The sequence below is a fragment of the Methylomonas koyamae genome (assembly GCF_019669905.1).
Classification (GTDB): domain Bacteria; phylum Pseudomonadota; class Gammaproteobacteria; order Methylococcales; family Methylomonadaceae; genus Methylomonas; species Methylomonas koyamae.
Map to the genome: position 1 here is coordinate 621,843 of NZ_AP019777.1, position 54,525 is coordinate 676,367.

Consider the following 54,525-nt stretch of genomic DNA (forward strand, 5'->3'; position numbering starts at 1 on the left):
CGCTGCAAGCGCGACAATTCGATGCTGGGTGTGGTCTATATGGATTTGGACGGTTTCAAGCAAATTAACGATAATCTGGGCCACGATGCCGGCGACCAGTTGCTGGTGGAAGTGGCGGCGCGCTTGCGGGCCGGTTTGCGCGAGGACGATACCGTCTGCCGTTTGGGCGGCGACGAGTTTGCGGTATTGATGTGCGGCGTGGAATCGAAGCAGCAATGCGTACAGGCGCTGGAGCGGATTCACCAGAACGTCGCCCGGACTTACCGCATTGGCGGACGCCAGGTCGAAATCGGCATTAGTAGCGGCGTAACCTTGTATCCGTTCGATCCGAGCAATCCCGATTATTTGCTGCGCCACGCCGACGAGGCGATGTATGTTGCCAAGCAGCGCGGCCGCGACCGTTTCGAGTTTTACCAGCCCGACTGCAGCCGCGAATCGGTTTAGTCCGACGGCAGCGTTCCAACCTAATTTTGAGTTTTTGCGGAGGAAGTATGAATTGTCACGAAGTTGATTACCGGATCGTCGGCCACGACATCCAGATGGTCGAAATCGAATTGGATCCGAACGAAACCGTGGTCGCCGAAGCCGGCGCGATGACTTATCTGGAGCAGGATATTGAGTTCGAAACCAAGATGGGCGACGGTTCCGGCGGCGTGATGGATAAGCTGTTCGGTATCGGCAAGCGTTTGTTGACCGGCGAATCGGTGTTTCTGACCCATTTCAGCAACCGCGGCGGCCAAAAACGGCAAGTCGCCTTTGCCGCGCCGTTTCCGGGCACCATCATCGCGTTGAATATGGCTGAGTTGGGACAGGAAGTGATCTGCCAGAAATCGGCATTTTTGGCGGCGGCATTCGGCACTCAGGTCGACATTGCCTTTAACAAACGGCTGGGCAGCGGATTCTTCGGCGGCGAAGGCTTTATCCTGCAGCGCCTGCGCGGCGACGGAATGGCCTTTATCCATGCCGGCGGCACGGTGGTGCGCAAGGATCTGCGTAACGAGACCCTGCGCCTGGATACCGGTTGTCTGGTCGCGTTCAGCGGCGACATCGATTACAACATTGCCCTGAGCGGCGGACTGAAAAGCATGCTGTTCGGCGGCGAGGGTCTGTTTCTGGCGACGTTGAAAGGCACCGGGTCGGTTTGGATTCAAAGCATGCCGTTTTCGCGGCTGGCGGAGCGGGTGTTAAGCCAGTATCGGCCGCTGGGCCAGGATAGCCAATAAAGCCGGTTACAGCAGGCCGTGTTCGGCAAACGAGAATGGCGGGCCGTCGCCGACGATAAAGTGGTCCAATACCCGGATATCGAACAAGCCCAACGCTTGTTTCAGTTTGTCGGTAATTTGCCGGTCGGCTTGACTGGGTTCGTTGATGCCGGACGGGTGGTTATGGGCGAAAATCACCGCTGCGGCATGGTGGAACAACGCTCGCTTGGCAACCTCGCGCGGGTAGACGCTGGCGCCGTCTATCGTGCCGCGAAACAGTTCCTCCCATTGAATCACCCGGTGCTGGTTGTCGAGAAACAGGCAGGCGAAGATTTCGTAGCTGTGGCCGCGCAGTTGCGCGCTCAGATAGGCGCGGGTGATATCGGGACTGGTCAGCGCATTGCCGCGTTGCAGAATTTCGGCGAAATGGCGGCGAGCCATTTCCAGTACCGCTTGCAGTTGCGCATATTTGGCGTCGCCCAGGCCGTGGCTCAGGCAAAACCGTTCTCGGTCGGCGCCGAGCAGCGCGCGTAGCGAGCCGTATTCGCTCAGCAGTTCCCGCGCCATGTCCACAGCCGACTTTCCGGCAGTGCCGGTCCGCAGGAAGATCGCCAACAATTCGGCGTCGGTCAAAGCGCCGGCGCCACGCTGCAACAATTTTTCGCGCGGACGTTCGGCGGCTGGCCAATTTTTAATGCTCATCAACTCGTTCCGGCCGTTAAGAAACGGTTTTAAGCATAGAATACTTACGGTAAATCTTCTATTCAGTGTATAAGCATCATAACTTATTGTTTATATTAACTTATTTTAATTGAATGAGGTCTTGGGCCGTTCAATAAATCGTCAATATATGACGGTTTTTCAGTTAAATTAACGCTTTCCGGTGTATAAGAATGAGTATAACTTTCGGGCGAAATAGAAGTGGTAGGCTGAATAGAAGATGATTGGTTCATTAAATCTCTGGCTCGTTGCGATACTGTCGATTTGCACAGGTGTGCATATCGCGTAGTTGTGTTGATGTTTGAATGTCCAAGTAACGAGCTAATTTCATGCAATGACATTGAAGCTTGCGCGCAACGCGAAGCGTAAGTGTGTCGAAAGGTATGGATAGTACAATCTTCTAAGCCAGCTCGATTGAGTGCGGCTCTTATTCCCGCAGTGCATGTTTTATGACCGCCTTTTGAGTTTGTGAAAACATATTTGTTGTTGCCACGTTCTCTGAAGCGTCTGAGTAAAATGTCTTTAACTCGGTTAGTCATATAAACCAAGCTCTCGTTATCAACCTTGCTACGATAAAGCGAAATACTGTCGCCTTTAGTATTCACTTGCGACCATTGGAGTGTTGTTATCTCGGATAACCTTGCTCCCGTGTCCAATAAGAGTACAGTCAAATCGTAGTTGTCTTGGACAAACGAATTGATTGGATTATCTTCGCCGCGATAAACTCGGTTTGGGTCTAGCTCAGCAAGTAGCCTGATTTCTTCTTCTCTTGACAAATAACGTAAGCGACCAGATTTGACTTTGATTTTTGGTGGCTCGATTTTAGCGACGTTATATCCGTTCTTTTCAGCCCATTTGATAATGCGCGTTATAAAACTAACAGTTTGACTAATGCTGCTTTCATTCAATTTTTCTGCGCGACGAACCTTAATGATATTTTCAAGGACTTTATTATTTAAACTTGAAATTGGTTCGTTTAGACCAATCACGTTAGGCAGCCACTTAAGCATAAACTTAGCCGCGTTTTGAACGTTCTTTGAGGTTAACGGCTTAGACGACGCATATCCCTTTATCGCGTCTTCAATTGATATATTTTCACCGTTTACATTGTGGAGCCCGGCCAGGACTTCTTCGTAATATTTGTCAGCTATTTGTTGGGCTAACTTTTTGCTAGTAGTGTTAGTCGATTTTTGATAAAGCCGACCTTTGTGCTTAAACCGAGCGTAATAATTAGGGGAGTGTTTGAATTTTACTATGTTTGACATCGAGGTTCTCCTATCAGCTAATGTCCACTAAGGACAGGAGCTAATCTATCCAGTAAAACGAAAGTCGTACACTGCTTTGTATAAATAAGGGTATGTCTATCAACTTGGTTAAATTATGAAAACTCTTTTCTATGACCTTGACTTTGAAGCTATTCAAAATCTTCATGCACCACGCTTACAATCAAAATATAAGACTACTTTTAGAGTTGTCGCTATCGCACGAGTTTGGCCGGTTGACCGCCTCGAAGATAACGTGGTCAACAAATACGTCATTAAGAACGTTGAAACAGGTGACGATATCAGCATTGAAAGCGGCACAAAGCTATTCGAAAAACTCAAAGACCTTTTCGAGCAAAACAATACAACTGGCTTTGGTCGTGAGCTGACGATTTACTCTACTAAATCAGCGGTTAATTTCTATTTCTTATTGAACCTACCAATAGAACTATCATGAGTGACGAACTAAAACGAGTAATGGCTGCTTTTGCTAAGCCGAGCAAGCCAACTAAACAGTCCAAAAAATCGGATGCAGAAAAGTTGGCTGAAGCCATCAAAAAACTTAAGAATGTCTAACAGCTAAGCTGTCCTTGACAGAAAATCCGATTAAGCTATGAATTCTTCTTCAATTTGTTCAAGCTCGTCTTTTTCGGTCAGAATAGTGAAGTTTTCTAATGGTTCCCAGTCTGAGACTTCTTCAACAAAATAAGAAACACCGCCCTCCCCACATTCTGAAAACCAAAATTCAAGATCACCGTTTTCTAACAGTTCTTCAATTTCTTTATTAAAGTAAATACCGATGTCTATTCTGCGCCAGAATAAGTATTGTGCGTCCATTTCTTCTTCAGCATAAACAGCGACTGGTAGAAAAATTTGAACAGTATGAACGGCACCGTTCGGCATGTCATATTCGAAGTTTAAAGAGGTAAGTTTATAAAGTTTCATTTAATTCACCGATTTAGTTAATTTAAAAGCCGTCCGTGGCTTTAGTTTCCATTAAGCCGCTATTGCAGAAGGCTCAGCGTTTTTAAAGAGTTGTTTTACCCAACCAGTTAAAGCAAATATAGGCATATCATCGAAAGTTGTTTTGTCTGACGAATCCATAACTGTTGAAAGAACATCATCAGGGTTTTCAATATCGTCAAAAGAATAAACTCGCGGTGTTTGTCCTAATTGAGAAACGAGCTCTTCAGTTGCAGTTACAGCCGAACAGATTAACGCGTCTGGATTTATTCCAAATCGATTAGTCAGCAATTCTTTAATAACCGGTCGAAGCATAACCCCTAACACTTCGTTTTGATATTCATCGAACATTGACATATACAAGTTTGCTTTATAGTGCGGTGTTAACTTTTTAAATTTACGCGGTTCTACATTTTTCAAGCCGAGATTAAATAAAGCACAAGTTTCTTTCACTATATGCTTTGTAATATATTCTTGGAATGCAATGAAGTCGTCAGCAGAAGTTATGTTTTCAGCGTTTTCGGGTGATGGAACATTCCAAGTTAGAGTTTGTGCATCCAAAAATGATACAAGTTGTTTGATTTGTTTGTTAGATAATTTAGCCATGATATTCACCATTAAAATTTAAAAAGTTAATTAAGAAGCCGTCCTTGGCAGAAAAAAGTTCCTAACTAGCGTTTACTTATCGAGGCACCATTCGGCTTCGTCGTTATTAGCGTGTAAAACGGTATTACCGATTTTTAGCTTTAAGACGTCATAGTCGCCTTCGTTGTTTTCGTTGCCATGCCTAACGACGTTGCGGTGGATTTGGATAGAGTTAGCGCCGCTGTCGAAAATTAAGGTTAAAAGTTCTTGAATGTTCATTTTGATTTCCTTTGTTAGGATTAAAGTTAAATGTATTAACAAACTAGTTTGTCGCCCGTCCTGGTGAGTTAAATTCTACGGAAAAAAACTAATTAAAAAACCCTGCTATACTCTGGGAAAATGACAAAACTGTCAGTGGTACGAAAAATGCTACAAGCGAACGGAATTAAGGCGGGATGTCTTGATAACTGCCTGTTTTAATTGAATTAATCGAATTAACAGGAAATGTGATTTATTTCACAAATAACAATTCAGCTATGAGAAAAATAAACGTTGAAATCTATGTAAAAACCGTTGAAGTGGATTTTAGGAAATCAGAAAAGCCTAAAAAGTTTATTTGGTTATATGTGTATAGGTTTGATGTGTACAAACACGGAAGCTCGCAAGTTGCAGGTCCCGTATATTGCTGGCCGCCTAAACGTCCTAAAGAACCTGTCACAAGGAAGCCCTATGTGGCTTCAACTCACTGTTTATTAGATTCGTTAAATCACATCACTGGATGCATTGTTGATGTTGACGGGCTGTTGAGCGGCTTTGAAGAGCGATGCCCACCATCAAAAGGATTCACAAAGGAAGGTGTTCAACACATTGAGCTATATAGATTGAGTGGCGGTGTAGCCGAACATCTATGGACTTGGAAAGCGGGAGAACGAGCATTAGAAATATTGATAGCCGATGAGGTCCACGACGATGTGTTTAAACATTTTGTAGGTCAGGTGTCTATGTTGGTGAGTAATGGCGACTCATAAAAAACAGTAAAATCAACCGTTTACATTTCCAGTCTTGGTGATAGATTAGCTCTCGACGGATACGAATGGTTCGTATTCGCAATCCCGATGATTGGAGAACTAAGATGGCTACTAACAAACCAGAAGCAACCAACACAGTCGCTAGCGAAGAAATCAACAAAGCTTTAGCTGACCTGCTCAATGAACTGCTTGCAGCGGTTCGCCCATTGAACCCAAAGAAAACGACTAAACGTCAAATCAAACGCGGCATCGCAAACATCGAAGCGATCCTGGCTGACATCAAAGAAGAGGTGTCAAAATGAGCGAAGACGAAAAAGATTTCAGCTTCGTTGAGGCGTGGGGTGAAGAACGACTTGGGTTTAATGAAAAGTTCTTTGGTGATTGTTTGTTCGACTTGAAAATCTTCGATATGACAAATGTACTTATGCCCGCTTACAGCGGGGGCTACTGGAAATTTATGTCGTGGAAAGATACCGTTGCGTTTTATGTTCTCGACGGTGCTGAACGAGTGACACTTCGCAACTTCAGTGGTGACGAATTCGAAATAGACTCAACACTTGCTGGAATGGTGATTACTTTTTTCGCGTTGAACTTGTACATCGAGAGGACGCAAAATGAAAAACTGATGGACAAATGGGATCGCCTGCGCGAGCTGATCTACAACTATGCAGAAGAGATCGGCCAGGCAAGGGAAGCTTTTAAAATGCTCGATTAGCCACCCAGCTTAGACACTAGAATAAGTCATGCGGTGACTGTGACAATAACTGAAGACACCAAAACACTCAAAGGGAGCTTAACGCTCCCTTTTTTTGTACCTCTCAGCAAGTACAAGCTTGCTCAAATCAATCGGCCGAAGTCCCATCAGCTTTCTAAGCTTTTTGTACTCTCGGTGCGAAAACATATCGCCATCACACTCGTAAAATCTGCGCGATAGCCAATCATTGCGATTAGCTCGTGGCTGCTTAAGCTTTGGTTTAAACGGTTCCCAAGGGTTGTCGTACTCACAATGGCCGACATAGTTAACCCAACACTCATAATGACTGGAACGTTCGTCAAAAAAATCAATAAGTCTGAAATATTTTTGGTTCATTCTCCAAAGATAGCAGAGTGTTGAAGGTTGTCAGTCATTCTGAGCTAACCGGTCAAACTGGCCTTTAGGTTCTATTTGGTACAGCTCATTAAAATCACCGAGAGTGATCTGAAAGCTATCGTGGTCATATGTCTGCTTAAAGTTAGGGCTTGTTAGATCGCAAGCTAACCCGAGCGGAATACCTTTGCAATTGTCGAAATAAGCATCTTTCATGCTACACCGCCAACTTCATAATTGCTGCGTATAAAGCGGGATACTGAGCTTTCAATGCCTCGGCGTTTACTTTTGGCTTTACGTTCGGTTGTTCAAATGGCTTGTTATTCATCGCCGTCTCCATAGTAGTCTGTGATATGTCCTAAAAAATTGTTGTTGATGAAATCATCAAACTCCTCGTCACTGACTGGTGAAACTGCTTCAATATCGACAGTTCCATCGGGATTAGACGTTGCTATGTAAACCGGTGATAGTTCCTTTTTCATTTTGTGTTCTCCTTTTTTCCAGTAATCGAAGCACGTAATTCCGTACTGCTTCGTTTTTAAAAGTTTGCTTAGCTTCAGCAAGCTTCTTAAGAAATTCTTCTTCAGTTAGTGGTTTCATTTTCTGATTTATGCCATAGCCACAACAGATACGAAACTGATGCGAGCATTGCGATGTTGCCGATGAATATGATTGTTTCCATTGTTTGTTCTCCTTTTAATTTGTTCTGATCTATTTAGGAGATTTCTGATTTTTTACGCGAGCTTTTCTTCGCTTTTTCTTTCCATGAACTGGATGAATTTCAGAACGTTCATTCAAAAGGTAATCACTTAAGTTTTTAGCAATATCGAGAATTCGATCTTTTCTACCTGAACGAACACAGCCATTTTCATAGCGACCTAACGCGACATTGCAATTCCTGCAAATCACTCCGCGAATTCTTCCAGTAAAATGTGAATGATCCAAACACGGTACTTCACAGTCAAAGCCGCATAAAGCACATTTACCATCTTGCTCTTTTAAAAGCTGTTCTCTTAATGGTTTTATTTGAAAGGATTTGATTTGCATCGTGTATTTATTCAATGCAAAAAAATGCCCCCATTGCGGGGGCAGGAGAACTTTGGAGAACAACGTCCTTATGAAAACGTTACAGTATTTATATCATCATGAATGACACGCTTACACGGTTGAAAAAATAATTATTCTCGCCGTGTACGTGGTGTTCTTGCCTAAATAGAATCAGCCTCGATCTATTAAAACAACGGGAGAACAAACATGAAAACTTTACTAATCATCGCATTAATTACCCTGTCCGGCTGTGCAATGACACCAGAAGAAAGAGCACTCTGGGTTCAAAACATGCAAAGCATTCAAAACTCTGCGGCACAAGCCAACTCTTACCAACCCCCAATGCTACACAACTTTGACTGCACTCCTACTTACGGCGGCGGGTCACGTTGCTCTGGCTTCTGATCCTTGTAAGATACATCTGGCAAATAAGTAAGCATATCCGTACGGATGCCCATGAAATATAGATAGAATTACTGATATCCATATCGCTTGCTTGAGCAAAATATTCCTTAAGAAGTTCTGAGAATATTGTAAAATGATAATGGAGACTACTATGGAACAAATCTGTAATATATGGCTGCAAATTAAAGCAGTTGCTCATGACAGTTCTTTAGAGATTGCAACAAATTATAATTTAATATAATTTTGCACATACATGGTGACTTATGCAAGTATTAATAATAATAATTTCTATATTAGCCGTATTGTACTTTATTGGAAAATATTCAGAGCCTGATGTAGAGGATTTTGATCTCAATCAACTAAAGCGGCATGTTAAAAATTTGCAGAAATGGATTGATGCTAATTCGAATAATGCAAACATATCAGAGCATGAAAAGGCAGTGCTTAGTAAAAAGCAAGCACAACTTGAACGTGCGTTATTAGTATGGCAAAGAAAAAATGAACAAGCCATAGCAAATGAAAATCTGCAAAACATAAACGCCATTGCAACCGAGTTAGCCCCTATAACAAATAGGATAAGCCAGCTAAAAAATGAAGGCATAAATGAAGCAGAAGCTGTTGCAATAGCGTTGAAGGAGTGGGAAAAATCAATTGAGAAATAATAAATTTCTAATCTAAACAGCCTAGGTTTTTTAATGAAACTGAATGCTCGCCTTTAGGCCAGCCATTTATGTTGGTTAATTTAACTGTGTCTGATAGATTACATTTTTCGCAATGTATTTTAAATTGCAGCGTAAAACCTTTAGACGATGTCGAGCTTATGCCTTCAATACCATCATAAGGACTTTTGTCTCTTTCTTCACAAATCCTATAATCGAGTATTCTCATTATATGGCTTCCTTCGCATGAGGGGCAGAAAAAATAAAAATAATCAGTATCGGTCGCCCCGCGCAGTTTTCCACATCGAACAGCGTTGCTGCCACGTTTAAAATTGGTCATTAACTTACCCCTTTTGAAAAAAATGAATAAAAAAGACAATGAATTTCTAAATATAATTTAGCAAAAAATAGTTGCAATTAATATGCAAGTAAATTTTTTATCGGATTATAACAAAAATATTGATGTCCCAATTCTAGCGTAAAACAATGACAACGTGACCTAGCTCACGCGCACACTTCAGAAACTAGCCTAGACTGGTACCAGTTTAGGCTTTTTTATGTGTGAAAATTTTATAAGGATGAAACGATGGGTGACATTAGATGCACGTGACTGAATGATCTGAGCGTTGCAGGAGGGTGTCCTGAATTTTGTGTAAACGGGATTTAATTATCGATTGGGCATCCTGTCTTCAAACTGAATGCTAAACCGATTCAAAGCCGCTTTCCAGTCATGCAACGGCATGGTCCATTTTTGACTGATATTCATCAGGGCCAAATAGAACAATTTCGACAAGGCTTCATCACTGGGAAATGAGCCGCGATTCTTGGTGATTTTCCGCAAACTCATGTTCACCGACTCGATCGCATTCGTAGTGTAAATGATGCGGCGTATCTCGGGCGGATAGTCGAAGAAGGGAATGATTCTATCCCAATTACGTCGCCAAATTTGAGCAATGGGCGGGTAGGCCTCGTTCCACTGCGTCTCGAACTCAGCCAGCCTTTGCTCTGCTTCAACGACGCTGGCGGATTGGTATATTCGTTTGAGATCGCCGGCGATCTGTTTACGCATTTTCCAACTGACATAGTTCAGGCTGTTGCGGACTAGGTGGACGATACACAGTTGGACGGCGGCGTGTGGATAGACGGTTTCAATCGCTTCCGGGAAGCCTTTCAAACCGTCGACACAGGCAATGAAGATGTCTTGCACGCCGCGATTCTTGAGGTCTGTCACGACCTGTAACCAAAACTTGGCGCCTTCGGTTTGGGCGATCCACAAGCCCAGCACTTCCTTCTCTCCTTGCAGGTTAATCCCTATGGCCAGATAAACGGCCTTGACACGAACGGCACCGGTATCGCGCACTTTGACGTGGATACAATCGAGATAAACGATGGGGTAAACCGGATCAAGCGGCCGCAATTGCCAGGCTTTGACTTCCTCAATCACGGCGTCCGTCACCGAGGAGATCAAGGTGGGTGAAACTTCAGTGCCATACAGTTCTTCCAGATGGCTCTGGATTTCCCTGACGGTCAGACCTCGGGCATAGAGTGAAATGATCTTGTCATCAAAGCCCGTCCAGCGGGATTGGTGTTTGCCAATGATTTGCGGCTCGAACTGACCATGACGATCACGGGGAATCTCAATCGGCAATGCGCCAAAATCGCCTTTGAGGGTTTTACGGCTCTTGCCATTGCGGGTGTTGCCGGTGGCGTTGCAGACTGACTCATGCTTGGCATGGCCTAAATGTTCAGGGAGCCTCTAAAAATCCACGATTAATCAGATTCGGGGCGTAAAACGCGCTCGAAAGCGGACATTTCCAAGCGGACTACCTTCAACTCGAAACCTTTTCAGCTCCGATGGGCGGCATCAAGACGCAGCTACCCTGCGAATGGCGCAAAAACGTCGCATGTTGTACACCAGATTCATGAAGCCGATACGCACTTCGGCGCGGGCTAGGCCAATGCAACGGATCGTCTTACCGCCCCATTGCGCCATCCAGGCAAACACGTGCTCGACCCGGCAACGGGTTTTGGAGCGGGTACTGTTACCTTGTTTTTCCCGGTCAGTCAGCGGTTTGCCGCGCACCCCTTTGCGGTGAATCCGGCTGCGGTAGCCTTGTGCTTTAAGGCAGGCTTCCGTGGCTTCGGATCGGTACGCACTGTCGGCCCACACATCCCGGCTGGTATTGCCGCTATCGAGCAAGCCGTTCAGGGCTTGGGAGTCGTGGATGCTGGCATCGGTGACCGTGTATTTGCGCACCAACTTGTGGGCATTATCAACGTTGACGTGATTCTTGTACCCGTAATAACTCTTGTCACCTTTCTTGGTCCAGCGCGCATCGGTATCCTTCTGACGGCGTTTGGAGGCTGACCAGTCCTCGACGGTTTCGTCAGCTTTAATCCGGGCGTTCTCGTCCGGCGTATTACGCTGCACCGGCGCCTTGACGAAGCTGGCGTCAATCAGTTGACCCTTGCGGGCAATCAGGCCGGCGCGATCCAATTGCCGGTTGAATTCGTTGAACAAGGTTTCGGTCAATTTCAACGCCTTGAGCGACTCGCGAAATAGCCAGAAACTGTTGCGGTCCGGCGCGTGCTTGGCATCCGACAAACCGATAAAACGCTGAAAACTGCGCCGGTCTTCGATTTGAAACTCCAGTTGCTCGTCGCTCAGATTGTAGAGACTGGCGATGACCAACGCTTTGAACATCAACACCCCATCCCAAGGCTTACGCCCGGCAGACGATTTGCGGACTTTGTGATGGACTCGATCCAGCAGCGGCCGGAACGCGTCCCAATCCACTTGCGCGTCCAATTCCAACAACGGATTACCCAAACGATCGATTCGACGATCTCGATGTTCAAACAGGGAACCGAAAAGGTCGTCTTGTGCCACCGTCATCTCTGCTCTCCAAAGGTCTTTAGCTCCGACTCATTTTACTCGCCGGGCGCAATTTTTAGAGGTTCCCTTCAGTCATTTCGGCTTCTAAGGCTCGCTCGACCAAGGCCTTGGTGAGTTGTTTTAGCAGGCCATTTTCGCCCAGCAGGTCTTCAGGTTTTTGATAGCCCGACAATAAGGTATCAATTAGGTCGGTTGGGATGGCTTTTGGTAAGGTCATAGTTACTCCTCAAAGTAAGGGCAGTTTCCTGCCTAATGGCCGTTTACACAAAAATTCTTACACCCTCGATATTGGGACCGGTGTTTGCCCGTATGCAATCAGAGTTCTTGGAGCCGTTGTTGAACCGCTGTTTCCAGCTTGCTTTACGCGACGGCAGTTTCGGCCCTATTCCTCAAGAGCTGTTAAGCATGAACGTAGACATCATTCCAGAGTACATCTCACCGAATGCTCGTGCTCAACGTATTGACGATGTGACCGCGTTGGAGCGATTTGAACAATCGCTGGCTCAGTCAAGCCAGTTGAATCCAGGCGTGTTGGATGTTTACGACTTCGAGCTGGCTCAACGTAAGAAAGCTTTTCTACTTGGTGTTCCCGCAGATGTTATCCGTTCAAAAGAGCAGTTAATCAAGCTTCGAAACGAGCAGGCTGAAGCTCAGGCTCAAGAGAAGCAGGAAGCCTTACAGAGCCAAATGGTATCCGACCCAAGAATGGTGAAAAACGGATTAGATGCGGTTGGTGGAGCCGAGGGAATTCAGCAACTTTTGAAAGCGGCATAAATAGTTATTTGAAGGAGCCGCAATGGAAGCATTAGCAATAGCGATTAACAAATTGATTAATGACTACTACCGCCGATTAGCTGAACGCACCGGCGGTGCAAGGTATTTCGATAGAGAGTTTTTGACTCAGGATATGTTCAATTCCGATCCGCAATTAGAGCGAGACCTTATTGAGCTATTCAAAAAATATAGCCAAGGAAAACAGGTAAATCTAAGCAAATGAAAAGAGCAACCCATCAACAATATTTCGAAGTTTTCCAACGCAATTCAGACGGAAATGAAATTCTGCAAACTTTAAGCGCCCTTTTCTACGATGTTCCGTCTTTTGATGAAAATAACCAATACAAAACCGCGTACAACGAAGGTAGACGAAGCGTAATTGAATTTATTCTTCGTAATATCGCGTTGGCGCAGGTTGAACCTTATGACCAAGAACAGGAAGAGTAATCATGGAAGAAAATATACAGGCCGCGAGTAGCGACAACCTTAACAGCACAGCAAGTTCCGAAACTTCAACGGCGTCTTCACTATTAGGAGCCGCCGAAGTTGAAAGTAATGTCAGCGAGATTAAGGTTCCAGACAAGTTTTTAGTTGATGGTCAGCCAGACTATCAGAAGTTAACTAAATCATATATTGAGTTAGAGAAGCACATTGGAGCTAAAGCCCCAGTAACCGACCCTGCTGAATATGACTTTCAATTTCAAAACCCAGACCAATGGGATGCGCAGGGTTTGGAGGAATTCAAAAAGTTTGCCGTTGAAAAAGGATATTCAAAAGAGCAATTCAACGATGCTTTAGCACTTTACGAGCAGAACGTTTCTAAAATGCTCGAAAATATTGTGGAAACCCCACAAAAAGCGACCGCGACTTTAAAGGAAAAATGGGGTAATGACTTTGATGGCAACTTGAAAGATGCGTTTAAAGCATTCAACACGTTTGCTCCAGAAGGTTTCGATATTCATTCAATTGGTAATAACGTCCCCGCCCTTGAGCTGTTGGCTCACATTGGCAAGCAATTGAAAGAAGACAACATACCATCAACCACAAGTTCTTCACCTACGAAAATGAGTAAGTTAGAGGTTGAAGAATTAATGCGTTCTTCTGATTACTTAGAAAACCGTGAGAAGCAACGTATTGTGACCGAATGGTACAACTCAGTTTATGGTTAAGCCCTGCCTAATAGCTGGGACGCTATAAATAGCAAAGACTGGATGTAAATTGGGACAAGGATGTCCCCCCAATTTAAGCCAATTTGAAAGAAAGCCCCGATAGGTTTCGGACAAGCATTCAAATTATGACTTAACTTATTAAAAGGATTTAATAATGGCTACTAATATTACCGCTGCATTTATTCAGCAATGGAATGATGAGGTTAAGCAAGCTTACCAACAAAAAGGTTCGAAACTCCGCAATGCAGTTCGCTCTGTAACTGGTGTCACTGGCTCAACCTATAACTTCCACAAATTGGGATCATTGAGTGCTAACACGAAAACTCGTGACGCAGCTTTGACCTTTTTAAACCCTACTCAAGCAGTTGTTTCAGCTACCTTGGCCGACAAATACGCGGCGGTAACTATCGACAAGTTGGACGAGTTGAAAACTAATGAATCGCCCCGGGAATCTCGGAGGCCATAGGTTGTGAGTCACGCTGCCATGACGGACTCGGGAAGTTGCCGATAATAGTTAGCCTCCGCTTCGGCTGGTGGGATATTACCAATCGATCCCAACAGCCGTCGATGATTAAACCAATCCACCCAAGTCAATGTAGCGAGTTCAACGGCTTCGCGGCTCTTCCAGGATTGCTTGTGAATCAGTTCGGTTTTGTACAAACCATTAATAGTTTCAGCCAAGGCATTGTCATAAGAGTCACCCACACTGCCTACCGAAGCTTCAACGCCGGCCTCGGCTAAACGCTCGGTATAGCGGATCGAAACGTACTGCACGCCTCGATCGCTATGGTGAATCAAGCCGCCATCGCGCTGGGGTTGCCGGTCATGAAGCGCCTGCTCCAGTGCGTCCAGCACAAAGTCGGTATGCGCCGATGACGATACCTTCCAACCGACGATGTAGCGGGCAAACACATCGATCACGAAGGCCACGTAAACGAAGCCCTGCCAGGTTTTGACATAGGTGAAGTCCGCCACCCACAAGGCATTCGGTCGTACGGCGCTGAACTGCCGATTCACCCGATCCAGAGGACACTCCGCGTTGGCATCGCTGAAGGTGGTCTTGATGGTTTTGCCACGCCTGACGCCTTTCAGCTCCAGGCTTCGCATGAGGCGTTCCACCGTACAACGGGCCACGGTTAAGCCCTCGCGTTTCAATTGAATCCAGACTTTACGCGCGCCGTAATTTTGGAAGCTATCATTCCAAACTCGACGAATTTGCTGACTGAGGGCCTCGTCCTGCTTGGCGCGATGCGACCGCAACTCAGGATTGGCTTTGCGCGCCGCATGCAGGTAATACGTCGATGGGGCAATCGGCAGAACTTTGCAGATTGGCTCGACCCCATAGCCATCGCGATGCTCGTCGATGAACGCTTTCATGGCTTGAACCGGCGGTCGAGCTCCGCCTGCGCAAAATACGCCGAGGCCTTACGCAGGATCTCGTTGGCCTGGCGTAACTCCCGGACTTCCCGCTCCAGCGCCTTGATGCGTTCCGCGCCATTGCCGGACACTTCTATGCTCGAGCTAGTGATCGGTTGTGTTTGCCTCAGCCAGCGACGTAACGTCTCCGCCGTGCAGCCAAACTTGGCCGAAATTGATTGGATAGCGGCCCATTCCGACGGGTATTCATCTTGATGCTCTCGCACCATGCGAACCGCTCGTTCTCGAATTTCCGATGAATAATGCTTGCTCGTTTTCTCGTTCATTGCTCCATTCTCTCAAAGGTTGGAGCCTCCGAGGAAACCAGGGCGATTCATAACGTTTCATTCCGAAACGAGTTTGTTACTGCGACCGCTAACGCGTTAGGCCGTGATGCTGACGCAACCATTAATACCGCTTTGTTGGCTTCAAATACTAACCCAACCACTTTATCCGGTGCGTTGACACAAGCAAAGATTTTGGAAGCGTTAACGTTGTTAAACAACATCGATGCTGATCCTACTGATCGTTATTTGATCGTTGGTCCGCAACAAATTTCTGATGCTTTGGGTATCTCTACTTTAACCAGTGGTGATTACATGGCGATTAAAAGTTTGGTTGAAGGTTCAATTAATTCAGCGTTGGGTTTCCAATGGATTATGTCCACCCAGTTAACTAAAGACAACCTAAACGCCGCTGGTTCTGCACAAAGCAACACCCGCCACTGTTTCGCTGTTCATAAACAAGCGGTTGGCTTAGCTGTTGGTCAAGACATAGTTACTACCATTGAATGGTCGCCAGATCGTTATGGTTACAACGTTGTTTCGAGTTCTTCTATGGGGGCTGTTGTAATCGAGCCTACCGGTGTAATTGAAATTGGTTGCGTTGAACCTTAATAGCTGAATAGCAAAATTGTTAAAGGGGGGCTTATGCCCCCTTTTTCGTTAATAAATACAGGAAGTATTTTAATTCAAGGAGCCAAGGATGGCCTCTATAGTAGAAATTTCAAATGTCGCGTTAATAGGCCTTGGTGAAAACCCTATTAGTGCGTTAACCGAGCAGTCTACTCCAGCTATTGCTGTTAATGCACATTGGAACACGGTTCGTCGTTCGTTGTTGCGTCGTCATACCTGGAACTTTGCGATAAAACGAGTTGATTTAGCTCGTTCAACAACCCCGCCTAATCACGCATACCAATATCGGTATGCGTTACCCACGGACAATATTAGGTTAGTTCAAGTTTATACCCAAGCCGATTACAAGGTTGAGGGTTCCTTCATTATTACTAATTCTGATAACTGTCAGATTAAGTACGTCGCAGACATTATTGACGTTAATCAATGGACTTCTGATTTTACAGCTTTGATGGCTGCTAATTTACAGGCGGAAATTGCTTATTCAATAACAAAAGACAAAGAACTTCAAAGGCAGTTCTACAAGGTATTTGTCGATAAGTTACAAGCTGCGATTTGGGCTGATGCCTCAGAGGATACCGAAGACGAGATCCCAACCGATGCGAATGGATTGGTGGGGGTACGTTTCTAATGGCCCGCGTCAAACAAGTAATTACTGACTTCACTACTGGTGAAATTTCACCAAAAATGATTGCACGCACTGACTTGGAAAGTTACAAGCACGGTGCCAAGGAAATGAAAAACGCTTACCCGCTGCCACATGGAGCGGCAACCTCAAGGCGTGGGACTCAGTTTGTCGCTGAGCTCAGAAATTCAAGTAAGCCAAGCCGCTTAATACCCTTCATCTATTCACGAACATTGTCATATTGTTTAGTGATTAATGATGGTTATTTGCGTTTTGTTAGAAACGGTCAGTACATTCTGAGCGGTGGAACCCCTTATGAGATTGCGGTTCCTTACACTGATTCGGAGCTCTCAACCTTAAGGTTCACCCAGGTTGGCACCGTGATGTATTTTGTGCATGGCAACTATCCACCAAAAACTTTAACGCGTGTTAGCGACACAAGTTGGACGTTAGCTGATGCAGCTTTCACTTACTATGCAGTAACGGACTTTTGGTACGAAAACTACTTCATTAAGTTCAAGATTATCTCAGGTACGACCGCGTTTAAAACGGGTGACAACTTCACGATTGCCGCAACGGCAGGCACCGTTACTGACCCTACACCGACGAATACCGGCAATGGCACGATAGCCGCGGTGACGTTTAAAAACAGTGCTCCAACCGAGACCTGGACGATTACTTGCGTGTATGCAGATTCCGATCGACAAGAATGGTCGGTGGTAGGTTCGGTTTCTGGTACGAAGATATTAACCTGGCATACCGGTAATTATCCAAAGACCATCGTTTTTCACGAACAACGACTGTACTTCGGCGGCACCGCCATGAACCCGCAAACCATCTGGGGTTCAGCTATCGGTGAGTACACGAACTTTACCCAAGGTGCAAAAGACAATAACGCTTTGCAATTCACCATCGCGTCAAATCAATATGACGAATTGATTCACCTATCGTCAGCTCGCTATTTGCTGCCATTGACCTACGGCGGCGAGTTTTCAATGACGGGATCAAGCACGACCGGTATTACCCCTTCCACGATCCGCATTGCACCACAAACCTATCATGGTTCAAACGATTGCATGCCGATCAAGATTGGTAATGAGGTGATATTTGTTCAACGCGATAACGCTAAAGTCAGGGCGATAAGTTATTCGGTTGCTGAGGACGTTAACCAAGCTCCAGACATTTCAGTGTTAGCCGAGCATTTGGTTGGCCCCGGAGTTATTGAGGCCGCGTTCGCTCAAAGCCCGGATTACCTTTCATGGTGGATACGTCAAGACGGAACCTTGCTGTCATGCGTTCACATGCGCGACTTCAACATGACGGGGTGGAGCTCACATTCAACCGAAGGTAATTTCGAGCATTTGGCGGTTATTCCAGAAAGTAACCAAGACACCGTTTATCTGGTTATCGAGCGAACCATTAACGGCAACACCAAGCGGTATATTGAATTCTTCAATTATTACGATGATGTTTATACCGACTGCGCGATTCAATTAACGGCTGGTTCTCCAACTACCACTTGGACAGGTTTATCGCACTTAGAAGGAAAAGAGGTGTTTCCAGTCGGTGATGGACAAGTGCTGCCAAAAGTGACGGTTTCAAGCGGGCAAATCACTTTATCAAAAGCGGTTTCATCTTTAGTGGTTGGTATCCCTTACTTACCGCGAATTGTTTTGCAACATCCAAACGTACCTAACGAGCATGGTACATCGCAAGGTGGAAAGGTCAATATTTCCAAAATTTTGATTAAAGTTCTGAATACAACTGGATTAACGATAAATAACCAAGAACAGCCATTTAGAAAATTTGGCGATTTGACGGATTCGGCAATTGCTCCATTTACCGGTGATATTGCGATAGCTAACTTAGGTTGGTCATCAAATGAAAACACCGTATTAGAGCAGCCATATCCTTTACCTTGGACAATTTTATCAGCGGTAATGTTTGTAAACAGCAATGATTAGACCAGCAACCTTAGACGATATTACTTATTTGTTAGCCATGATTACGGTGGACGGTGGTTTAGAAGTACCCAGTCACAAATGGATGAATTTAAGTTTATCGAAGATCAGTACGACTATGACGTATTTGATTTCAAAAGACCCTTGCATGTTTTTTGTTTATGAAAATGAAAAAGGCAAGATTGTTGGTTTTATCGCAGGTGAATTGTCCGAAATTTGGTATGGCACGGCTAAATTTGCAACCGACTATGCCCTTTATGTGATTAGCGACCAACGCCATAAACAAATTGGCTATAAGTTACTAATGCACTTTTTAAGCGAAGCTGAAAGATTAGGTGCTGAGCGAATTATGACGACAATGCCGCTTAGTAATTTTAATGGCGACAGTATGGAACGGCTGTTGACCAGAAAGGGTTTTACCCTGTCTTCGAAGACATACACAAAGGAATTGTAAATATGTGTGAACCAACAACGATCATGATGGGTGTCGGTATGGCGGCTTCGGCTGCGATGGCCGCTAAAAGCTCGTCTGACCAATCATCAGCTCAGAAAAAGGCCGGAAAGTATTCAGCACAATCAGCCGGTAGACAACAAGCTCAAGCTGAGTACGAAGCCAAACAAATTATGGAGCAAGCCAATGAGCAAGCTCGTCAAGTTAGGGCTGAAGCAATTTCAGTTCGAGGCAAGCAAATCGCAAATCAAGCCGCTTCAGGTGTTGTGGTTGGTGATGGTTCCGCTCAAGCAATGGTTGATGAAGTGACCCGCTTGGCTGAACAGGATGCGGTTGCGTATCTGATGAGTGGAGCTAACGGTTCAATCTCGGCCAATGAAAAAGGTCGATTAGCTCGTATGGATGGCGAATTCCAATCGAAACAGTTTTACACCCAAGCAAGCAACACCATGACTAACGGCATGATTGGAGCTGGTGCTTCATTGCTTTCAAGTGCTGGTTCATTGGGAGCAAAAAGCGGTATGACTTTTGGCGAGATGGGCGGAAATATAAAGGGAGCATTTACCGGCAGCCCATTCAACGGCTCAGGTATGTACAGATCATTTGGGAATTAATAAATGGCAATTAAATTAGAGATACCACAATCAGGACAACGCGGCCAAACCTTTGAAGCCGCTCCGCTTCAAGACCCAACGCGTGGCTTTGGAAATGTCGTCGCTAAACCAGTGTCCTTACCGACAGAGGATGTTCGCGGTAATACACGAGCCATCTTACAAACCGGCGAGTCCGCCGCTCAGACCAGTGCTACAGCTGCTAAAGCGATTAATTCCGCTGTGTCATACCTTCAGCAACATGCCGAAGCGGAAGACAAGGTAAAAGCCGCGCAGATTGAAAATGAAATGATCGTCAAGCACGCTGAAATCGATAAACGCAATCAAGAACGAGTTTTGAAAGGCGAAATTACCTTAGCTCAAGTCGCCGACGAAAACCGTAAAGCCTTGGAAACTGAGTACAGTGCGTTAATTGAAAACACCCCTTTCAACTTTGGCACAACCAGAGACACGTTGCGAGTGTCAGCCTCAAAAAGAATGGCGGTCAGTTTCGCGGAAGATACCGACAATTTCGTCAAAAAAAATACTCAAAACGCGATTGACGCTTACAACCTAAGAATTGACACGGTGGCGCAGTCAATGAACACCGATCCTGGTGCTTTTCAAAGAGGTATGCAGTCCTTCGAAGAGCTACGCAAAGACCCGCTTTACCAATTACGACCAGCGGTTTATGAAGCGGCGATTGATAAAGCAAAACGCTCTGCCGCCGGCCAAATGCTGACCACGTTAGCCAAGGAAAACCCAGATAAGTTTTTCCAGTACCAAGGCGATGGAACCTTGGACGTTTTCAAGGACGTTATTACGCCGGATCAAATGTCAGGTTTTAAAAACGATGCGGAAAACACAATTACCATACGAGCAAACCAAGAATTTGCTCAACGCAATAGGCTGTCAAATCAGACCCGCGACGACCTTTATTTGAAGTTGGTTCAAGACCCCAATGCGGTTTCAATTTCGGAAATCAGTGCTAATCCGAATTTAGAGCCTGCGGATAAAGCGGTATTGATCAACCATAAAAATCAAATTATCCAGACCGAGCAAAGTAAAAACAAAGACATTATCGAAATTCAAAACGCGATTAACGCGGCAAACGGTTCTGGTGTTGGCTTAACAGGCTGGTGAAAAACCCACTGATATTTCCCCTTACCCACGGTTTCCGTGATTTTTTCGTGTTGAAATCGGTCATGACATCGAGTTTCAACCGTTTTGCCCCTGTTTCAAGGGCTTTTTATTCGCCTGAAGCCGTCTGTGGACGGTTTTCAGGCGCACTTCGCCCTAGGTGGGCGCACTCCACGCCGGTTTCGGCGTGAACACCAATAGGTTGAGCAAGCGCGTCAGGTTGTAGGCGGCAAAGCAAAACAAGGCCTGACCTGCGACTTTGGCTAAGCCGATGTGGCGGGTTTTACGCAGGCCCCCGACGGTCTTGATCCAGCCGAAGGCTTCTTCGACGATTTTGCGGCGCTTGAGGCTTTGAGCGTACGCTTTGCCGCGCGCGGTGCGGCCATCGACGGCACTGCCGGTCTTTTTGCGAGCAACATGGGCTTTGATGTCTTGCGTCTTGAGTTTGTTGACGAACGCCGGTTGGTCATAGCCTTTGTCGGCACCGACGCTGCCGCCTTTGGGAACACGGCGTTTGATCATTGTTTGCGCGGCTTCGATTTCAGCGGTGCCGGTGGCTTGGGTGGTTTCGACATCGACAATCAGGCCGTTACGATTCTCGGATAGGGCATGGGTGATGTAACGCAGTTTGGCCTCGGTGTATTCGCCTTTCTTGTAAAGCCGCGCTTCGGGGTCTGTCGTGCTCTGATGCGTGGCATTGCTGCGCTTTTCGCCGCTGAAGTCGACCTCGGGATTGCGGCCGGCGGGTTTATCAGGACCGCTGCCGTCTTTCTTCACGAAGCTTTTGTGCGAGGCCCAGGCTTCGATCAGGCTGCCGTCGACACTGAAGTGTTCGTCGGACACCAGGTTTTGCCATTCGGCAATGGCCAAGACCCGCTCAAAAAACTCGCGACTCAGTGCTTCGGACAGCAGGCGCTCGCGGTTGGCGCTGAACACGCTGCGTTCCCAGACAGCATCGTCGATACCCAAACCGACAAACCAGCGAAACAGCAGGTTGTAGTCCAGCTGTTCCATCAACTGGCGTTCGCTACGAACGGTGTACAGCACTTGCAATAGCAAGGCGCGCAGCAGTTTTTCGGGCGCAATCGACGGGCGGCCAGTATGGGAGTAGCATTCGGCAAAGACCGCATCCATAGAGGCCAATACGCCATCGACGAGTAGCCGTAAACGACGCAACGGATGCTGTTTGGGAATACGGTCTTCCAGGCTAACGTAGCTGAACCAGCTATTTTGAATGGCATCGTGTCCGCGCATGGGGGGCTTCTCCAATTTAGATGCGCTATTTTACTTGTTTGCTGAGGCTATGCGCCTTGATGACTGCAGCTTTGGGAGTTTTTCACCAGCCTGTTAACCGATAGCCAAGTTGACAAGTATTACAGCTTAAACGCTGGTGCTTTGGTTGACACCTTTACAAAGGGATCGGTTGAGCAACGAAAAGCAACGTTGGACAACATCATGCAATTCACCGGTGGTCGTGTCCCGCAATCAGTCATCAATATTTTGAACACACCTCCGACAGAAGAAACCGCTCGTTCATTTTCGGAAACGCTGAACGCAATTCAAAAGGAGCATCCATCGGTTGCGGCGAAGGTTTCGGACGAAAACAAAGATATTGCTCGCATCATGGCCGACGAGGTTGAGCTTGGCTCAAAAACAAGCTTTGCCGATGCAAGAAAGATCAGGCAACAACGCCTCGACAACCTTGCTTCAGCGAAGACGTTTGACGATAGCTTATTACCGAAGGATTCCAGATACAAAACCCTTGCGGATATCGCCAGTGAGTTCGGTTCAGATTTCCCGGTTTCAGTTGCGGAGGATTATCGAGCCGCGTACCGCAGGCAGCAGCATTTGACCCCACACATGAACGACGAAGAGCTATCGAAACGAGCTTTGGCACAAATCACCTGGGCAAAGGAAGATATTGCCGGCAAGCAATTCACAATGTTTAACGCACCGTCAAAAATCTACAAAGACCCCGAGGATTTGAAGGCATTTAAGGTTATCACCGAGCAGTATGTAAAAGACAACAACATTGGGAACTTCCAACTAATCCCCGGTGCAAGATCAGTGGATGGTAAAACCGGTTATTTGTTGTTCAATTGGGATAAAAACCAATTCGAAGACAAGGTGTTTTCACCAAACAAAGAGGAAGCATATCGAATCATGAATCCAAATCGTGGGGCTGAATTTTCTTTGGGTAATGTCATTGGAAAAATTGAAACCGGCATTCGCAACCCGAATTTGATTAGCGAAATTCAGGCAGCTCAAGCCAAGGTTCCCGCGTTAGCTGATGAAAAAGGCTTATTCACCGCCATTGCAAAAACCGAATCGAATTTCAATACCAGTGCGGTAAATCCAGACTCCAAAGCGTATGGGCTTTATCAGTTTGTGGAATCGACCGGTAAGCAATACGGTTTAGCTCCAGGAGGCTCAGTTGAGGATCAACACTCGGCCATGATTAGCTACTGGCGTGATTTGACCAGGCGTTACCCTGGCGATACCGAACGAGCTTTGAAAGAGTACAGCGGTTATTTCTACAACAAGGATAAGTACGGCGAGAAATACGCCAATGAGGAGTTCAATAGATATATGAACACCCTCAAGAAAAATGGATACAAACCAGCATAAGGATTTTGCATGATTGAAATCAACCCACAGGATGTGGAAAAAAATTCAGTTCAACCGGTTCAGCAGCCGGAAGTGGTTCGCAGCCAGTTAACCCCAGACGCCCCTTCACCGGCTAATCCTTACTTTGATGAATTAAATCAACAGCAGCCTGAGCGTTCTTTGCTGCATGACGAGCTCGTTATTAATAACGCAGCCGGCTCGATATTGAATGCCACGAAAAAAGAATACAACATCGACTATCCCGCGCAGGCCGGCTATGAACCGTATCGCGATGATCGTACTTTGTTTAATCAAATCAAGTTAGACGATTATCCAAGCTTAATGGATTCGCGTTCGCCTCAAGAATTGAGGATGAAGCTTAGAAAACTTCACGACGAAGACGCCGCACGAGAAAACATTAGCCGCAATGGAGCATTGGGTGTGCTTGGCGCCGTTGTAACTGGTGTGGCTGATCCAATCAATTTAGTGCCAATGGTCGGTCAATCGACTAAGGCAAGGATGGCTTGGGCCGCTGCTACCACGGCAGTTGATGAAGCTGCCCTTCAAGCTAGCCAAGAACATCGAACCGCACAAGAGACCGCATTGAACATCGGCACGGCAACCGCGTTTACCGGTGTGCTGTCGGCTTTAGCCAATCGATATGGAGCAAAAGCTCCGATATTGCCAGATGGTGTGCCCGATCCTCATGCCCAACCAGATTATGTACCTATCCAATCAGCCGATTCCGTAGGTGCTGCCGCAACCCCTGATGCACTGATCGATACTTTTACAGCAGACGATACAAAATTAGTGGGAGGTTGGTTAACCAAGCTGGCTACCAAGGGACCAATGGGAGGTGTTGGTGCAAAGTTAATGCAAAGCCCTAACCCGGAGATTAGGTCTCTCGCAAACGAAGTTTTTGATCATGGCTTTGTCACGGTCGGCAATACCAAAGGTAAAGCGATTAATTCCGTCGAGGCTTTGATCGAAGATACCAAAAACAGTTGGGTAAGTAAGATTGAAGCTGATCGCCAAGCTGGCTTTGCTGAATACGTGAAAAATGCGGAGCAAGCTGTTCAGCAGTTCTCCAAAAAGGAGTTCAACGAGCTGGTTCAACGTCAATTGCGATATGGCGATGTTGTCGATAGTGGGATTGTTAAAGCCGCTGAAAACATCCGCAAAATGATCGATGATTTCGGCAAGGTTCTTTATGAGCACGACAAAATCAGCAACCCGGACAATGTGTACGGGGCGGTGCATATGTTTCCACGCGATTACCAGAAAAGCTTTGCGAGGTTGAACGCAAACGAGGTGATAACCAAATTAGCTGACCGAATTGAAGCCAAGTGGAAAGCTGACCCAAAAGAATTACAACGGGCAATGGATACCACCGATGGTAGCTTTCATGATGTTCGAGCCGAAGCATTGGATGTCGCTAAATCGGTTTATAACCACATTATTGGCGGTAAGTCTGAATTTCCGGCAACAACCGGTCGTCGTAAGCTGCGATTAGAGGACAAGGATTTGATGTTCCTGATCAATGAAGATCCTTATGAGATTGCTTACAAATACCTGGCTCGAACTGCCCCTAAGATCGAGTTGTTGAATAGATTTGGTAGTTACAACGCCGATCAATTGTTGAAAGACGCGTTAGCAAAGAACACAGATTTAAAGCTGAACGCTAAACCGAGTGAGCAAAAAGCTTTAGAGGCTGCAAGGGTTTCTGATGAGGAAAACTTTAAAGTAGCTTTCAATCGCTTACTTGGAAATCCGAACGACACCGGAGCCACGAATGCTTATAAAGATGGTCTGAATTTTTTGAATAACTTCTTGGTTTCAACCAAGATGGGTAAAGCTTTAATCGCGTCTTTGAATGACGTTGGGGCCAGTGTAATGATCAATGGTCCGATTAAATCAATGGAGCATTATGGCAAAGCGTTATTGGATTTTAGTGACTTAGGAAAGCTGCAAAAAGCTCAAGCAACCCGAATGGCTACCGCCTGGGATCGTGTTGCCAGTGATCGAGCAAAAGACCTGGAAGAGATCATGTCGAGCAGCAACCCGAATAACTTCATCAACGATTTTATGGCTAAGACCTCTGCTACGTTGATGAAAGCTTCAGGCTTGCCGAAGTGGACGACCTTCGGCCAAGGCGTAAATGGCACCATCGCGGTCGATAAAATCTTGGCGGCTGGTGAAAGGTTAACGGGTGGAGCAAAGTTAAGTAACTCCGAAATTACGTTTTTTGCTCAGCATGGTTTGACCGCTGAGAACATCAAAGATATTTACGCCGCAAGCAAGCAATTTGGTGATGTATCCAATCGCATTGCCAATGTCGATCAATGGGCTGACCAAGAGCTTGCCGGTGTTTTTGGTAGCTCAGTAAACAGGATGGTTAGCTCCGCCATTGTAAAGGTCAATGCGTCCACCTTACCCGCCTTCATGGATCGAGCCGAGCTAAAGCTGCTGTTCAAGTTTCAATCGTTCGCTTGGTCTGCATGGCAACGTATCGCGGTTGCCGGCTTACAGCGTCACGATGCGAACTTTTTATGGGCGGCAACAGCTATGACTGGCATCGGCATCTTGCAGACCAAGCTGAAAAGCTTCGCTTATGGAAATAAAGAGCCTGAAACCTGGGAGGGTTGGGTAGTTTCCGGGGTGAACAACACTGGTTTAGGTCTATTCCCCGGCATGCTGTACGACAAGTTAAGTGCTCCATTTGGATTAACACCGACAAATCGATTGTTTGATGCCTCAAAAGCGTATGGCTACGAAAAAGGTAAGCCGGATTGGGTTCGCTTTATTGGGCCTGGTGCTCAACCCTTTACCGATGCTTCAACGGTATTGAATGGCTTCAGAGATACAGAGCGTTGGGACAAACAAGAGATTGACGCGACCCGCAGGCTAATACCATTCAACAACCTCTGGTATGCCAGCCATGCGGTTGATCAATTTAACCGTGAATGGGCTTCAATGGTTGGAGCTCCATATGAAACCAAGGGTGAGATAAATAAGTTGATAGAGGGAAAATAAATAGCAACTGATATTGTTAGTTAGGAGTAATGCTCATGGACGAGCAAAAAGAAAGAATTGAACTTGCCCCACCTAATCATGGAGACGGGATTGTCTATGAAGTAAACGGAAAACCTGTGTCCAAAATGACTTACCACCGTCATAAGTCGGGTAAGTCTGAAACGCAAAGGGATACGGTTCGGGAAAAAAAGCCTCACGAGCTTGCCGGTTACTTTTCCGAAGGAAAAAAAGTCAGTCGTACAACGGAATGGCGAAGACGTACTAAAGCCGCTCGCAAAGAACGCGAGATGGCTAACCCAAATTCTCCACATCAACAAAAGCTGAAAAGTATCGAAGCGGAGTTTGGCTCAGCGACTGACGCTGACCGCTTGCGCATGACTTACACCGAGTTGGTCCGTCGTATTTCAGTCGAATCGCACAGCCAATTTATAACCGATGTGAATTGGGACGACTTAGGCAGTGTTGATAAACGAAGCCGCCAGCTACAAAACTTAAAAAACCTTCTGGCAGTGACCAAGCAAATGACAGAGCTCATTGACCGCTTGGAAAGTGACCATTACCAGACAAACATTCGAACCAAAGAAGAGAAAGACGAGCAAAACAAAGTTATTGCTGCCGCTGAGGTGTTGTTATTGAAGCGAGCTAAGTGATGACGGATTTTGATTTTCCGTTGTACGCGGCGGTTTGGTATCACCAGAGCGGTTGGGAAATTCCGGAAGTACACTTCAAGATTTTCGAGTATTTAGAAGACGAAGAAAACTGGGGTAAGAACAAAACCAAGATCGTTCTGCTTTGGCGCGGTATTGGTAAATCGACCATCACTGACCTTTGGGTTGCTTATAAGCTTACGAAGAACCCTGCCCTTCGGTTTTTGATCATGTCAGCGGATGGAGAAACCGCGAAGAAGTCAACCCAGGATATTCTCCAGGTTTTACGCAGGCATCCATTTAGTCAGCATTTGATTAAAGCGGGTCGTGACCTTGAAGTTAGAAAGGACAGTTTCTTTGTAGCTGGTCACGTCGATAACCGAAATTCTTCCGTAAAAGCAAAAGGCATCTTATCCAACGTTACCGGCGGTCGTGCTGACTACATCATCTTTGACGATATTGAGGTTCCAAAAAACTCAGGGACGGCACACAAGCGTGAAGAGCTAAGGCGACGGGTATCCGAAGCAAATAACCTGCTTGTTCCAGAGGTTGGTCGCAGGTTGTTTATCGGTACTTACCACGACCCGGAATCGATTTATGACGAGGTTGCGCAAAATGGTGCTTCAAAGCTTAGGGTGCCACTTATCACCAATATCAAAGGTGATTATCCCTACATGGAAGGTGACAGCCAATGGCCGGAACGTTTTAGCAATCAGTGGATTTTAGAGAAGCAATTAAGCTGCCACAGTAAATCCGAGTGGTTATCGCAATATCTGTTGATTCCAGCGTCAACGAGTGACTCCGTTCTCGACGTTGCACGCATAAAAATGTACGACAAGGAAGTTGATTTCGTTTCTGCGAATAACTCATATCACGTAACGATTGGCGAGCATGTCATCAGAAGCGTTTCTTGCTTTTGGGACCCGGCGATAAGCAGTGCCAGAGGTGACGACTCAGTAGTCGCGGTTGTGTTCTCAGACGACGACAACAATTACTTTATCCACCGAACGATAGCTGTTGTTGGCGACACTGACGATCAGTGTAAAGCGGTCAAGCGAATTGCTCTGGAATTCAATATCCCCATTGTTAATATCGAGATGAATGGTATCGGGGCCATGCTGCCACCGATGTTGATCAAGCACCTCGAAGGTACAGGCATTGGAGTTAACTCAGCCTTCAATCGAGAAGCGAAGAACGACAGGATCATCAAAGCGTTTGAAACGCCGCTGTACGCCGGAAGGATACACGCTCACGCGTCGGTTATTAACTCACCTTTCTTTCATCAAATCCGCGACTTTAACCCATCAGTTACTAAAGCAAGGGACGACTTTATCGACGCGGCCGCGTCGGCCATCTTACGGGAGCCAATTCGGATTGCAGCTTCAGTATTGGCAATGGGCTCCATAAATAAAGCATGGATGTCGCAAGGCACGTTTGAGCTCGAAATGGACGAGCTCGTTTTTTAAAGGGAATTAAATGTCAATCTCAATTCAAGACTTGATCAACGAGTACACAGGTAACGGTTCAACTACCGCGTTTCCGTTTACCTTCAAAATTTTAACGACTGACCAGCTAAGCGTCGTTGTCGATGGTGTGGTCGTAACGACTGGGTTTTCAGTCAGCATTGACCCACTTGGAGCTGGCGGCACCGTTACCTTCTATGTTCCGCCTGCAAATGCAACAAATATTCGTTTGTTTAGGCAAACCCCAATATTGAGGTCAACTGACTTTATTGAAGGTGGCCCTTTGGACTCAGCCGTGTTGGATGGCGACTTGGATTATTTAACATCAATCGCGCAAGAAATCGGTACTTACGGTATTAAGCTGAACGAAACAGGTAAATGGGATGCTAACAATATTTCAATTATCAATTTAGCCAGCCCAGAGAATTCGGCAGATGCAGTAAACAAGCTTTATGTCGATCAGGTTGTGACGCGACTTGGAAATTTAACTGTGCCTTTAAACCCAACTGATAACGGAAAGTGGTTGAAAGCAAATGCTGGAATTGCATCCTGGCAAGCGGTAACCAACGCGGACTTAGTGAGCTATTTAGGCTATACCCCCGCGAATAAAGCTGGCGACACCTTTACGGGTTCGGTTTCGTTTTCAAACACGGCGACCTTCAATCAAGTTCCGAAAACAACCGCAACCAACACGACCGATACCACGGAACTTGCGACGGTTGGTTTTGTAAATACAAGCCTCGAAGCGGCAGGAAGTGCAGGCATCAGGCAAACCGTATTGAGTGGGCCGGTAGATTCAACGGGAGCGTCAGCTTTTGGCGGCAGCACGGGATCGACCACAGTGACCGCAAGCGGAACCTTGGTGATTACAGCGGCGAATGGTAATAGCGACTACAAGAAATCAATTACCAATCCAAGTTGGACTGGCCTTTCAACGAACGGGACGATGTATCTGTATTTGGACATAAATGGCGGGTTAATTTCAACTGGTTCAACGACTTTACAACCAAATTACCAGTGGGGTGGTACTTACAGCACAACTAATAACCAACATACTTTCAACATTCAAGAAATGACTATGAAGGTAGGTAATGGCTCAATCGCAAACACTGTAAACCGCGTGTTTGTTGGAGAGGTTACTGTCGCTGGTGGCGTTGTGACCGCGATAACTTGGTATCAACTGCTTGGTAGATTTACTTCAGCTTGGACGAATACTTTACCTGGAATAAACACCACAATTTCAGCAACTCATAAGCTTGGTGTAATGCCTGACATTGCGTATTTAGATGTTGAGTGTATTACAGCGGATATAACTTATAGTGTTGGGGAGCAGGTTGTTTTTTCATCATTCGCTGGTAGCTATGCTCGAAACACTGATGAACCGTGGAAAAACAAAACAACTGTTGGATTCACTACAGGAGGTACAACTGCCTTTGGAGGTATCAATAAATCAGGGACAGTTGTAACGCCGACCGCCGCTAACTGGAAGTACAGGTTTGTTGCTCAACGAGGTTGGTAAATCATAAAGTACGCTGTAATTTAGTGATTTGATCAATTTACAGCGTGCTTATGTCAAAGACACTTACGTTAGGCTTCGCTTTGATGTTCTCCGGCGCAACATGCTTATCCAATGACTTTGCTGATATCGAACACAATATCAAACCGGGTAATATCGTTATCATTGGAGAAACTCACCAACAACCCGAGTCACCACGATTTTTTAAGGGGCTGGTCGAAGCAACAATCGCTAAGTATCAGTGCGTAAGCATCGGCCTTGAGATCGAGCGTGACCAGCAAGCAATCATCGACGACGTAATGGCCGGCAAGGAGCCGGCATCAAAAATCAAAATTCCCTTCCCAATCGATCATGCCGGGATGCGTTGGATGATCGAGCAATTCGCCGAACTCAAACGACAAACACCTTGTTTGAGAGTTGAAGCCATCGACGCCGATCAAGACCGCGATGAAAACATGGCAAACCGGCTTGCCGACTTTCCGGCCGACAAACCAATTCTGGTTTTACTCGGAGGACTGCACACACTGAAAAAAGTTAATTGGACTGTCAGAAGTGGCAAGCCTGCTGTCGCTGAAATTTTGGCCAATCGTGGCTTCAGCGTTAAAACTTATCCGCAACGTTGGCTGCCCGAGAAATGCACGTCGGATCAGGGTAGAATAAGTCTTTTTGTTAGCGCCTCTGACCCAGAAGCATTACCGATTTTGAACCAGACATTGATGTCTTTGATTAACGCAAAGAAGCATCGAGCGGCAACTGATGTGATAGATGGGCTCGTATTGTGGAAATGCAAAGGTGAGAAAGTGTAGGCTCGAAACGGAGCATTTACGCCTGTTGGTGCAACTTTGAAATTTCTGAAAAACAACCTAAGCTACACAGCCGAGCATCTGTTGTCTCTCATTCGAAATGATCAATAACAGCAACTTGACCGTTACCTGTAATCGAAGATTTACTGACAAGTAGGATGCGATTCTTGTCTCACTGCCTCCTACTCGTTTTGCCTGCGACAAATAAATCATTTAATTGATACGAGGTGATGAGCTTTCTGTGACAATTTTCAAAATAACACGCTTCATGCCTTCTGGTTGAAACCCTGAATCGACCATTCGACTTACGATCAAATTACGTAGTATTTCATAGGAAATCGAAAGTCTTTGTTGGGAAACAAATGCCTTCAGAATTTCCCGGCCAGGCAGAATTTTTTTCCAAGATCCATCTCCAAATGCAGCCTCAATTTCGGATTTCCATTCAGTCTGTTTTTCAAAAAGTGCCTTCTGTGTCAACTGTTCTTTTACGACCGTTTCCACTTTGGACAGAGACCGCTCCGCTGCTTCATTTGTATATCGCGCAATCTCTTCAGCAGCAGGATCGAATTTAATATCTATACAGTTTACGATTTTAGAGTTTACATAGTCGCACATTCTTTGCCTGAGCGCTTTGAAAACAACTGTTCTAGCAGCACTTCTAAGAGCTTCTAGTCCAGTTTCTATGTCCATCCGACTAGATGGATCAATAATATTTACTGCTTCAACAACATAGCGGGGTTCTAGCAAGTAATTCTCAATATGATAAACGTCCCACCTAAAACGACGGACGCCACTTGGAGGAGGCGCACTAGCCTCTGAGTCGCCATCAGTTATCGCAAAAAAACGGATAGGAAGATCCCCCTTTGTGTAGGCCCGATTGAGAACATCGTGTAGGGCTTCAACTTTTGTTTTATTGCTACCAGAGAGAAGGTTTACACCGGCCAGTTCATTAGGGAAAAGCCTTGCAACGATACTTTGATCAAAGTCGGTATCCCCACCGCCTTCGAACAGTATCGCAGTCCCATCGGGTCGGTAAGCAGCGAGATCACCAACCAAATCAGCCATTGCAAGATCTAGGTCTTCGCTTGCGCTCAATTGCCGAAGCTGTCCGCGCCCGCCATTTATTCCACAAGGGAACATATGAAAGACACTGAAACCAGGTTTTCCAACAGCTTCTCGTAAAAGCGCATCGGAATGAGTGACCAGCCAAAGCTGATTGTTAAGAGCTTCTCCTAGATGGCGCCGATAGAACTCTGGGAGGTTTCTAATAAGGCGAGGATTGAGGTGTAGTTCAGGCTCATCAAGCAAAATTATTGAATTTTTCGGAGCTGAGCTTCTAATTCGAAGATACCCGTACAAAATTTCTTTTTCACCTGCCGACAATTCGTCGAGATCATGAATATTCCCATTGGCGGTTCGTACAGGAAATTCAAGACGCCCGTCGGACGTGGGTTGTGGTCCAAGAAACTCTTTTCCAGGGAAGAAAGTGACAAAGAGTTCTTTAAGCGTCGAGGGTGTCCTGAATTTTGTGTAAACGGGATTTAATTATCGATTGGGCATCCTGTCTTCAAACTGAATGCTAAACCGATTCAAAGCCGCTTTCCAGTCATGCAACGGCATGGTCCATTTTTGACTGATATTCATCAGGGCCAAATAGAACAATTTCGACAAGGCTTCATCACTGGGAAATGAGCCGCGATTCTTGGTGATTTTCCGCAAACTCATGTTCACCGACTCGATCGCATTCGTAGTGTAAATGATGCGGCGTATCTCGGGCGGATAGTCGAAGAAGGGAATGATTCTATCCCAATTACGTCGCCAAATTTGAGCAATGGGCGGGTAGGCCTCGTTCCACTGCGTCTCGAACTCAGCCAGCCTTTGCTCTGCTTCAACGACGCTGGCGGATTGGTATATTCGTTTGAGATCGCCGGCGATCTGTTTACGCATTTTCCAACTGACATAGTTCAGGCTGTTGCGGACTAGGTGGACGATACACAGTTGGACGGCGGCGTGTGGATAGACGGTTTCAATCGCTTCCGGGAAGCCTTTCAAACCGTCGACACAGGCAATGAAGATGTCTTGCACGCCGCGATTCTTGAGGTCTGTCACGACCTGTAACCAAAACTTGGCGCCTTCGGTTTGGGCGATCCACAAGCCCAGCACTTCCTTCTCTCCTTGCAGGTTAATCCCTATGGCCAGATAAACGGCCTTGACACGAACGGCACCGGTATCGCGCACTTTGACGTGGATACAATCGAGATAAACGATGGGGTAAACCGGATCAAGCGGCCGCAATTGCCAGGCTTTGACTTCCTCAATCACGGCGTCCGTCACCGAGGAGATCAAGGTGGGTGAAACTTCAGTGCCATACAGTTCTTCCAGATGGCTCTGGATTTCCCTGACGGTCAGACCTCGGGCATAGAGTGAAATGATCTTGTCATCAAAGCCCGTCCAGCGGGATTGGTGTTTGCCAATGATTTGCGGCTCGAACTGACCATGACGATCACGGGGAATCTCAATCGGCAATGCGCCAAAATCGCCTTTGAGGGTTTTACGGCTCTTGCCATTGCGGGTGTTGCCGGTGGCGTTGCAGACTGACTCATGCTTGGCATGGCCTAAATGTTCAGTCATTTCGGCTTCTAAGGCTCGCTCGACCAAGGCCTTGGTGAGTTGTTTTAGCAGGCCATTTTCGCCCAGCAGGTCTTCAGGTTTTTGATAGCCCGACAATAAGGTATCAATTAGGTCGGTTGGGATGGCTTTTGGTAAGGTCATAGTTACTCCTCAAAGTAAGGGCAGTTTCCTGCCTAATGGCCGTTTACACAAAAATTCTTACACCCTCTAAGCGTCTCAGTAAGGCCTTTAGCCTTTTCTTGTTCATTACCACTTTTTTCTGCAAGAAGTTCACGTACGAAGCCTGAAGCCATCTCACTCTTTACGTTGGCATATTTATTTGAATAGTTGTAAAGGGCGTGCTGACTGTACGATTGGGTCTTGTTTTCTAGGCTCAAGTTTATCCCCTGAACCATTTCTCGACCGTAATGGCGCTGAGCGCCATGGTAATCAATAACTCCAAGGTCATTGGGCCTGAAATTTGTAAAAATTGTCGACAATAAAATAGAGTCAGATAGCTGCAATCGACCGCCAGGTTGCATTTCGACATGGCCAACAATTACTTCCTGCTGAAGTTCGGCCTTTAGTATAGGCAAGCTCGCATTGATTTTTTGTTGAACCTCGGGGGCCCGTTCGCGGAATTGCGCATTAAACATTGCCATGTGGTAACCACCCCACTGGAATGCCTCAGGCAACAGCATTCGCCAAATACTATCTTCAAGAAGCATTGCCGCATTTGCGTTAATAAACACCTTTTCATCTTCCCGAAGCTTGAAACAGCAATCAATTGATACGGTTTTCAATGGATCATTGAAGAAACCTCTAAGTTCTTCAGCCCGGCTGTTTGGATTAACCTGGAACTCGCCAAACCAGTTTTGCCATTCGTTTTGATGGTAGCCGCCATAAACTGATTTAAGCAGACGGATTGCATCGAATACGCAAGACTTACCCGAACCGTTTTGACCTGCGATAATAATAGTGTCGCCGGCGTTTCTGATTTCAGCATTCTCGATACCACGAAAGTTTGAAATAGAGAGAGTATCAATTTTCACAATTATCCTTTATTAGAAAATGTTGCAGTTTTATCAGAAAAAAATCTAATTGTGGCTGGCTCTTAATACAAAGACAACTCAATTCGTTGACATATTGATATCGTCCATAATCGAATGTTTTAAATTAGGGCCGAAAGATGTGCTGAACAGCGTGAAACTCATCGTTCGCGATTGGTGCGGTTAGTAACTCACCATAGCCAACGCCTGCTTTTGGATGGGCATTTGCCATTTACACTTTTGTTCCGTCTGACTGCTCTTGGCCGTTAGCCGCCTTATTATAAGCCTTTAACCAATAAACGAGCCATATAAATAGCTATTTTCAAGGACGAAAATAGCATGGCTATCAAATCAACTTACACATCATCAAGACGTGCATCCACATCTAGGTTCTCAGCTAAGGTGGACGCATGATTTACGAATACAAATGTCACGCGTGCGGCCACGTTCAGGAAGAGCTGCACAAGCACACTGAGCTCAACACGTTTCAATTCAAATGCGATGCCTGCGGTTTTGGAGCTGGCGAGCGTTTAATCTCGGCACCAAGGCTTGTTAGCGTTGGTAGCGTCGATAGCAACGTTTTCTTAGGTGGGAACCTCACTAAGTTTGACACGTTGAACGGCAAGCCAAAGCGTCAGCAAAAGATTTATTCAAAGCTGCCGAAAGCCGCATAACACATAAGGACATACTCAAATGATCAAAGAATGGATACAAAGCCGGTTCGGCGAGAAAACCACTTGGTTTGCTTTGCTTGCGGTTATTACGTCATTTTCAGCTCTCGATCTAACGGACGAGCAAAAGCTAGCAATCGCAACTTTTGGTTCGATCTTGGTTGTCGCGCCAGAAAGGAGAGCCAAATGAAAGTAGGAACTTTTATAAAGCAATCAGCGATTACTACCCTCGCAACCATGTTGGCTGATGGCGGAACATTTACGCGGATTAAAAATGTCGTTGCTGCCGTTGATGATACCGACAAAACCGGGCCAGAAAAGAAAGCAATTGTGCTGGACGCGTTGAGCGATTTGGCCGGTAAGCTCGCGGCTTGGTTGCTGAACACGCTCATTGAATTAGCGGTTGCATGGTTAAGAACTCAAGCGGGGACCAAATGACAGGAGCTAACATGGATAGACGGCAAGAGCATTGGGGCTTTAACAAAAAAATCGACGTTGCAGTGGTTTTAGGCATGATGCTGCAATGTGGTGTTGGCGTTTGGTGGGTGTCCGCTTTGAATAGTCGAGTAAGTGAGCTTGAACACAGTGCGGATAAGTCGCAGCTTGTGGTTGCTCAGGGAGGCAGCGAAACAACGCAGCTAAAGGAGCGGGTGCTGAAGCTGGAGATTAATTTAGCTAACATCAATACAAAGTTAGATGAAATCAAAGACTTAATCGCCAAGAAACGATAAGTTATACCCTTAATAGAAGATTGATAGTCGTTCTAGAAAGGGTATAAGCCAAAATTTTCCAGCTTTTTTAAGGGTGTATAAATTTCCCGAAAAGTATTCTATGTTATTGATGTTAAAAGGTTTAGTCTAACAATTTAGTTCAAGCATAGAAGAATCCAACCGACTTTGCCATAATTCCCCAATTAGCCATTTTGGGGCGTGTTATTAACAAGCGAATTTTACTGGGGGTTTGCGGTGGTATCGCAGCTTATAAAGCGGCGGAATTGCTGCGCTTGTTGCGCAAGCAAGGCTGCGAGGTCCGGGTGGTGATGACCGCCGCCGCTACCCGGTTCCTGGCGCCGCTGACTTTCCAGGCCCTGAGCGGACACGGCGTCCACAGCGAATTGCTCGATCCGGACCAGGAGCAGGCGATGAGCCATATCCATCTGGCGCGCTGGGCCGACCTGCTACTCATCGCGCCGGCGACCGCCGACATGCTGGCGAAAATGGCGCACGGATTGGCCGACGATTTGTTGTCGACGGTGTATTTGGCCGCCGAATGCCCGGTTTACGTCGCGCCGGCCATGAATCAGGCGATGTGGGCCAAACCGGTAACCCAGGCCAATATCGCCCGTTTGCAGCAACACGGTGTGGTGACCATCGGGCCGGCCGCCGGCGAGCAGGCTTGTGGCGAGCAGGGGTTTGGGCGCATGGTCGAACCGGCCGAAATTGTCGAAAGCGTATTGGCCGATTCCGCAGGCAACTATCTTGCCGGCTTGAAACTGGTGGTCAGCGCCGGCCCGACCCGCGAGCCGCTGGATCCGGTGCGATTTATCAGTAACCGCAGTTCCGGCAAGATGGGTTACGCGCTGGCCCGTGCCGCGGTCGCCGCCGGCGCCGATGTGACTTTAGTCAGCGGCCCGGTACAGTTGCCGGCGCCGACCGGTGCCGAATTGGTCGAGGTCGAAACCGCATTGCAGATGCACGAGGCTGTACTGAAAGCTTGCCGCAATGCCGACGTTTATATCGGTGCCGCGGCGGTTGCAGACTACCGGGCCAAGCAGATCGCCGCGCATAAGCTGAAAAAAGCCGAAACCGGCGCCGATGTGATTCAGTTGGAAAAGAATCCGGACATCGTCGCCGATGTTGCCGCGCTGCAACCCAAGCCCTGGGTAGTGGGTTTTGCCGCCGAAACCGAAGATCTGGAAAACTACGCGCTGGGCAAGCTGCGCAGTAAAAATCTGGACATGATTGCCGCTAACTGGGTGGGCCGGGCCGAAGGCGGCTTCGATTCCGAGCGCAACGCCTTGCAGGTGTTTTGGCGGGACGGCCGCAAGGCGCTGGAGATGGCCGACAAAACCAGTCTGGCCGTGCAGTTGTTGCAATTGATTGCCGAGAGAATGCATGAGAAAAATCCAACTAAAAATCCTTGATCCGCGTTTGGGCGAACAGATCGCATTGCCGGCTTACGCCACGCCGGGTTCGGCCGGATTGGATTTGCGCGCCTGTCTGGAGCAGGCGATAACGCTGCAACCCGGCGAGACCGCGCTGATTCCGACCGGTCTGGCGATCCATATCGACGATCCGCATTTGGCTGCGGTGTTGTTGCCGCGCTCCGGCTTGGGTCATAAACACGGCATCGTGTTGGGTAATCTGGTCGGCTTGATCGATTCGGATTACCAGGGGCAAGTGTTCGTGTCCTGCTGGAATCGCGGGGCCGAGCCGTTTACCGTCGAAGTGGGCGAACGTATCGCCCAAATGGTGTTCGTGCCGGTCGCGCAAGTGGATTTCGAATGCGTGACCGAATTCGATGCCAGCCATCGCGGCAGCGGCGGCTTCGGCCACAGCGGCCGGCATTAATCGAGGCAGTCCATGGGGCGTATTTTCAGCATCATCGCCGGCGTTGCCGTTTTTATGGTCTTATTGGCCGGCGGTGGCGCGTATTGGTTTTCGGCGGCTAAAGTCGCCGACACCCAGCAAGCCAGCGTTACGGCCGTGGCGAACGGCATGGCCGTCAGTTTGGCTAGCCAAATCGACACGCTACAGCACGTGGTAGACGGTTTGGCGCAAGCGCCTGACGTGGTCGCCGCATTGAGTTCGGAGAATCAGGATGCCGCGGTGCGCAACGCCGTGGCGGCAAGGTTGCAACAGGTGATTCCGAATGCGCTGAAAGTGCGTTTGTTGCCGGCCAACGTCAGCGAGCCCGATTTGGCCCAGGCGCCGAATATGGGGTTCGCTGATTTGGAAATGGTTAGGGCGACGCTTGCCGCCAATCAAAAGCCGTCGGTGCAAGGCGAGGGCGAACACCGCCACTTGGCGATCACCAGCCTGGTCAGCAAAAATCAGCAGCCGATCGGCGTCATTTTGGTCAGTTTGAAGCCTGATGCGTTGCAACTGTTAATAGGTAAGACCAATTTCAACGGCGGTTTCGTCGAGGTCCGGCAAGAGACCGCCGTGTTGGCCAGTGCCGGCAATCCGGCGGCCAAACTCGATGATCCGCAATCCATGCCGCTGATCAATAGCCGCTGGCAACTGGATTTGTGGATAGGCGAGGCTACCGAACTGGCCGATGTCGTGCTGTTTTTATGCATCATTCTGATTCCGGCGCTGTTGGTAAGCCTGGCGTTTTTTATCGGTTACCGAAAATTGGCCGATTACTTGCGGCACGACCAGAGCAGTATCCTGAAAGCGGCCAAGGATATGATGACCGGCAAAAGCGCCGGACATTATCCGGTGCAATTGGACGAAATGCGCCCCATCGTCTCGACGCTGGCCCAATTCAAACGCATCCTGGAACACGAGAAGCAGCCCGAGAAAGCGGTCGAAGTCGACGAAGATTTCGATTTTTTCGAAGAGTCGTTCGATATGGATTTCGTCGAACCTTCCCAGGCTCCAGCGGCGCCGGCCCAGTACGCCAGCGTTCCGGTGGCGTTGGCTTCGGCGCCGGTCAATTTGCCGGCGGCGGAGCCGGCGCCGGCCGCAGCTCCGGCCAAACCCGCGGCCAAGACCATCGATATTTTTAAAGCCTACGATATTCGCGGCGTGGTCGGGCGCGACCTGACGCCGGAAACGGTGCGGGCGATCGGCGTGGTGTTCGCAAACGAAGCGCGGCAACAGCAGGTCAAGATCGTAGTGTTGGGGCGCGACGGCCGGCTGTCCAGCCCAGAATTGGCCGATGCGTTGGCCCAGGGCCTGACTGCCGGCGGTTGCGACGTATTGGATATCGGGCTGGTGCCCACGCCGCTGCTGTATTTTGTAGCCCACCACAGCGAAGGGCGGAGCGGCTTAATGGTTACCGGTAGCCATAACCCGAAAGAGTACAACGGCCTCAAGCTGGTGTTGAACGGCGAGACGCTGGCCGGCGAAAAATTGCAGCAGTTGAAAAAGCGTCTGGAAGCCGGCGATTACAGCCAGACCGAACCGGGCTCGATTCAGCGCAACAGCCTGTTCAGCAACGAATATATCGGCATGATCACCGAAGATTTGCATTTGGTGCGGCCGATGAAAGTCGTGGTCGATTGCGGCAATGGCGCGGCGGGGCGTTTGGCGCCGATGTTGTTGAAAACCCTGGGCTGCGAAGTGGTCGAGCTGTTTTGCGAGATCGACGGTAACTTTCCCAACCACCACCCCGATCCGAGCCAACCGGAAAACCTGGCCGATTTGGTTTCGGCCGTCAAGCATTACGCCGCCGATATCGGCTTGGCTTTCGACGGCGACGGCGACCGTCTGGGCGTCGTGGACTCGACCGGCAAAATCATCTGGCCGGACCGGCAAATGATGTTATTCGCCCGCGACGTGCTGACCCATAAACCCGGCTCGGAGATTATTTACGACGTTAAGTGTTCGCGGCATTTGCACGACCAGATCGTCAAGCGCGGCGGCCGGCCGTTAATGTGGAAAAGCGGGCATTCGCTGATGAAGGCCAAGGTGAAAGAAACCTCGGCAGCGCTGGCCGGCGAAATGAGCGGGCATATCTTTTTCAACGACCGCTGGTTCGGCTTCGACGATGCGCTGTATGCCGGCGCCCGGTTGATCGAAATTCTGTCCAACGATATGCGCGGCAGCGGCGACGTGTTTGCCGACCTGCCGGACAGTATCAATACGCCGGAACTGCACGTTGCGCTTGCGGAAGGGGAGGGTCCCGGTTTCATGGAGCGCTTGTCCGCGCTGGCCGAGTTTAAAGACGGCAAGATCAATAATATCGACGGCATGCGCGTCGAATTTGCCGACGGCTGGGGTTTGGTACGGGCTTCCAATACTACGCCGGTGCTGACCGTCCGTTTCGAAGCGGATAGCCAGGACGCCATGCAGCGGATCCAGGCCCGCTTCAGGCAATTGCTGCTGCAAGTCAACCCCGAACTTCATTTGCCATTTTAATTTAGCGAGACAATGAAAGAAAAAACCGCACACCAGATTGCCCACGTTCTCATCGAAGCCTTGCCGTATATTCAGAAATTCAAGGGCAGGACGGTCGTGATCAAGTTCGGCGGCAACGCCATGGTCGACGATGCGTTGAAGCACAGCTTCGCCCGCGATATCGTGTTGATGAAATTGGTAGGGATCAATCCTATCGTAGTGCACGGCGGCGGCCCGCAGATCGGTAACTTGTTGGGACGATTGGGCAAGACCTCCGAGTTCGTCGATGGTATGCGCGTCACTGACAGCGAAACCATGGATGTGGTCGAAATGGTATTGGGCGGTTTGGTCAATAAGGAGATCGTCAATTTGATCAACGTTCACGGCGGCAAGGCGGTGGGGTTGACCGGTAAAGACGGCAATTTCATCCACGCCCGCAAAATCAACATCACTAAAGCGGGGGCGTCGCTGGACGACGCGCCGGAAATCATCGATTTAGGCCACGTCGGCGAGGTCAGCAGCATCGATCCCGCTGTCGTGGAAATGCTGGGCAACAGCGATTTCATTCCGGTGATTGCGCCTATCGGCGTCGGCAAGGACGGTCATTCTTATAACATCAACGCCGATTTGGTGGCGGGCAAGGTCGCCGAGGTGTTGAAAGCCGAAAAGCTGATGCTGCTGACCAATACGCCGGGCATTTTGGATAAGGAAGGCAATCTGTTGACCGGATTGACCTTGACCGATATCGATAATTTAATCGCCGACGGTACGATATCGGGCGGCATGATTCCGAAGACGCGCTGCGCGACCGATGCCTTGAAAGGCGGAGTTACCAGCGTCCATATCATCGACGGCCGGGTCGACCATGCCGTGCTGCTGGAACTGTTTACCGACCAAGGCGTCGGTACCTTACTGCTGCGCCGCTAACTGGGATTGGATATACGGGGCGAATGCTTCGCGAATGGCTTGGGCCTTGGCGCTGGCGCATAGTTCGGCGCCGAGGCTGGATTGGCGGCAGCGAATGTCGAGAAAGATCTGGCGGACATTATTGTTTTCCAGCAGCGACGCCGACAGGCTCAAGTCGGTGTCGGTCTGCGGTGCGGCGCGCATGATCAGCTTTTCGCTTGCCACGTCTTGGTCGGTAGTGGAGTTACTGGCTACGAATTCGCCGGCGATTTTCCAGGCTTTTTCGCATTGAGCGGCATCCTCGCAGACGAACAGGCCTAATTCGTTACTGGCGTTGCTGGCGGCTAACGAGGATTTGTCGGTTTTTCCGGTTCGTTGGGTTTGCGTCAAAAACTGAAAGCGGGCGATATCGGCTTTGAATTCTTTTTCGCTGTTCTGCCGTTCCAATTGGTGGCGTTGCAGGTCTTGTTTGGCGAACTCGATTTGCTGTTTGCTGGCGGCGATATCGTTGAGTAATTTATCGGGCAATTTGCTGCCGCTTCGCTCCAGGTTGGCCGCTTGCTGCTGCTGTTGCCGAAGCTGGGATTCCAGCAAGTCGATATTGCCCTCGATAACCTTGCGTGCGGCGTCGAGCGCCGCGGTTTTGTTGGCGATCGCTTTCTGCAAATCTTCGATGTTGCGGAACGTACTCAACAAGACTTTATCGTTGGCCGCTTGCTTGGCGATGATCTTTTCCTGTTCCTTGCGCAGTTCGTCCAGCCGCTTCTGCTGGGCGATTTGTTCGGCAGTTTTGGCTTTTTCCACGACGTTGGTGACTCTGGCCTTTTCGTTCAAGGTCTCCCGTTTGTGCTGGACCTGATCGGGCGGCACTTGGTCGGAAAAATAGACGTTACCGTTGTCGTCGACCCAACGGTACATTTTTTTGGCAAAAGCCGGACCCGCGGCCAGCATCGGCAAGGCCAGAACCAGCGCGAGCAGCCTGCGTTTGGCGGTGTTGTTCGGTGTGCCCATGTCGCGGCTGTCCGGCTAGCCCAAAATCGTGGCTAACTGATGCAGCGGTGGCAACACCATCATTTTCGCCAGTTGCAACAAAACCAGTGCAGCCAGCGGCGACAAGTCGATCCCGCCCAGGTCGGGCAATACTCTGCGGCAGACGTTCAACAGCGGTTCGGTCAAGCTATACAGGATAGAAGAGGCGCTGCCGTAATTGCCGGGAGCGAACCAGCTCAGGATCGCGGCGGCGAAAATCGCATAGACGAAGATGTCCAGCAGCATTTTTATCAGATCGGTAAACGACAGTAGCAGCAGCGCGACCACGCTGATCGATAGGCCTTTGAGCGCCAGAATCGAAAAATTGGCGACCATTTGCAGCGCCAACGCCAGAACCAGCGAGGAGCTGTCGATGCGGCCGATTGCCGGGATAAAGCGGCGCATGATCCGTAGCGGCGGATGGGTGATTTTGACTAGAAACTGCGAAATCGGATTGTAAAAATCGGCTTGAGTCCATTGCAGCAGAAAGCGCAAGGCAACCGCTAGGATATACAGCGAGAACAGCGTGTCGATCAAAAATACCAAGGGATCGGTCATATAGTTACTGCCCATCAGTCGGCTCCGAGTTGTTTAGACATTTCAATCGAGCGATCCCTGGCGGCATGCAGCGCCTTAGCTACCAAATCTACGAAGCCGTGTTGCAGGAAAGTTTCGACGGCTTGTTGCGTCGTGCCGCCCGGCGATGTCACCCGCGCCCTGAGTTGTGCCGGAGACTCGGCGGATTCCAGGGCGATCTTCGCTGCGCCCAGCGCCGTTTGTTGAATCAATAACCGTGCCGAATGTTCGTCCAGACCCAACTCCAGGGCGGCGCGCTCCATTGCTTCCATTAGTAGGAAAAAATAAGCCGGGCCGCTGCCGGATACTGCCGTAACTGCGTCGAGTTGGGCTTCGTCGCCGAACCATAATGTCAGGCCGACGGCGCGCAGAATGTTCTCCGCCAGGTCTTTCTGTTCGTCGTTGACTTGCGGATTGGCGTGCAATGCCGTAGCACCGGTTTGCACCAGGGCCGGAGTGTTGGGCATGCAGCGGACGATAGCGGTGTTTGCGCCCAGCCATAGCGCCAGACTCTGTTGGCTGATGCCGGCGGCGATCGACACCACGAGCACGTTTTTCTGTTTCAGTTGCGGTGCGATTTGCAGGCAGACGTCACGCAAGGTTTGCGGTTTGACAGCCAGCACCACTACGTCGGCTTCGTTGACGATGTTTGCGTTATCGGCGGCAATGTTGACGTGCAGTTGATCGGCGTGGGCTTGCAAGGTTTCGGGAACGGCGTCGGATACCCAAATTTGCTGGGGCGAGTGGCCGCTGGCTATCAGGCCGCGCATCAAGCTGGTTGCCATGTTGCCGCCGCCGATAAAGCCGATTGTTTTTGTGTTCATAGCGTACTGAAAAATAAATTGAATCGTGATGGAAACCGCTGTTGGCAGCGCATTCTACATGACAATGGTGGCGGCGCATCAAATCTCAAGCCGCGGCCGATTCCCGCAATCCGATATGCCTCGGGCGTAATCCCAATACCAGCAGCGAGCTACCGTAAACGATTATCGCCAAGCCGATGGTCGCCGCCAAATTCAAGCCGCGTTGAGCGGCATTCCAATTCAGCCATAAGCCGGCATCGACAAAATAGTACAAAAATGCCGACATGGCTGCGTTTGCCGCCACAATCCGTCCAATATAACCATACCAATCGGCGCAAGGCCGGTAAATGCGTGTTACGACCAGGTTGCGTAACAACAGGATGGCGTTGAGGTAGGCGGACAAGGTGGTCGCCAATGCCACTCCGGCGTGAGCCAAAGGCCAGACCAGGATCAAATTGAAGGCTACGTTGGCAATCATCGAATATCCGCCGAATCTTGCCGGGGTCTGGGTGTCGTGGCGAGAAGTAAAGCCGGGAGCGAGCACTTTAATCAGCATAAAAGCCAATAATCCGAGCGAATACGCCATCAGACTGCGGCCGGCCATCTTGACGTCGCCGCTGCCGAATTCGTTATATTGGAACAGTGTGGACAGTAACGGTTCGGCCAGTAAGGCCAGGCCCAAAGTGGCCGGCAGGCCGATTAGCAGCGTCAGTTTCAAGCCCCAATCCAGCGCCTTGGAAAATCCGAGTTGATCCGACGTGGCATGGTGTGCCGACAGATGCGGCAAAATTACGGTGGCTACGGCAATGCCGAGAATCCCCAGCGGAAATTCGACCAGCCGGTCCGAGTAGTAAAGCCAGGAAACGCTGCCCGGGGCCAGAAACGAGGCGACCAATGTGCCGAACAGCAGGTTGACCTGCACTACCGAGACGCCGAAAATCGCCGAAGGCATTCGTGCCAGCATGCGTTTGACGTCCGGGTCGCGGTAGGCCCAGCGTGGCCGCGGTAGCAGGTTCAGGCGTAATAGCGGCGGAATTTGACACGCCAACTGTATCGCCCCGGCCGCAAATACGCCCCAGGCCAGCGCTACAATCGGTTCGTCCATCAGCGGTGCCAGCCAGACCGCAGCCGCGATCATTGCGATGTTGAGTACCACCGGAGTCAAAGCCGGAACCGCAAATCGGCCCTGGGCGTTCAATATCGCGCCGGCAAAAGCGACCAGCGTGACGAAAAACAGGTAAGGGAAGGTGATGCGCAGCATTTGCACTGCCAGAGTGTATTGGTTGCCTTCCCACAAAAATCCCGGTGCAAACAATAGGATTAATAAGGGGGCCGCGACGACTCCGGCCAGTGCGACCAAAACCAATAATACCGCCAAGGTGCCGGAACTGCGGCCGATGAACAGGCGTAAAGCTTCCCGGCTGCCTTTTTGGTTATAATCGGCCAACAAAGGGACGAAGGCTTGGGCGAAAGCGCCTTCGGCAAATAAGCGGCGCAAAAAGTTGGGAATGCGGAATGCGACGAAGAAGGCGTCGGTTGCGGCATTGACGCCGAAAATATTGGCGAACAGCATGTCTCTGGCAAAGCCCATCAAGCGCGAAATCAGTGTCATACCGCCAACGATGGCCGTCGATTTGAAAAGCTGTTTACTCACTAATGTTCCCGACTATTTAGGCAGCGCTAAAAATTTGACAATCATAGCATTCAAAAAGATAATACGCGGTTCCAAATTCACTGAAACAAATTGATAGACTATGGCTAATTCACCACAAGCTAGAAAAAGAGCGCGTCAGGCAGAGAAAAGCCGTATTCGCAATGCCGGACAGCGCAGCAACTTACGCACTTTCATCAAAAAAGTGATCGCCGCTGTTAGAGCAGGCGATAAAGAGCAAGCGCAAGCCGCGTTCAAAGTGGCAGTCCCCGTTATCGATTCAGCCGTTAATAAAGGTTTGATCCACAAAAACAAAGCAGCACGCAGCAAAAGCAGACTGAATAACAGATTGCGCGCGATGGCTTAATTTCGGTCCACTGCCGATCGATTGCGAAAGGCCCGGATGGTTTCCATCCGGGCCTTTTTTGTGCCTGGTGCTTTTTGAGTTGGCGCACGCGGTTTTAGTCGCCGTGTTGGTTCGGTGCCGGTGTTTTCGGGCGCTCGTTCTCCAGCCTCCGCTAGGAGACAGTTTCTGCCGCGATGGTGCGGTCAAGATCGGTTCGGTCTTGCCGCAGTTGCAAACACAACGGCAGTTTGCAACTGTCGCGGCAGACTTTTTGCCGGCGGCGATTGCGCCCGGTAAACAAGCTGCTAATCTGTTACTGCTTAAGAATATCAGTAAAAGGTAATCGCCATGAATAACCAAGATCAAGCCAAGCTTCGCTGGGGAATACTCGGGGCGGCGCGTATCAACGAGCGCCTGCTGCCGGCTATTGTCGAAGCTAAAAATTCCGAATTGGTCGGAATCGCCAGCCGGCGGCCGGGAGCTGCGGCGCAAACCCTGGCGCAATATGCACCCTGCCATTCCAACGTCCAGAGTTACGATAACCTGGACAGCCTGCTCAACGACGAAGACGTGCAAGCCATTTATTTGCCGATGGCCAACCACGAGCATGCAGAATGGACTCTGCGCGCTATCGAGCACCGCAAACACGTACTATGCGAAAAACCGATGGCATTGACCATAGCCGACATTGATGCCATCGAAACCGCTGCCCGCCGCTACCGGGTCACCGTAATGGAAGGTTTTATGTACCGTTTCCATCCTCAGCACGCCCGAGTGTTGGAATTGATTCGTTCCGGCTTGATCGGCGAGGTGCGCTCGGTGCGCGCCAGTTATTCGTTCATGATGCGGCCGGCGCGGATGTATCGTCTGGCGGAGGACGTATCGCGCGGCGGCGGTGCGATGTGGGATATTGGCTGTTATGCGATCCATTCGTTGAGGATGTTTTTTCAGCAGGCGCCGCGCACGGCCACCGCGTTATCCAAGTACGTCGAGAGTGGGGCCGACATCACTACCAGCGGGATACTGGATTTCGGCGACGGCAAATTCGGCCATTTCGATTTCAGTTTCGAGCGGGCGCGGCGTTGCGAATATGAAATTATCGGCACCCAAGGCGGTATCAAGTGCCACGTGGTCTGGCAGTTGCCGGGCGATATTCCGATTATTTCCTGGTGGACCGAGGACGGCCGCTTCGCCGAAGAGCGGTTGCCGGCGGCCAATCATTTTCGCTTGGAAATCGAGCATTTCAGCGATTGCGTGCTCAACGGCAAGCCGCCGCAATTGTCGTTCGACGATGCCCGCGATAACTGCAGGACTATCGTCGCCGCGTTGCAATCGGCGGCAGAAGGGCGGGTCGTTGAAATTTAAGGGCAACAAGGCAAGGACGTCTGAGCGAGTGCTGTCAAGCGCTGCAAAAAGGCCATGTCTTTGAGCCTCGTTCCCGTTTAATTCATATGAGCTTGTGGCATCAGGAGCTTGTCGATGAAAGATAAAATATTATCCAAAATTGTTAGGCGAGATGCCTTGCGCATCGTCGCGATGCTGGCGATATTGAGCGTTCTTCAAGTGGGTTCTGCATGCGCCGCTGACGCGGTACAAGCCCGGAAAGGTTTGCAGCAAATGGGTGTTGAATATACGGAACAGCAATTCGCGGCCTCCGCTGGAGCGGGCGATATGGCGGCGGTGCGATTATTTCTGGATGCGGGAATGGATATCAACGCTGGCGGTAGCGCCGCTTTGGGGTTGGCGGCCGGTAGAGGGCGGGTGGAAATGGTGGAACTGCTGTTGGCTAACGGCGCCAAGCCGACAGCAAATGCGCTACAGTTTGCTAGAACCCGAGGCCATCGGGATATTGCGAATATGCTGCTTCGAGCGGGAGCGAAGGAATAGCGGTCATGTACGCTCAGATTGAGCGATTGATGGGCATGCCAAGATTTTTCGACGAGAACGGAAAGGTGCGACTCCCCCGAAATAGCTTGAGGGAGTCACGAGGAGACTTAACGGGCTGGTTTTTTTCGGCCGTTGATTCCCAAAATACCTAAGGCTGAGCCGAACAACCAAATCGCCGCTGGCACGGGCACTGCGGCAATATTGCTGGCGAACAACTGGTTATGGAATTCGATATTGCCGTTAAACGACTGAGCAACCAATTGGCCGTTCAATTGTCCGTAACCGCCGAATACGTCGGCCCAGGGCGCTAGAATCGAGCCCTGAGGGTTCTTGCTGCCCGCTAACGTTAGCGACGTTGCGTCATAGAAATTGTAGATGACGTGTGTGGCGTCTATGCCGTTAAGATTGACTTGGCCGTTTTGAAATATCTGGCCGGTGCCGCTGACATTGATCAACACGGTGGAGTTGCTGGGAGCGCTGATGTTGATCGTATTGCTGGCGGTCAGTTCTGCGCCGTCTATGTCGAACACGTTGAGTTCGTTATTGTTGCCGGTCAGAGTCAGCGTACCGTAATTGATGCCGACACTGCCGTTGGCGGTCAAAGCGTTCCAGGCGTTCGAGATGTTTTGATATTGGGTTTGCGCACCGGAAAAATCCACCAATGTTTGCGCGAAGACGCCGCCATTGGCGGTAAAGCCGTTTAGCAGGGTGCCGCCTGCATAGATGCTACCGTTCTGACCGTTGCCTACGCCGCCGTTGTTGGCGGTTAGCGTGCCGTTTACGACCAAACGGGCTGCGTTGCCACTGATTTGCGAGGCCACGGAATAGTTGGCCAATGTAATATTGCCGCCGGCAGCCAAGTTGCCTTCGGTATCGGAATTTGAGCTGATGAAGTTGCCGAATACGAAAACATTGTAGTCGCTGGCCGGCCCTACCAAGGCTGCATGGGCTGGAGAGATGGCGGCAGCAAATAATAAACTGGTAGTTGCTAAAGTGTGTGACAAACGCATTTTCCTTTAACCTTGAATAAGTATGATGGCGGGATGCCTTAAATTGATAATGTGTCGACAATATCCGTTCCCATGCGGAAATGTCGTAAGCAAAACCGACGGTTCAAATAAGAACGTGGCAAGAAATACTTGGCCACGCCGTTGATCGACCGGGAAGTTGGCATTTGCCGATTCGAGACCTACATTAGAAGACGAGCCGTTAGCAGTCGGATTCTCGGATTGCGGCGATACACCATGCGCTTCCGGTGTCTATTTTATATGACTTGAATTTCGGGCGATATGGCCGTTGGTGCAGGTGGCTTGCCGGGGTAGCAAACTGCTAACCCGGCAGCGTATTCGAAGCCGATTTTATTGGCTAAATGTCAATCCGTCGTTTGCGACATCGATTTTGATCGAGTCCCCAGGGATGAAGCGTCCTGACAAAATCTCATTAGCCAGCGGGTTTTCCAATTGGCGTTGTATCGCCCGTTTTAACGGCCGCGCGCCGTATATCGGGTCGAATCCGGCTTCGCCCAGTAAATCCAAGGCCTGTTCGCTGACGGCCAGGCCAATGTCTTTTTCCTGCAGACGACGGCGCAACAATTCGATTTGGATTTTGCAGATCGCCCGAATCTGGTTTTGACCCAGCGGATGGAATACCACGGCCTCGTCGACCCGGTTGATGAATTCCGGGCGGAAATGCTGGCCGACGATTTCCATCACCGCATCCTTCATCTCGGCATAGTTGTCTTCGCCAGCCAATTCCTGGATCACACTGGAGCCCAGGTTCGACGTCATCACCACCACGGTGTTTTTAAAATCCACAGTGCGGCCTTGGCCGTCGGTCAAGCGGCCGTCGTCCAAAACTTGCAGCAGTACGTTGAACACATCGTTGTGCGCCTTTTCGATTTCGTCCAGCAAAATCACCGAATAAGGCTTGCGGCGCACCGCTTCGGTCAGATAGCCGCCTTCTTCGTAACCGACATAGCCGGGAGGTGCGCCGATCAAACGCGCGACCGAATGTTTCTCCATGAATTCCGACATATCGATGCGGACCATGGCTTCTTCGGTGTCGAACATGAATTCGGCCAGAGCCTTGCATAACTCGGTTTTACCGACGCCGGTCGGACCTAAAAACAGGAACGAGCCGTTCGGCCGGTTTGGGTCCGACAATCCGGCCCGCGAGCGGCGGATGGCGTTGCTGACCGCTTTCAAGGCTTCGGTTTGGCCGATTACCCGTTTGCCCAGCTCTTCTTCCATGCGCAGTAATTTCTCGCGTTCGCCTTCCATCATTTTCGACACCGGGATGCCGGTCCATTTGGAAACGACTTCGGCGATTTCTTCATCCGTGACTTTGCTGCGCAATAATTTGGCTTCCTGCATCTCGGCTTGCGATGCTAAGTCCAGCTCCTTCTCCAGCTTCGGAATTTCGCCGTATTGCAGCTCGGACATCCGGGTGTAATCCTGGCTGCGGCGAGCGGCATCGAGTTCCAAACGCGCATGTTCCAGGCGCTCCTTGATCGTTGCGGTACCTTGCAATGCGGCTTTCTCGGCTTTCCAGATTTCATCCAGATCCGAATATTCTTTTTCCAGTTCGGCGATTTCGTCCTGCAACGTTTCCAGGCGCTTTTTAGACGCTGCGTCGCTTTCGTTTTTCATTGCCTCGCGTTCTATTTTGAGCTGGATCAGGCGGCGGTCGAGTTTATCCATCGCTTCCGGTTTGGAGTCCATTTCCATGCGGATGCGGCTGGCGGCCTCGTCGATCAAATCGATGGCCTTGTCCGGCAATTGACGGTCGGAAATGTAGCGGTGCGACAGCATCGCCGCGGCGACGATGGCCGGGTCGGTAATGTCGACGCTGTGGTGGATTTCGTAACGTTCCTTCAAGCCGCGCAAAATAGCGATGGTGTCTTCGACGCTAGGTTCGTCGACCAAGACTTTTTGAAAGCGGCGTTCCAGCGCGGCATCTTTTTCGATGTACTGGCGGTACTCGTCCAGCGTCGTCGCGCCGACGCAATGCAATTCGCCGCGCGCTAAGGCCGGCTTCAGCATGTTGCCGGCGTCCATCGCGCCTTCGGCTTTGCCGGCGCCGACCATGGTATGCAACTCGTCGATGAACAGGATGACTTGGCCTTCGAGTTTGGCGATGTCGTTCAACACCGCTTTCAGGCGTTCCTCGAACTCGCCGCGGAATTTGGCGCCGGCAATCAACGCTGCCATATCCAAAGAGAGCAATTGCTTGCCTTTGATGCCTTCCGGTACTTCGCCGTTGACGATGCGTTGCGCCAGACCCTCGACGATTGCAGTCTTGCCGACGCCGGGCTCGCCGATCAATACCGGATTGTTTTTGGTGCGGCGTTGCAAGACTTGTATCGTGCGGCGGATCTCGTCGTCGCGGCCGATCACCGGATCCAGCTTGCCTTGTTCGGCGCGCTCGGTCAGATTGATCGTGTATTTTTTCAAGGCCTGACGTTGGTCTTCGGCGTTGGCGTCGTTGACGTTCTGACCTCCGCGCATGTTTTCGATGGCTTTTTCGACCGCCGATGCCGTGACGCCGGCTTTTTTCAGCAGGTTTTGCAAGGTTCCGCTGGTTTCCAGTGCCGCTAACAGAAACAGTTCGCTGGAGATGTAGGCGTCTTTGCGCTTTTGCGCCAGCTTGTCGGTCAGATTCAGCATTCGCGACAGTTCGTTGGAAATTTGCACATCGCCGCCGGCGCCGGAAACGCTGGCCAAACGGTCGATCTCTTTCAACAGATCGTTGCGCAAGGTATTGACCTGGACGCCGACCTGTTGCAACAACGGTTTGATGCTGCCGCCTTCTTGGTCGATCAAGGCTTGCATGACATGCAACGGCTCGATGAACTGGTGGTCTTTGCCGAGCGCCAGGCTTTGCGCGTCGCCGAGAGCCTGTTGAAATTTACTGGTTAATTTATCCATTCGCATGCAGCGTACCTCGTTAGGAAAATAAGTTGAGTTGCGACCGAAATGGGGCGGCCCGAATCCGTTTTCAAGCGCGGAGGCAAGTACCGGGCAAAATTTCCGTTAAATCTTCAAGGTAATGCCGAATATCGCCGGTAGCTTAGACAATTGATTCAAAGTACAATGCCCGCGCTCAGATAACAGATGTTCACGGCTTATCGCCACTGCTTCAGGCAGCAACGGTTGTCCACAATGTCGGTCTGCGTAACCAATAGTTTTATTTTGTAGGAGTTTTAAGATGGCAACAGGCACTGTAAAGTGGTTTAACAACACCAAAGGTTTTGGATTTATCGAGCCTTCCGAAGGAAAAGAAGATGTGTTCGTGCATCATTCCGTGATTTTGGGAGAAGGTTTTAAAACCTTGTCGCCTGGCCAATCGGTCCAGTTCGAGATCGAATCCGGCCCTAAAGGCTTAACTGCCACAAACGTCCTGCCCAGATAAGCGTTCACGGTTACGGAAACAAAGGCTCTTGATTTTCAAGGGCCTTTTTTATGCGCGAAACCAGGCCGTTTCGCTAGGGACCGCGCACCAAGCAAGCTATAATGCAAACTCCTTTCCAAACTGGGATTAATGTATGGCTCGCGAATTTTCATCGTTAAAACAATTAGATATCCCGGTTAAAGTGCTGTTCACCGGTTATTTGACGACGGTGGCTGTCGGGTATCTGGTGGCGTTGATTCAAATCTTGTTTACCCATGGGATGGCCGACGGCAAATTCGGCCTGTCGATAGACGACATCGTATACAGTTACTACGGTAACCGTTCCGGTACGGTCTTGGAGACCAAACTGAACGGTTCGATGAAGGAAAACGCCTCGGAACAGGAGCGTTTTCTAATCATGCAATGGGTGCGCGATGGTGCCGACGAGGACGATTACGAAGATTCCGGCGTCGCCAAGATCATTCAGGACCGCTGCGTCATGTGCCATAACAAGGAGTCGTCGCTGCCCGATTTCAACGATTTTAAGGTGCTGAAAGAGCTCACCAAAGAGGATGAAGGTGCAACCTTCGGCTCGTTGACCCGGGTGTCCCACATCCATTTGTTCGGCATTAGCTTTATCTTCATGTTTGTCGGCTTGATTTTCAGCTTTGCCGAAACCAGCACCGTCAAATACAAATCGATCGCTATCGGCATGCCGTACGTGTTCCTGCTGGTGGATATTTTGTCCTGGTGGCTGACCAAGTTGCATCCGATATTCGCTTGGCTGGTCGTGTTGGCCGGTGGCGGCATGGCGGTATCGTTTGCGTTTATGTGGACGGTGTCGGTGGCTGAAATGTGGCTATTCGACAAAGTGTTTCTGGACGGGCAGGGGCAGCCTCGGCCGCAGTGGAGTACCATCGTCGAAACCAAATTCGAAGAGTTAGGCGGTATCGATGCGTACCGCAAAATAGCGGCATGGGCTAAGCGGACAGGCTTGTCCGCATGCGGCGTCTGCCAAAGTAAACTGGCACCTTACCTGCAAAGCCTTTGCGCAAAAATCTTTAAAAAAGACAAATAGTTAACGAGTGTGATTGTGTCTGCAAAATGCTGACAAAAATTAAAGTTTTGGGCTGCGGGCCGATACGCTAAGCGGTATGATGCAAACCTGTTTTGCAGGAGGTGTACCATGATTACCAACGCTCTGAACAGTGCCACCAGCCTGATCACGCAAGCTCAGCAAAAAGCCAGCAACGCCGCGCAGACTATCGCCAGTTTGCCGGTTCAGGAGCAGGAGGTCGGCGGTTCCAAAGATGTCGGCTCAGCGGAGATGTTCAAGCCGGTGTTGAGTTTGAAAGAAGCCGAGCTGGAAACTTCGGCCGGCGTCAAAATCATCCAGGCCCACGAGAAAATGCTGGGTTCGATTTTAGATATCCGTGCTTAATAACTGACGCTGACGTCATAGCCCAAGGCTCTGGCGTCGGCAGCCAAAGCATCCATGGTAGCTGCGGATGCTTTGGCCAAGTCCGCTGCTTCCGCTTGTAAAGAAGGCCGTGCCAGACTGTAGAGCATGACCTGTTCGATGTTTATTCCCATCTCCCGCAATTGTTTTAGCAAAGCCAAATAAGCTTGTTTTTCCTGATCCGACCAAGCGAATCGGTAGTTGAAAACGCAGGTCTGTAATTTGGTTCGGCAAAGCTCGGCTGCGATTTTCAAGTGCTCCAGCAGTTTTTGTTGGCTTTGGCCGGTATGGTTGATCAACTTGCGGCCGGATTCGGTCGCGCTATCCAGCTTGAACCACAGCTCGCCGTTGTAACGCGCCAATGTTCTCAGTCCTTGTTGGACTGCGGATTGATGAATCAGGCTGCCGTTGCTGATCAGCACGTAACGGCTTGCAGGAAATACGCCGGCTTGACTGGCGATGTCTCCGATCAATTCGACGGCTCGGTCGAAATTTTTCAAACTGGTGGGCTCGCCGTTACCGGAGATGGCAATGTCCTTGATAACGCGCTGCGGTTCCGGGATATTGAAGCGCTGATAAAAGTCGCCGTTTAAGACTTGGGTCAGGAAGGCTCGCAGTTCTTGCGCCAGCAATGCGAAGTCCATCTCCGGCGCATTACCGCGCTGCAGGTCGGGGACTTGGCAATATACGCAATGCCAATTGCAGGCGTTGTTGGGATTGAAATTAATCCCAATCGACAGGCCGCCGGAGCGGCGGGAGATGACTGGATAAACGTAACGCAGACCGGCGCTGTGCCGGTCGTGGTCGCTAGTGCTGAGCGATATGGGCATGCAAGGCAGCGAACAGCCAACCGGCCGGAAAGCCGATCGGCTGTCTGTGGCGGCTTAAAGTTTGACCAATACTTCCCCGCGCCCGGCTTCAGCCATGTCGCCGCCGAAGCGCCGCACCCGGTTGAAGGCAATAGCTTTGTCGGCGAAGCGGGAGTTTAGCGATTTAAACGACGCGAACAGCATCGGCAGAAATGCCAGCGTATGCAATCCGCAATCGTTGAACGTGGCAGGCAATTGCGGTTGGTTCCACAGCAATAATGTACCGCGCCGCATTGCATAGCCGGCATAAC

General features: G+C 49.1%; 62 protein-coding genes, 2 pseudogenes and 1 other annotated feature (2 of these 65 running past the window's edge). Of the genes and pseudogenes, 40 read left to right on the plus strand and 24 right to left on the minus strand.

The genetic code is table 11. The features are described from left to right. Together MKFW12EY_RS02960 and MKFW12EY_RS02965 are read left to right on the plus strand one after the other, a co-directional pair. A protein-coding gene (locus tag MKFW12EY_RS02960; protein WP_221053981.1) for a sensor domain-containing diguanylate cyclase crosses the window boundary here: on the plus strand, positions 1-444 show its final stretch. 1,902 nt of this gene lie to the left of the window's left edge; only the last 444 of its 2,346 coding nucleotides appear in the window; the start codon falls outside the window, past its left edge; it ends in the stop codon at positions 442-444. Positions 445-491: 47 nt separating this feature from the next. Next, on the plus strand, positions 492-1,223 hold the full coding sequence (locus MKFW12EY_RS02965; protein ID WP_054760032.1) for a TIGR00266 family protein: 732 nt from the start codon (positions 492-494) through the stop codon (positions 1,221-1,223). Between the two features lie 6 nt (positions 1,224-1,229). Here the strand turns inward: MKFW12EY_RS02965 and radC are convergent, their stop codons facing one another. Both radC and MKFW12EY_RS02975 read right to left on the minus strand, forming a co-directional pair. Beyond that, complete coding sequence (gene radC, locus MKFW12EY_RS02970; RefSeq protein ID WP_221053982.1) at positions 1,230-1,904, minus strand: RadC family protein; 675 nt, start codon at positions 1,902-1,904, stop codon at positions 1,230-1,232. A 95-nt stretch (positions 1,905-1,999) separates the two neighbouring features. Continuing rightward, positions 2,000-3,187 (minus strand): tyrosine-type recombinase/integrase, encoded by a 1,188-nt coding sequence (locus MKFW12EY_RS02975; protein WP_082409705.1) that lies wholly within the window; start codon positions 3,185-3,187, stop codon positions 2,000-2,002. Positions 3,188-3,302: 115 nt separating this feature from the next. On the opposite strand from MKFW12EY_RS02975, the gene MKFW12EY_RS02980 reads away from it, so the two are divergent. Together MKFW12EY_RS02980 and MKFW12EY_RS23160 are read left to right on the plus strand one after the other, a co-directional pair. After that, positions 3,303-3,641, plus strand: coding sequence for a hypothetical protein (locus MKFW12EY_RS02980; RefSeq protein WP_054760029.1), 339 nt, complete (start codon positions 3,303-3,305; stop codon positions 3,639-3,641). Continuing rightward, positions 3,638-3,760: a hypothetical protein gene (locus tag MKFW12EY_RS23160; protein ID WP_256360622.1), complete on the plus strand. Its 123-nt coding sequence runs from the start codon at positions 3,638-3,640 to the stop codon at positions 3,758-3,760. Before MKFW12EY_RS02980 ends, MKFW12EY_RS23160 begins: the two co-directional genes overlap by 4 nt. 30 nt (positions 3,761-3,790) lie before the next feature. Here MKFW12EY_RS23160 and MKFW12EY_RS02985 read toward each other — a convergent pair whose 3' ends face one another. From MKFW12EY_RS02985 to MKFW12EY_RS02995, 3 genes are all read right to left on the minus strand, one after another. After that, positions 3,791-4,129: a hypothetical protein gene (locus MKFW12EY_RS02985; protein WP_054760028.1), complete on the minus strand. Its 339-nt coding sequence runs from the start codon at positions 4,127-4,129 to the stop codon at positions 3,791-3,793. Positions 4,130-4,180: 51 nt separating this feature from the next. Then, entirely contained in the window at positions 4,181-4,753 is a 573-nt protein-coding gene (locus tag MKFW12EY_RS02990) for a hypothetical protein (RefSeq protein WP_157199251.1), read from the minus strand. Between the two features lie 72 nt (positions 4,754-4,825). Next, positions 4,826-5,011 carry a hypothetical protein gene (locus MKFW12EY_RS02995; protein WP_221053983.1) on the minus strand — a complete coding sequence of 62 codons (186 nt, stop codon included), beginning with the start codon at positions 5,009-5,011 and terminating at the stop codon, positions 4,826-4,828. 227 nt (positions 5,012-5,238) lie between these two features. Here MKFW12EY_RS02995 and MKFW12EY_RS03000 point away from each other — a divergent pair, with 227 nt between their 5' ends. From MKFW12EY_RS03000 to MKFW12EY_RS03010, 3 genes are all read left to right on the plus strand, one after another. Next, a complete protein-coding gene (locus MKFW12EY_RS03000; protein WP_157199250.1) occupies positions 5,239-5,760 on the plus strand; it encodes a hypothetical protein in 522 nt (173 codons plus the stop codon). Positions 5,761-5,864: 104 nt separating this feature from the next. Further along, complete coding sequence (locus MKFW12EY_RS03005) at positions 5,865-6,062, plus strand: hypothetical protein (protein ID WP_054760021.1); 198 nt, start codon at positions 5,865-5,867, stop codon at positions 6,060-6,062. Further along, on the plus strand, positions 6,059-6,475 hold the full coding sequence (locus tag MKFW12EY_RS03010; RefSeq protein WP_054760019.1) for an antirestriction protein: 417 nt from the start codon (positions 6,059-6,061) through the stop codon (positions 6,473-6,475). Before MKFW12EY_RS03005 ends, MKFW12EY_RS03010 begins: the two co-directional genes overlap by 4 nt. Positions 6,476-6,553: 78 nt before the next feature. Here MKFW12EY_RS03010 and MKFW12EY_RS03015 read toward each other — a convergent pair whose 3' ends face one another. From MKFW12EY_RS03015 to MKFW12EY_RS03025, 3 genes are all read right to left on the minus strand, one after another. Continuing rightward, a complete protein-coding gene (locus MKFW12EY_RS03015) occupies positions 6,554-6,850 on the minus strand; it encodes a hypothetical protein (protein WP_221053984.1) in 297 nt (98 codons plus the stop codon). 317 nt (positions 6,851-7,167) lie between these two features. Then, the gene (locus tag MKFW12EY_RS03020) at positions 7,168-7,329 is read right to left on the minus strand and encodes a hypothetical protein (RefSeq protein ID WP_157199249.1); all 162 of its coding nucleotides are present in this window, start codon (positions 7,327-7,329) and stop codon (positions 7,168-7,170) included. A 229-nt stretch (positions 7,330-7,558) separates the two neighbouring features. Then, positions 7,559-7,894, minus strand: a complete 336-nt coding sequence (locus tag MKFW12EY_RS03025; protein WP_172680235.1) for an endonuclease domain-containing protein — start codon at positions 7,892-7,894, stop codon at positions 7,559-7,561. 207 nt (positions 7,895-8,101) lie between these two features. On the opposite strand from MKFW12EY_RS03025, the gene MKFW12EY_RS03030 reads away from it, so the two are divergent. Together MKFW12EY_RS03030 and MKFW12EY_RS03035 are read left to right on the plus strand one after the other, a co-directional pair. Continuing rightward, complete coding sequence (locus tag MKFW12EY_RS03030; protein WP_157199248.1) at positions 8,102-8,299, plus strand: hypothetical protein; 198 nt, start codon at positions 8,102-8,104, stop codon at positions 8,297-8,299. A gap of 263 nt (positions 8,300-8,562) precedes the next feature. After that, complete coding sequence (locus tag MKFW12EY_RS03035) at positions 8,563-8,961, plus strand: hypothetical protein (RefSeq protein ID WP_157199247.1); 399 nt, start codon at positions 8,563-8,565, stop codon at positions 8,959-8,961. 664 nt (positions 8,962-9,625) lie between these two features. Here MKFW12EY_RS03035 and MKFW12EY_RS03040 read toward each other — a convergent pair. The 3 genes and pseudogenes from MKFW12EY_RS03040 to MKFW12EY_RS03050 all read right to left on the minus strand — a co-directional run. Further along, positions 9,626-10,711 (minus strand): annotated as a pseudogene (locus MKFW12EY_RS03040) (IS256 family transposase); the annotation flags it as partial. Positions 10,712-10,822: 111 nt separating this feature from the next. Continuing rightward, the gene (locus MKFW12EY_RS03045) at positions 10,823-11,854 is read right to left on the minus strand and encodes an IS5 family transposase (protein ID WP_245006310.1); all 1,032 of its coding nucleotides are present in this window, start codon (positions 11,852-11,854) and stop codon (positions 10,823-10,825) included. Between the two features lie 67 nt (positions 11,855-11,921). Continuing rightward, positions 11,922-12,071, minus strand: a pseudogene (locus tag MKFW12EY_RS03050) (IS256 family transposase); the annotation flags it as partial. 35 nt (positions 12,072-12,106) lie between these two features. Here MKFW12EY_RS03050 and MKFW12EY_RS03055 point away from each other — a divergent pair. The 5 genes from MKFW12EY_RS03055 (at position 12,107) to MKFW12EY_RS03075 (ending at position 14,263) form a co-directional block, all read left to right on the plus strand. Next, complete coding sequence (locus tag MKFW12EY_RS03055) at positions 12,107-12,628, plus strand: portal protein (RefSeq protein ID WP_280637647.1); 522 nt, start codon at positions 12,107-12,109, stop codon at positions 12,626-12,628. Between the two features lie 22 nt (positions 12,629-12,650). Next, a complete protein-coding gene (locus MKFW12EY_RS03060; RefSeq protein WP_054763800.1) occupies positions 12,651-12,851 on the plus strand; it encodes a hypothetical protein in 201 nt (66 codons plus the stop codon). Continuing rightward, positions 12,848-13,075 carry a Bbp19 family protein gene (locus MKFW12EY_RS03065; protein ID WP_054763799.1) on the plus strand — a complete coding sequence of 76 codons (228 nt, stop codon included), beginning with the start codon at positions 12,848-12,850 and terminating at the stop codon, positions 13,073-13,075. Before MKFW12EY_RS03060 ends, MKFW12EY_RS03065 begins: the two co-directional genes overlap by 4 nt. 2 nt (positions 13,076-13,077) lie before the next feature. Continuing rightward, complete coding sequence (locus MKFW12EY_RS03070; protein WP_054763798.1) at positions 13,078-13,797, plus strand: hypothetical protein; 720 nt, start codon at positions 13,078-13,080, stop codon at positions 13,795-13,797. Between the two features lie 154 nt (positions 13,798-13,951). Next, complete coding sequence (locus MKFW12EY_RS03075; RefSeq protein ID WP_221053985.1) at positions 13,952-14,263, plus strand: phage capsid protein; 312 nt, start codon at positions 13,952-13,954, stop codon at positions 14,261-14,263. Positions 14,264-14,271: 8 nt separating this feature from the next. Here the strand turns inward: MKFW12EY_RS03075 and MKFW12EY_RS03080 are convergent. Continuing rightward, positions 14,272-15,500 (minus strand): IS3 family transposase gene (locus tag MKFW12EY_RS03080; RefSeq protein WP_245006282.1). Its coding sequence is split into 2 segments (ribosomal slippage): positions 14,272-15,209 and positions 15,209-15,500, totalling 1,230 coding nucleotides; the frame shifts between segments, so codons are not numbered across the junction. After that, positions 15,100-15,216 (minus strand) — a sequence feature (AL1L pseudoknot). Its footprint overlaps the gene before it by 117 nt. Between MKFW12EY_RS03080 and MKFW12EY_RS03085 the strand changes: the two genes are divergently transcribed. The 6 genes from MKFW12EY_RS03085 (at position 15,477) to MKFW12EY_RS03110 (ending at position 20,897) form a co-directional block, all read left to right on the plus strand. Beyond that, positions 15,477-16,109, plus strand: coding sequence for a phage capsid protein (locus MKFW12EY_RS03085; protein ID WP_221053986.1), 633 nt, complete (start codon positions 15,477-15,479; stop codon positions 16,107-16,109). The genes MKFW12EY_RS03080 and MKFW12EY_RS03085 overlap by 24 nt on opposite strands. An 88-nt stretch (positions 16,110-16,197) precedes the next feature. Further along, positions 16,198-16,758 (plus strand): phage connector family protein, encoded by a 561-nt coding sequence (locus tag MKFW12EY_RS03090; protein WP_054763588.1) that lies wholly within the window; start codon positions 16,198-16,200, stop codon positions 16,756-16,758. Continuing rightward, complete coding sequence (locus MKFW12EY_RS03095; protein WP_054763589.1) at positions 16,758-18,716, plus strand: phage tail protein; 1,959 nt, start codon at positions 16,758-16,760, stop codon at positions 18,714-18,716. Before MKFW12EY_RS03090 ends, MKFW12EY_RS03095 begins: the two co-directional genes overlap by 1 nt. Then, positions 18,709-19,167 (plus strand): GNAT family N-acetyltransferase, encoded by a 459-nt coding sequence (locus MKFW12EY_RS03100; RefSeq protein WP_054763590.1) that lies wholly within the window; start codon positions 18,709-18,711, stop codon positions 19,165-19,167. The genes MKFW12EY_RS03095 and MKFW12EY_RS03100 overlap by 8 nt, the downstream gene beginning before the upstream one ends. 2 nt (positions 19,168-19,169) lie before the next feature. After that, positions 19,170-19,778 carry a virion core protein, T7 gp14 family gene (locus MKFW12EY_RS03105; RefSeq protein ID WP_054763591.1) on the plus strand — a complete coding sequence of 203 codons (609 nt, stop codon included), beginning with the start codon at positions 19,170-19,172 and terminating at the stop codon, positions 19,776-19,778. A 3-nt stretch (positions 19,779-19,781) separates the two neighbouring features. Further along, the gene (locus tag MKFW12EY_RS03110; protein ID WP_221053987.1) at positions 19,782-20,897 is read left to right on the plus strand and encodes a hypothetical protein; all 1,116 of its coding nucleotides are present in this window, start codon (positions 19,782-19,784) and stop codon (positions 20,895-20,897) included. Positions 20,898-21,050: 153 nt separating this feature from the next. Here MKFW12EY_RS03110 and MKFW12EY_RS03115 read toward each other — a convergent pair whose 3' ends face one another. After that, positions 21,051-22,148: an IS5 family transposase gene (locus MKFW12EY_RS03115; protein ID WP_221053058.1), complete on the minus strand. Its 1,098-nt coding sequence runs from the start codon at positions 22,146-22,148 to the stop codon at positions 21,051-21,053. Positions 22,149-22,349: 201 nt separating this feature from the next. Between MKFW12EY_RS03115 and MKFW12EY_RS03120 the strand changes: the two genes are divergently transcribed. From MKFW12EY_RS03120 to MKFW12EY_RS03145, 6 genes are read left to right on the plus strand one after another with little or no spacing between them, the layout of a single operon-like run. Then, positions 22,350-23,522: a transglycosylase SLT domain-containing protein gene (locus MKFW12EY_RS03120; RefSeq protein ID WP_221053988.1), complete on the plus strand. Its 1,173-nt coding sequence runs from the start codon at positions 22,350-22,352 to the stop codon at positions 23,520-23,522. 9 nt (positions 23,523-23,531) lie between these two features. Then, positions 23,532-26,534: a hypothetical protein gene (locus MKFW12EY_RS03125; RefSeq protein WP_221053989.1), complete on the plus strand. Its 3,003-nt coding sequence runs from the start codon at positions 23,532-23,534 to the stop codon at positions 26,532-26,534. Positions 26,535-26,569: 35 nt separating this feature from the next. Further along, positions 26,570-27,184, plus strand: a complete 615-nt coding sequence (locus MKFW12EY_RS03130; RefSeq protein WP_221053990.1) for a hypothetical protein — start codon at positions 26,570-26,572, stop codon at positions 27,182-27,184. Then, a complete protein-coding gene (gene terL / locus MKFW12EY_RS03135) occupies positions 27,184-28,647 on the plus strand; it encodes a phage terminase large subunit (RefSeq protein WP_221053991.1) in 1,464 nt (487 codons plus the stop codon). Before MKFW12EY_RS03130 ends, terL begins: the two co-directional genes overlap by 1 nt. Before the next feature lie 10 nt (positions 28,648-28,657). After that, positions 28,658-30,163, plus strand: a complete 1,506-nt coding sequence (locus MKFW12EY_RS03140; RefSeq protein WP_054763260.1) for a phage tail fiber domain-containing protein — start codon at positions 28,658-28,660, stop codon at positions 30,161-30,163. Between the two features lie 50 nt (positions 30,164-30,213). Continuing rightward, complete coding sequence (locus MKFW12EY_RS03145) at positions 30,214-30,966, plus strand: TraB/GumN family protein (protein WP_054763261.1); 753 nt, start codon at positions 30,214-30,216, stop codon at positions 30,964-30,966. 210 nt (positions 30,967-31,176) lie between these two features. Here the strand turns inward: MKFW12EY_RS03145 and MKFW12EY_RS03150 are convergent, their stop codons facing one another. The 3 genes from MKFW12EY_RS03150 to MKFW12EY_RS03160 all read right to left on the minus strand — a co-directional run bounded on the left by MKFW12EY_RS03150 (position 31,177) and on the right by MKFW12EY_RS03160 (position 34,625). Next, complete coding sequence (locus MKFW12EY_RS03150) at positions 31,177-32,346, minus strand: AAA family ATPase (protein WP_054763262.1); 1,170 nt, start codon at positions 32,344-32,346, stop codon at positions 31,177-31,179. Between the two features lie 162 nt (positions 32,347-32,508). Beyond that, on the minus strand, positions 32,509-33,735 hold the full coding sequence (locus MKFW12EY_RS03155; RefSeq protein ID WP_221052987.1) for an IS256 family transposase: 1,227 nt from the start codon (positions 33,733-33,735) through the stop codon (positions 32,509-32,511). A 32-nt stretch (positions 33,736-33,767) separates the two neighbouring features. Next, a complete protein-coding gene (locus MKFW12EY_RS03160) occupies positions 33,768-34,625 on the minus strand; it encodes an AAA family ATPase (RefSeq protein ID WP_221053992.1) in 858 nt (285 codons plus the stop codon). A 407-nt stretch (positions 34,626-35,032) separates the two neighbouring features. Between MKFW12EY_RS03160 and MKFW12EY_RS03165 the strand changes: the two genes are divergently transcribed. The 8 genes from MKFW12EY_RS03165 (at position 35,033) to argB (ending at position 41,286) form a co-directional block, all read left to right on the plus strand. Then, positions 35,033-35,296: an FmdB family zinc ribbon protein gene (locus MKFW12EY_RS03165; protein WP_054763607.1), complete on the plus strand. Its 264-nt coding sequence runs from the start codon at positions 35,033-35,035 to the stop codon at positions 35,294-35,296. Positions 35,297-35,315: 19 nt separating this feature from the next. Next, entirely contained in the window at positions 35,316-35,483 is a 168-nt protein-coding gene (locus MKFW12EY_RS03170) for a hypothetical protein (RefSeq protein WP_157199636.1), read from the plus strand. Next, positions 35,480-35,731, plus strand: a complete 252-nt coding sequence (locus tag MKFW12EY_RS03175; RefSeq protein ID WP_054763606.1) for a hypothetical protein — start codon at positions 35,480-35,482, stop codon at positions 35,729-35,731. Before MKFW12EY_RS03170 ends, MKFW12EY_RS03175 begins: the two co-directional genes overlap by 4 nt. A gap of 11 nt (positions 35,732-35,742) precedes the next feature. Continuing rightward, positions 35,743-36,024 (plus strand): hypothetical protein, encoded by a 282-nt coding sequence (locus MKFW12EY_RS03180; RefSeq protein WP_157199635.1) that lies wholly within the window; start codon positions 35,743-35,745, stop codon positions 36,022-36,024. Positions 36,025-36,215: 191 nt separating this feature from the next. Beyond that, complete coding sequence (gene coaBC, locus MKFW12EY_RS03185) at positions 36,216-37,436, plus strand: bifunctional phosphopantothenoylcysteine decarboxylase/phosphopantothenate--cysteine ligase CoaBC (RefSeq protein ID WP_245006424.1); 1,221 nt, start codon at positions 36,216-36,218, stop codon at positions 37,434-37,436. Further along, entirely contained in the window at positions 37,408-37,863 is a 456-nt protein-coding gene (gene dut / locus MKFW12EY_RS03190; protein WP_064020448.1) for a dUTP diphosphatase, read from the plus strand. The genes coaBC and dut overlap by 29 nt, the downstream gene beginning before the upstream one ends. 12 nt (positions 37,864-37,875) lie before the next feature. Further along, positions 37,876-40,380, plus strand: a complete 2,505-nt coding sequence (locus MKFW12EY_RS03195) for a phosphomannomutase/phosphoglucomutase (protein WP_221053993.1) — start codon at positions 37,876-37,878, stop codon at positions 40,378-40,380. A 12-nt stretch (positions 40,381-40,392) separates the two neighbouring features. Next, positions 40,393-41,286, plus strand: coding sequence for an acetylglutamate kinase (argB, locus tag MKFW12EY_RS03200; RefSeq protein ID WP_064020450.1), 894 nt, complete (start codon positions 40,393-40,395; stop codon positions 41,284-41,286). On the opposite strand, the gene MKFW12EY_RS03205 is transcribed toward argB, so the two are convergent. The 4 genes from MKFW12EY_RS03205 to murJ form a co-directional block, all read right to left on the minus strand. Further along, positions 41,269-42,276: a DUF4124 domain-containing protein gene (locus MKFW12EY_RS03205; RefSeq protein ID WP_245006425.1), complete on the minus strand. Its 1,008-nt coding sequence runs from the start codon at positions 42,274-42,276 to the stop codon at positions 41,269-41,271. The two genes, argB and MKFW12EY_RS03205, sit on opposite strands and share 18 nt — an antisense overlap. Before the next feature lie 15 nt (positions 42,277-42,291). Further along, positions 42,292-42,867, minus strand: a complete 576-nt coding sequence (locus tag MKFW12EY_RS03210) for a YggT family protein (RefSeq protein WP_054761302.1) — start codon at positions 42,865-42,867, stop codon at positions 42,292-42,294. Continuing rightward, the gene (gene proC / locus MKFW12EY_RS03215; protein ID WP_221053994.1) at positions 42,867-43,694 is read right to left on the minus strand and encodes a pyrroline-5-carboxylate reductase; all 828 of its coding nucleotides are present in this window, start codon (positions 43,692-43,694) and stop codon (positions 42,867-42,869) included. The genes MKFW12EY_RS03210 and proC overlap by 1 nt, the downstream gene beginning before the upstream one ends. A gap of 85 nt (positions 43,695-43,779) precedes the next feature. Continuing rightward, positions 43,780-45,327, minus strand: a complete 1,548-nt coding sequence (murJ, locus tag MKFW12EY_RS03220; RefSeq protein WP_172680279.1) for a murein biosynthesis integral membrane protein MurJ — start codon at positions 45,325-45,327, stop codon at positions 43,780-43,782. 100 nt (positions 45,328-45,427) lie between these two features. Between murJ and rpsT the strand changes: the two genes are divergently transcribed. From rpsT to MKFW12EY_RS03235, 3 genes are all read left to right on the plus strand, one after another. Next, positions 45,428-45,691, plus strand: a complete 264-nt coding sequence (gene rpsT, locus MKFW12EY_RS03225) for a 30S ribosomal protein S20 (protein WP_054761300.1) — start codon at positions 45,428-45,430, stop codon at positions 45,689-45,691. Between the two features lie 327 nt (positions 45,692-46,018). Next, positions 46,019-47,035, plus strand: coding sequence for a Gfo/Idh/MocA family protein (locus tag MKFW12EY_RS03230; protein WP_054761296.1), 1,017 nt, complete (start codon positions 46,019-46,021; stop codon positions 47,033-47,035). Between the two features lie 114 nt (positions 47,036-47,149). After that, positions 47,150-47,557 (plus strand): ankyrin repeat domain-containing protein, encoded by a 408-nt coding sequence (locus MKFW12EY_RS03235; RefSeq protein WP_221053995.1) that lies wholly within the window; start codon positions 47,150-47,152, stop codon positions 47,555-47,557. 107 nt (positions 47,558-47,664) lie between these two features. Here MKFW12EY_RS03235 and MKFW12EY_RS03240 read toward each other — a convergent pair whose 3' ends face one another. Both MKFW12EY_RS03240 and clpB read right to left on the minus strand, forming a co-directional pair. Next, positions 47,665-48,561, minus strand: a complete 897-nt coding sequence (locus MKFW12EY_RS03240) for a choice-of-anchor A family protein (protein ID WP_221053996.1) — start codon at positions 48,559-48,561, stop codon at positions 47,665-47,667. Between the two features lie 354 nt (positions 48,562-48,915). Next, on the minus strand, positions 48,916-51,489 hold the full coding sequence (gene clpB, locus MKFW12EY_RS03245) for an ATP-dependent chaperone ClpB (RefSeq protein WP_221053997.1): 2,574 nt from the start codon (positions 51,487-51,489) through the stop codon (positions 48,916-48,918). A gap of 274 nt (positions 51,490-51,763) precedes the next feature. On the opposite strand from clpB, the gene MKFW12EY_RS03250 reads away from it, so the two are divergent. The 3 genes from MKFW12EY_RS03250 to MKFW12EY_RS03260 all read left to right on the plus strand — a co-directional run bounded on the left by MKFW12EY_RS03250 (position 51,764) and on the right by MKFW12EY_RS03260 (position 53,387). Then, entirely contained in the window at positions 51,764-51,967 is a 204-nt protein-coding gene (locus tag MKFW12EY_RS03250) for a cold-shock protein (RefSeq protein ID WP_064040968.1), read from the plus strand. Positions 51,968-52,100: 133 nt separating this feature from the next. Further along, positions 52,101-53,024, plus strand: a complete 924-nt coding sequence (locus tag MKFW12EY_RS03255; RefSeq protein WP_221053998.1) for a hypothetical protein — start codon at positions 52,101-52,103, stop codon at positions 53,022-53,024. 108 nt (positions 53,025-53,132) lie between these two features. Next, the gene (locus MKFW12EY_RS03260; protein ID WP_054761292.1) at positions 53,133-53,387 is read left to right on the plus strand and encodes a hypothetical protein; all 255 of its coding nucleotides are present in this window, start codon (positions 53,133-53,135) and stop codon (positions 53,385-53,387) included. On the opposite strand, the gene MKFW12EY_RS03265 is transcribed toward MKFW12EY_RS03260, so the two are convergent. Then, entirely contained in the window at positions 53,384-54,235 is an 852-nt protein-coding gene (locus MKFW12EY_RS03265) for a radical SAM protein (RefSeq protein WP_054761290.1), read from the minus strand. The two genes, MKFW12EY_RS03260 and MKFW12EY_RS03265, sit on opposite strands and share 4 nt — an antisense overlap. A gap of 54 nt (positions 54,236-54,289) precedes the next feature. Next, a protein-coding gene (locus MKFW12EY_RS03270) for a formylmethanofuran dehydrogenase subunit C (protein WP_054761288.1) crosses the window boundary here: on the minus strand, positions 54,290-54,525 show its 3' portion. The gene runs 580 nt beyond the window's last position; the window shows 236 of its 816 coding nt (coding positions 581-816); its start codon lies off the right edge, out of view; the stop codon is at positions 54,290-54,292.

What these genes read in the sequence shown, in the direction of transcription:
- MKFW12EY_RS02965 (WP_054760032.1), top strand. Translation starts at nt 492, where the DNA reads ATGAATTGTCACGAAGTTGATTACCGGATCGTCGGCCACGACATCCAG.
- radC (WP_221053982.1), bottom strand. Translation starts at nt 1,904, where the DNA reads ATGAGCATTAAAAATTGGCCAGCCGCCGAACGTCCGCGCGAAAAATTG.
- MKFW12EY_RS02975 (WP_082409705.1), bottom strand. Translation starts at nt 3,187, where the DNA reads ATGTCAAACATAGTAAAATTCAAACACTCCCCTAATTATTACGCTCGG.
- MKFW12EY_RS02980 (WP_054760029.1), top strand. Translation starts at nt 3,303, where the DNA reads ATGAAAACTCTTTTCTATGACCTTGACTTTGAAGCTATTCAAAATCTT.
- MKFW12EY_RS23160 (WP_256360622.1), top strand. Translation starts at nt 3,638, where the DNA reads ATGAGTGACGAACTAAAACGAGTAATGGCTGCTTTTGCTAAGCCGAGC.
- MKFW12EY_RS02985 (WP_054760028.1), bottom strand. Translation starts at nt 4,129, where the DNA reads ATGAAACTTTATAAACTTACCTCTTTAAACTTCGAATATGACATGCCG.
- MKFW12EY_RS02990 (WP_157199251.1), bottom strand. Translation starts at nt 4,753, where the DNA reads ATGGCTAAATTATCTAACAAACAAATCAAACAACTTGTATCATTTTTG.
- MKFW12EY_RS02995 (WP_221053983.1), bottom strand. Translation starts at nt 5,011, where the DNA reads ATGAACATTCAAGAACTTTTAACCTTAATTTTCGACAGCGGCGCTAAC.
- MKFW12EY_RS03005 (WP_054760021.1), top strand. Translation starts at nt 5,865, where the DNA reads ATGGCTACTAACAAACCAGAAGCAACCAACACAGTCGCTAGCGAAGAA.
- MKFW12EY_RS03010 (WP_054760019.1), top strand. Translation starts at nt 6,059, where the DNA reads ATGAGCGAAGACGAAAAAGATTTCAGCTTCGTTGAGGCGTGGGGTGAA.
- MKFW12EY_RS03015 (WP_221053984.1), bottom strand. Translation starts at nt 6,850, where the DNA reads ATGAACCAAAAATATTTCAGACTTATTGATTTTTTTGACGAACGTTCC.
- MKFW12EY_RS03020 (WP_157199249.1), bottom strand. Translation starts at nt 7,329, where the DNA reads ATGAAAAAGGAACTATCACCGGTTTACATAGCAACGTCTAATCCCGAT.
- MKFW12EY_RS03025 (WP_172680235.1), bottom strand. Translation starts at nt 7,894, where the DNA reads ATGCAAATCAAATCCTTTCAAATAAAACCATTAAGAGAACAGCTTTTA.
- MKFW12EY_RS03030 (WP_157199248.1), top strand. Translation starts at nt 8,102, where the DNA reads ATGAAAACTTTACTAATCATCGCATTAATTACCCTGTCCGGCTGTGCA.
- MKFW12EY_RS03035 (WP_157199247.1), top strand. Translation starts at nt 8,563, where the DNA reads ATGCAAGTATTAATAATAATAATTTCTATATTAGCCGTATTGTACTTT.
- MKFW12EY_RS03045 (WP_245006310.1), bottom strand. Translation starts at nt 11,854, where the DNA reads ATGACGGTGGCACAAGACGACCTTTTCGGTTCCCTGTTTGAACATCGA.
- MKFW12EY_RS03055 (WP_280637647.1), top strand. Translation starts at nt 12,107, where the DNA reads ATGGCCGTTTACACAAAAATTCTTACACCCTCGATATTGGGACCGGTG.
- MKFW12EY_RS03060 (WP_054763800.1), top strand. Translation starts at nt 12,651, where the DNA reads ATGGAAGCATTAGCAATAGCGATTAACAAATTGATTAATGACTACTAC.
- MKFW12EY_RS03065 (WP_054763799.1), top strand. Translation starts at nt 12,848, where the DNA reads ATGAAAAGAGCAACCCATCAACAATATTTCGAAGTTTTCCAACGCAAT.
- MKFW12EY_RS03070 (WP_054763798.1), top strand. Translation starts at nt 13,078, where the DNA reads ATGGAAGAAAATATACAGGCCGCGAGTAGCGACAACCTTAACAGCACA.
- MKFW12EY_RS03075 (WP_221053985.1), top strand. Translation starts at nt 13,952, where the DNA reads ATGGCTACTAATATTACCGCTGCATTTATTCAGCAATGGAATGATGAG.
- MKFW12EY_RS03085 (WP_221053986.1), top strand. Translation starts at nt 15,477, where the DNA reads ATGCTTGCTCGTTTTCTCGTTCATTGCTCCATTCTCTCAAAGGTTGGA.
- MKFW12EY_RS03090 (WP_054763588.1), top strand. Translation starts at nt 16,198, where the DNA reads ATGGCCTCTATAGTAGAAATTTCAAATGTCGCGTTAATAGGCCTTGGT.
- MKFW12EY_RS03095 (WP_054763589.1), top strand. Translation starts at nt 16,758, where the DNA reads ATGGCCCGCGTCAAACAAGTAATTACTGACTTCACTACTGGTGAAATT.
- MKFW12EY_RS03100 (WP_054763590.1), top strand. Translation starts at nt 18,709, where the DNA reads ATGATTAGACCAGCAACCTTAGACGATATTACTTATTTGTTAGCCATG.
- MKFW12EY_RS03105 (WP_054763591.1), top strand. Translation starts at nt 19,170, where the DNA reads ATGTGTGAACCAACAACGATCATGATGGGTGTCGGTATGGCGGCTTCG.
- MKFW12EY_RS03110 (WP_221053987.1), top strand. Translation starts at nt 19,782, where the DNA reads ATGGCAATTAAATTAGAGATACCACAATCAGGACAACGCGGCCAAACC.
- MKFW12EY_RS03115 (WP_221053058.1), bottom strand. Translation starts at nt 22,148, where the DNA reads ATGCGCGGACACGATGCCATTCAAAATAGCTGGTTCAGCTACGTTAGC.
- MKFW12EY_RS03120 (WP_221053988.1), top strand. Translation starts at nt 22,350, where the DNA reads ATGCAATTCACCGGTGGTCGTGTCCCGCAATCAGTCATCAATATTTTG.
- MKFW12EY_RS03125 (WP_221053989.1), top strand. Translation starts at nt 23,532, where the DNA reads ATGATTGAAATCAACCCACAGGATGTGGAAAAAAATTCAGTTCAACCG.
- MKFW12EY_RS03130 (WP_221053990.1), top strand. Translation starts at nt 26,570, where the DNA reads ATGGACGAGCAAAAAGAAAGAATTGAACTTGCCCCACCTAATCATGGA.
- terL (WP_221053991.1), top strand. Translation starts at nt 27,184, where the DNA reads ATGACGGATTTTGATTTTCCGTTGTACGCGGCGGTTTGGTATCACCAG.
- MKFW12EY_RS03140 (WP_054763260.1), top strand. Translation starts at nt 28,658, where the DNA reads ATGTCAATCTCAATTCAAGACTTGATCAACGAGTACACAGGTAACGGT.
- MKFW12EY_RS03145 (WP_054763261.1), top strand. Translation starts at nt 30,214, where the DNA reads ATGTCAAAGACACTTACGTTAGGCTTCGCTTTGATGTTCTCCGGCGCA.
- MKFW12EY_RS03155 (WP_221052987.1), bottom strand. Translation starts at nt 33,735, where the DNA reads ATGACCTTACCAAAAGCCATCCCAACCGACCTAATTGATACCTTATTG.
- MKFW12EY_RS03165 (WP_054763607.1), top strand. Translation starts at nt 35,033, where the DNA reads ATGATTTACGAATACAAATGTCACGCGTGCGGCCACGTTCAGGAAGAG.
- MKFW12EY_RS03170 (WP_157199636.1), top strand. Translation starts at nt 35,316, where the DNA reads ATGATCAAAGAATGGATACAAAGCCGGTTCGGCGAGAAAACCACTTGG.
- MKFW12EY_RS03175 (WP_054763606.1), top strand. Translation starts at nt 35,480, where the DNA reads ATGAAAGTAGGAACTTTTATAAAGCAATCAGCGATTACTACCCTCGCA.
- MKFW12EY_RS03180 (WP_157199635.1), top strand. Translation starts at nt 35,743, where the DNA reads ATGGATAGACGGCAAGAGCATTGGGGCTTTAACAAAAAAATCGACGTT.
- dut (WP_064020448.1), top strand. Translation starts at nt 37,408, where the DNA reads ATGAGAAAAATCCAACTAAAAATCCTTGATCCGCGTTTGGGCGAACAG.
- MKFW12EY_RS03195 (WP_221053993.1), top strand. Translation starts at nt 37,876, where the DNA reads ATGGGGCGTATTTTCAGCATCATCGCCGGCGTTGCCGTTTTTATGGTC.
- argB (WP_064020450.1), top strand. Translation starts at nt 40,393, where the DNA reads ATGAAAGAAAAAACCGCACACCAGATTGCCCACGTTCTCATCGAAGCC.
- MKFW12EY_RS03205 (WP_245006425.1), bottom strand. Translation starts at nt 42,276, where the DNA reads ATGGGCACACCGAACAACACCGCCAAACGCAGGCTGCTCGCGCTGGTT.
- MKFW12EY_RS03210 (WP_054761302.1), bottom strand. Translation starts at nt 42,867, where the DNA reads ATGGGCAGTAACTATATGACCGATCCCTTGGTATTTTTGATCGACACG.
- proC (WP_221053994.1), bottom strand. Translation starts at nt 43,694, where the DNA reads ATGAACACAAAAACAATCGGCTTTATCGGCGGCGGCAACATGGCAACC.
- rpsT (WP_054761300.1), top strand. Translation starts at nt 45,428, where the DNA reads ATGGCTAATTCACCACAAGCTAGAAAAAGAGCGCGTCAGGCAGAGAAA.
- MKFW12EY_RS03230 (WP_054761296.1), top strand. Translation starts at nt 46,019, where the DNA reads ATGAATAACCAAGATCAAGCCAAGCTTCGCTGGGGAATACTCGGGGCG.
- MKFW12EY_RS03235 (WP_221053995.1), top strand. Translation starts at nt 47,150, where the DNA reads ATGAAAGATAAAATATTATCCAAAATTGTTAGGCGAGATGCCTTGCGC.
- clpB (WP_221053997.1), bottom strand. Translation starts at nt 51,489, where the DNA reads ATGCGAATGGATAAATTAACCAGTAAATTTCAACAGGCTCTCGGCGAC.
- MKFW12EY_RS03250 (WP_064040968.1), top strand. Translation starts at nt 51,764, where the DNA reads ATGGCAACAGGCACTGTAAAGTGGTTTAACAACACCAAAGGTTTTGGA.
- MKFW12EY_RS03255 (WP_221053998.1), top strand. Translation starts at nt 52,101, where the DNA reads ATGGCTCGCGAATTTTCATCGTTAAAACAATTAGATATCCCGGTTAAA.
- MKFW12EY_RS03260 (WP_054761292.1), top strand. Translation starts at nt 53,133, where the DNA reads ATGATTACCAACGCTCTGAACAGTGCCACCAGCCTGATCACGCAAGCT.
- MKFW12EY_RS03265 (WP_054761290.1), bottom strand. Translation starts at nt 54,235, where the DNA reads ATGCCCATATCGCTCAGCACTAGCGACCACGACCGGCACAGCGCCGGT.